The sequence below is a fragment of the Streptomyces sudanensis genome (assembly GCF_023614315.1).
Classification (GTDB): Bacteria; Actinomycetota; Actinomycetes; order Streptomycetales; family Streptomycetaceae; genus Streptomyces; species Streptomyces sudanensis.
The window spans coordinates 2,075,624-2,132,760 of record NZ_CP095474.1 but is presented as its reverse complement, the minus strand read 5'-3'; the positions used below and the strand labels follow the sequence as shown (position 1 = coordinate 2,132,760).

Genomic DNA, 57,137 nt, shown 5'->3' with positions numbered 1-57,137 from the left:
GGGAGCGGGTCGTACAGGCCGACCAGCTCCACCTCCGCGGGGTCGTAGCGCTCCATCAGGAACGCCGGCTCCCCGTCGTGCAGGCCGAGGAAGGCGTCGTGGTGCGGGTGGGCGGCGATGGCCGCGTACTCCCGCTCGACCTCCTCCGGCGTGTGGTCCTGCATCAGCCAGTACGACGCCTTGGGGTGGGTCACCCAGCGGTGCACCAGCGCGGCGTCGGCGGCCGGGTCGAGCGGGCGGAAGGTGAGGGCGCCTATGCCCGAGGAGGCGCGGGTGCCGGCGGTGCTCATACGGCGAACTCCTGGAACGCTATGGACTTCTCGACGGGGTAGTACTCGGTCCCCAGCAGCTCGCGGATGATGCAGGAGTTGCGGTACGGCCCCATGCCCAGGTCCGGCGAGGTGACGGAGTGGGCGTGCACGCCGGCGTTCTGCAGGAAGACCCCCCGGCCGGTGACGTCGATCGCGTAGTTGCGGGCGATGTCGAACCGGCCGCGCCCGTCCCAGGTGAGCCGGTCGCGCACCGGCTCCAGGAAGTCCGGGACGGTGTACTTGTAGCCGGTGGCCAGGACCAGGCCCTCGGTGCGGATCTCGTAGTCCTTGCCCTGCTCCCGCTGGCGCAGGCCCAGGGTGTAGGTGCCGGTCTCCTCGTCGTAGGAGGCGGTCTCCAGCGAGGAGTTGGCGATCAGGCGGGTGGGGACCGGGCCGCCGGTCTCGACGCTCTTCTGGTACAGCAGGTCGAAGATGCCGTCGATGAGGTCGCCGTTGATGCCCTTGAACAGGCCCTTCTGCTCGGCCTCCAGCCGGTAGCGGGTCTCCTCGGGCAGGGCGTGGAAGTAGTCGACGTACTCCGGGGAGGTCATCTCCAGCGTGAGCTTGGTGTACTCCAGCGGGAAGAAGCGCGGGGAGCGGGTCACCCAGTTCAGCCGGTAGCCGTGGACGTCGATCTCGGAGAGCAGGTCGTGGTAGATCTCCGCCGCGCTCTGGCCGCTGCCCACCACGGTGATCGACTTCTTGGCCTTGAGGGCGTCGCGGGACTGCATGTAGCGGGAGTTGTGGATCGCGTCGCCGCCCAGGCCCCGGCACGCCTCGGGGACGTACGGCGGGGTGCCGGTGCCCAGCACCAGGTGGCGGGCGCGGAAGGTGTCGCCGGTGTCCGTGTGGACCGCGTACACCTCGCTCGCCTCGTCGTACTCGACGCGGGTGACGGTCGTGCCGAAGCGGACGCTGCGCAGCTTCCCGGCGGCCCAGCGGCAGTAGTCGTCGTACTCGGCGCGCAGCGGGTAGAAGTTCTCGCGGATGTAGAACGAGTACAGCCGGCCCTTCTCCTTCAGGTAGTTGAGGAAGGAGTACGGCGAGGTGGGGTCGGCGAGCGTCACGAGGTCCGACATGAACGGCGTCTGGAGGTGCGCGCCCTCCAGGAACATCCCCGAGTGCCACTCGAAGTCCGGCTTCGACTCCAGGAACAGGCCGTCGAGCTCCGCGATGGGCTCGGTCAGGCAGGCCAGGCCCAGGTTGAACGGACCCAGTCCGATACCGATCAGGTCAAGAGGCGTGGACAAGGTTCTCTCCCAGGTACTGCTCGGCGTGGCCGGCGATCAGGTCGAGGACGGCGGCGATGTCGTGCGCGGTCGTCTCGGGGTTGAGCAGGGTGAACTTCAGGTACTGGCGGCCGTCGACCTTCGTGCCGGCGACGACGGCCTCGCCGGACGCGAACAGCGCCTTGCGGGCGTGGAGGTTGGCGCGGTCGACGTCCTCGGGGGCGGCGGCCGCGTCGGGGACGTAGCGGAAGACCAGGGTGGACAGCGACGGCCGGACCACCACGTCGTAGCGCGGGTCGGCGGCGAGCAGGTCGAAGCCCGCCGACGCCAGGTCGCACACCTCGTCGAAGAGCCCGCCGATGCCGTCGGCGCCCATGACGCGCAGCGTCAGCCACAGCTTGAGCGCGTCGAAGCGGCGGGTCGTCTGGAGGGACTTGTCGACCTGGTTCGGGATGCGCTCCGCGACCGTGTGGCGGGGGTTGAGGTAGTCCGCGTGGTACGTGGCGTGGCGCAGCGCCGCCCGGTCGCGGACCAGGAGGGCGGAGCAGCTGACGGGCTGGAAGAACGACTTGTGGTAGTCGACGGTGACGGAGTCGGCGCGCTCGATGCCGTCCAGGAGGTGGCGGCGGGTGGGGGAGGCGAGCAGGCCGCAGCCGTAGGCGGCGTCGACGTGCATCCAGGCGCCGTACTCGGCGGCCAGCGCGGCGATCTCGGGCAGCGGGTCGATGGAGCCGAAGTCGGTGGTGCCGGCCGTGGCGACGACCGCCATCGGCACCAGGCCCTCGGCGGCGCAGCGGGCCAGCTCGGCGGCGAGGACGACGCTCTGCATGCGCTTGTCGGCGTCGCAGGGGACGGACACGACGGCGGACCGGTCGAGGCCGAGGAGGCGGGCGGACTTCTGGACGCTGAAGTGGCTGCACTCGGAGGCGAAGACGCGCAGCCGGGACGGGTCGTCCGTCTTGGCCTCCTCGCGGGCCAGGAGCAGCGCCTGGAGGTTGGACTGGGTGCCGCCGCTGGTGAAGACGCCGTCCGCGGACGGGCCGAGGCCGATGCGCCCGGCGGTCCAGTCGACGAGGCGGCGCTCGATGAGGGTGCCGCCGGCGCTCTGGTCCCAGGTGTCCAGGGAGGAGTTGACCGCCGAGAGGACCGCCTCGCCGACCAGGGCCGGGATGACGACGGGGCAGTTGAGGTGGCCCAGGTAGCGGGGGTGGTGGAAGTAGACGGCGTCCCTGAGGTACAGGTCCTCCAGCTCGTCCAGCGCGGCGGCGGTGTCGCCGAGGGGCCGGTCGAGGTCGACGGCGGAGACGGCCGGCGCGAGGTCGTCGGGGGTGACGCCGGTGAACGGGCGCCGGGTGGTGGCGAGCCTGCGCGCCACCCGCTCGACTCCTTCGGTGACGGAACGTCGGTACTGCTCCGCCGTCGCGTCGTTGAGCAGGTGCGAGCGCATGCGACATCCTCCCGGATGCGGGGATTCGGGCGTTCCTCTGGGACCTGGGGACGCGGTGATTGTTAGGTTAGCCTGACCTAAATTGATCTCGCAATGCGCCCCCTGCCCGCGGCACGGACCACAGCGGCGCCCGGCCCTACGCGCCGACGGCGGCCCCGGCCCCGGCCTCCAGGGGCTCGGCCTCCGGGGCTTCCGTCTCCGGGGCGTCGGTCTCCGGGGCCTCGCGCAGGGCGTCCTCGCTCAGCCCCTTGCGCCAGTACCCGACGAACGTGACGCGGCGGCGGTCGATCCCGCGCTCGTTCACGAAGTGCCGCCGCAGCGCCTTCACCGAACCGGACTCGCCCGCGAGCCACACGTACGGCGCCGGACCGGTCGCCCCGGCCGCGCGGACCGCCTCCACGGCCCCCGGGGCGCCCTCCTCCCGCACGAGCCAGGTCACCGAGGCGTCCGCCGCGGTGCGCGGCTCGATCCGGTCGCCGGAGCGCGGGACCTCCAGCCAGACGCGGGCCCTGGTCCCGGCGGGCAGCCACTCCAGGATCGCCGAGGCGGCGGGCAGCGCCGTCTCGTCGGCCCACATCAGCACCTCGTCGGCATCCTCGGGCGGGCGGAAGCGGACACCGGTGTTGTCCCGCGCGGTCGGCCCCAGGACGACCACCCGGTCGCCCTCGGCCGCCCGCAGCGCCCAGCGGCAGGCGGGGCCGCCGTCCTCGTGGACGGCGAAGTCGATGTCGACCTCCGTCGTCCCGTCGGCGGTGCGGCGCTGCTCCCGCACGGTGTACGAGCGCATGACGGCCCGTACGCCGTCCGGCATGGCCCGCCACGCGCCCAGCACCCCGTACAGGTCGCCGTCGGCGACGGGCGGCAGGACCGGCTCCGCCTGGCCGGGGTGGGGGAGGAACAGCGACAGGCTCTGGTCGCGCCCTCCGGAGGCGAAGCCCGACAGGTCCTCCCCGTCCGCGCCGGTGAAGGTCGCGCGGACCAGCGACGGGCCGAGCCGCCGCACCCGTGCGACCCGCAGGGGGAAGAAGCCGAACGGCGGGGCGGCGGTCCGGGAGGTCGTCATGGGGTCAGGCCACCTTCTTCGCGTTCTCGATCGCCTCGGCGAGGTCCTCCAGCAGCGGGGCGCACTTGTCGTAGGAGTAGATCGGCTCCGTGACGCGCGGGACGACCTGGCCGGCCCTGACGGCGGGCAGCCGGGTCCAGGTCGGCTTGGAGGCGAGGTCCTTGGGCTGGACGGCGGAGCTGCGGTTGTCCATCATGATGATGTCGGCCTGGTACTTGTCGACGTTCTCCCAGCTCAGGGGCTCGAACCAGCCGCCCTGGTCGAGCTTGGAGGGCACGACGAGGTTCACGCCGAGCTCCTTGAAGTACAGGGTGTCGGTGGGGCGCACCGGGGTGGAGACGTAGAACAGCTCGGGGCTGGCGGAGCCGATGAGGACCCTGATCTCCGGCTTGGCCTTGGCGGCGGCGCGCAGCCGGGCCGCCGCCTTCTCGAAGCGGGCCTTGCCGTCGGCGACCTTCCGGGACGCCACGTCGGCGCCCAGGCTCCCGGCGAGGTCGACGTGACGCTGGATCACCTTCGGCATGGACTGGCCGGCGGCCCACAGGGCGACGCTCGGGGCCAGCTTGAGGATCTTGTCCTTGGACTCGTCCGGGACGTACCAGAGCGCGTCCTTCTCCCACATGTCCGTGACGAGGAGCTCCGGCTGGAGCTTGACGTACTTCTCGATGTCGAACTCGCCCCAGACGTTGCCGATGATCTCGACCTTGGCGACGTCGAGGTCGCCGGCCTGGACGTCGGGCTTGCCGTCGGCGGTCTTCGTCGGGCCGAAGACGCCCTTCACCTCGACGCCGAAGTCGTGCAGCGCCGCCGCCGTGCCGGTGAAGGCCACGATGTTCTTCGGGGTGGTCTTCGCCTCCGCCGTGACACCGCGGTCGTCGGTGAACTTCCAGGGGCCCGCCTTGGCCGCGGAGTCGCCGCCGGCCTTCCCGCCGGACGTGTCCGTGCCGCACGCGGCGAGCGCGGCGCCCAGCCCCAGGGCACCTCCCATGGCGAGGAGTCCGCGTCGGGTGGGGTGGGAGGGGCGGGCGCTGCTGGGCATGGCGGGGTCGCTTTCGTACGGCCGAGTTCCGGCCACCGGGCACGTTCGAAGGTAGGTTAGCCTAACCTCAGATGATGTCCAGAGGGTGGCCCCGGACTCCCACCGCCGGCCCCGTCGTCGCGCCGTCACGTCCGGCCCCCCGCACGCCGGACCCCCGGTCCGGGAGCGCGACAGGAGCCGCGCCCCGGCCGGGGGTTCGGGCGGACGGACCGGGCGTCAGGCGGAGAAGCCCAGTTCGCGGGCGATGAGCAGGCGCTGCACCTCGCTGGTGCCCTCGCCGATCTCCAGGATCTTGGAGTCGCGCCACATCCGCGCCACCGGGTACTCGTTCATGAAGCCGTACCCGCCGTGGATCTGCGTCGCCTCGCGGGCGTTGTCGACGGCGACGGTCGAGGAGTACAGCTTCGCCACCGCCGCCTCCTTCTTGAACGGCTCGCCCAGCGCCAGCCGGGACGCCGCGTCCCGCCAGCCGATCCGGGCCATGTGCGCCCGCATCTCCATGTCGGCCAGCTTGAACTGGATGGCCTGGTTGTCGCCGATGGGACGGCCGAAGGCGTGGCGCTCCTTCGCGTACTTCACCGACTCGTCGACGCAGCCCTGGGCCAGGCCCGTGGCGAGCGCCGCGATGGCGATGCGGCCCTCGTCGAGGATGCGGAGGAACTGCGCGTACCCGCGGCCCTCCTCGCCCAGCAGGTTCGCCGCCGGCACGCGGACGTCGGAGAACGACAGTTCGCGGGTGTCCGAGGCGTTCCAGCCGACCTTCGAGTACGGCGCGGCGACCGTGAAGCCCGGCGTGCCCGAGGGGACGATGATGGAGGAGATCTCCGGGCGGCCGTCGGGCTTGCGGCCCGTCACGGCGGTCACCGTGACCAGGCCGGTGATGTCGGTGCCGGAGTTGGTGATGAAGCACTTGGTGCCGTTGATCACCCACTCGTCGCCGTCGCGCACGGCCGTGGTGCGCGTGCCGCCGGCGTCCGAGCCGCAGTCCGGCTCGGTCAGGCCGAACGCGCCCAGCATCTCGCCGGAGCACAGCTTCGGCAGCCACTCGCGCTTCTGCTCCTCGGTGCCGAACCGGTAGACCGGCATCGCGCCCAGCGAGACGCCCGCCTCCAGGGTGATGGCCACCGAGGAGTCGACGCGGGCCAGTTCCTCCAGGGCGATGCCCAGCGCCAGGTAGTCGCCGCCCATGCCGCCGTACTCCTCCGGGAAGGGCAGGCCGAACAGGCCCATGCGGCCCATCTCCCGCACGATCTCGTACGGGAACTCGTGGCGCTCGTAGAAGTCGCCGATCTTCGGGGCGACCACGTCGTGGGCGAACTCCTCGACGGTGCGGCGCAGTTCCTCGTGCTCGGCGGAGAGCCGGTGGTCCAGGGACATGGGGGTCACTCCTTGGGGGAGAGGGCGCGGACGGTACGTGACGGGCTCGGGCGGCCCAGCTCCTCGGCCAGCCAGACGCTGGTGGCGGCCAGGCGCTCCAGGTCGACCCCGGTCTCGATGCCGAGGCCGTGGAGCATCCACACGAGGTCCTCGGTGGCGAGGTTCCCGGTGGCGGACTTGGCGTAGGGGCAGCCGCCGAGACCGCCGGCGGAGGCGTCGACGGTGGCCACGCCGTGCTGGAGCGCGGCGAGGGTGTTGGCGAGGGCCTGCCCGTACGTGTCGTGGAAGTGCACGGCGATCCGGGACGCCGGGACGCCGGCCTCGCCGAGCGCGCCCAGCAGGGCCCCCACGTGGCCGGGGGTGGCCACGCCGATGGTGTCGCCGAGGCTCAGCTCGTCGCACCCCAGGTCGGCCAGGGCGCGCGTCACCCGCACGACCTGCTCCACGGGGACGGGCCCCTCCCACGGGTCGCCGAAGCACATCGACAGGTAGCCGCGCACGCCCAGCCCCTCGGCCTTCGCGCGGGCGACGACCGGCTCGAACATGGCGAGCGCCTCGTCCACCGTGCGGTTCAGGTTGGCCTTGGCGAACGACTCGGTCGCGCTGGCGAACACGGCGACCTCGCGGGCGCCGAGCGCCAGCGCCCGGTCCAGCCCGCGCTCGTTCGGCACGAGCACCGGCAGGCGCACGTCCAGGTCGGCGACGAGCGGGAACAGCTTCTCGGCGTCGGCGAGCTGCGGCACCCACTTGGGGTGGACGAAGCTGGTCGCCTCCACCGTGTCCAGGCCCGCCCCGGCGAGGCGGCGGACGAACTCGGCCTTCACCTCGGTCGGTACGACGCCCGGCTCGTTCTGCAGGCCGTCGCGGGGGCCGACCTCGTGGATCCGCACCCGCGCGGGGAGCCCCGGCGCGGGCACGGCCATCGGCAGTCCACCGGTCACTTCGCGTCCTCCTCCGGGGCGTGCGGCTCGACGACGGCGAGCACCTGGTCCATGGCGACCGTCGTGCCGGGCGTGACGTCCAGCTCGACGACCGTGCCGTCGTGCGGCGCGGAGATGACGTGCTCCATCTTCATCGCCTCCACCACCAGCAGGCCCTGCCCGGCGGTGACCTCGTCGCCCACGGCGACCTTCACCACCGTGACCGTGCCGGGCATCGGCGCGGTCAGCGAGTCCGCCCCGGCGTGCGCCGAGCCGGTGAGGGAGGCCGCGACCGGGTCGTGGTCCACGACGTTCCAGGCGTCCCCGTCCCGGCCGAGCCAGGTGCCGGCGCGGTGGAACGTGTGGGTGACGCCGTCCAGCGTGACCGTCACCCGGTCGGCGGTGACGGCGCTGCCCGTCGCCCGCACGCGGTGGGCGACCGGTTCGTGGCCCGCGATCCGCAGGTGGTGGACGACCGGCAGCCGCTCGCCGCCGATCCGCCAGCCGCTCGGCACGGAGAACGGGTCGGTCCAGCCGCGTGCGTCGGGCCGCGCGGCGAGCGCCTCCTCGCGTACGGCGGCGGCCGCCTCGTACACCTCGTCCGGCACCCCGTCGGGGACCAGCGAGTCGGCCTCCCGCTCCACCAGGCCCGTGTCCATGTCGCCCGACACGACCGCCGGGTGGGCCAGGAGGCGGCGCAGGAACCCGGCGTTCGTCGGCACGCCGAGGGTGACCGTGTCGGCGAGGGCGGCGCGCAACTTGCGCAGGGCGGTGGCCCGGTCCGGGCCGTGGACGATGACCTTCGACAGCATCGGGTCGTACAGGCTGGACACCTCGGTGCTCTCGCTGAGCCCCGAGTCCGTGCGGACTCCCTCGCCCTGCGGCTCGCGCAGCGCCAGGACCGTGCCGCCGGAGGGGAGGAAGCCGCGCGCCGGGTCCTCGGCGCACAGGCGGGCCTCCACCGCGTGCCCGGTGAGGGTGACGTCGTCCTGCCGGAACGCCAGCTCCTCGCCGGCCGCGACACGAAGCTGCCACTCCACCAGGTCCAGGCCCGTGACCAGCTCGGTCACCGGGTGCTCCACCTGGAGGCGGGTGTTCATCTCCATGAAGTAGTACTGGGAGGGGTCGCTGCCCGGCACGATGAACTCCACCGTGCCCGCGCCCCGGTAGCCGCAGGAGCGGGCCGCCTGCACGGCCGCCTCGCCCATCGCGGCCCGCGTCGCCTCGTCCAGCAGGACGGACGGCGCCTCCTCGATGATCTTCTGGTGGCGGCGCTGGAGGGAGCACTCGCGCTCCCCGAGGTGCACCACGTTGCCGTGGCCGTCGGCGAGGACCTGGATCTCGATGTGCCGGGGCCGGTCGATCCACCGCTCCACCAGCAGCGTGTCGTCGCCGAACGACGCCCGCGCCTCCCGGCGGGCCGCCGCGATCTCGTCCGCGAGCTTCGTCTCGTCCCGCACCAGGCGCATGCCCTTGCCGCCGCCGCCCGCCGAGGGCTTCAGCAGCACCGGCATGCCGATCTCCCGGGCGGCTTCCGCGAGCTGGGCGTCGGTCAGGCCGCTGCCGGAGGAGCCCGGCACGACGGGCACGCCCGCCGCCCGCACGGTCTCCTTCGCCCGGATCTTGTCACCCATCAGGGCGATCGCGTCGGCGGGCGGCCCGATGAAGACCAGCCCCGCCTCCGCGCAGGCCCGCGCGAACTCGGCGTTCTCCGCGAGGAAGCCGTAGCCCGGGTGGACGGCCTGGGCGCCCGTGCGGGCGGCGGCCTCCAGCAGCCGGTCGACGCGCAGGTAGCTCTCGCCGGCCGGCGGCGGGCCGATCCGCACGGCCGTGTCGGCCTCCCGCACGTGCCGGGCGCCGGCGTCGGCGTCGCTGAACACGGCGACCGAGCGCACCCCGAGGGAGCGGAGCGTCCGGATGACGCGGACGGCGATCTCGCCGCGGTTGGCGACGAGTACGGTGTCGAACATCGTCATGGTCGTCAGGTCCCTCACATCCGGAAGACGCCGAAGCCGGGCGCCCCGGGCTCCCGCTGGGGGAGGGGGGCGTTGGCGCAGGCGGTCAGGGCCAGTCCCACCACCTGGCGGGTGTCGAGCGGGTCGATGACCCCGTCGTCCCACAGCCGGGCCGACGCGTAGTACGCGCTGCCCTGCCGCTCGTACTGGGCGCGGATCGGGGCCTTGAAGTCCTCCTCGGCCTCCGCCGGCCAGTCCTCGCCGCGCGCCTCCATCTGGTCGCGCTTGACGGTGGCCAGGACGGACGCGGCCTGCTCGCCGCCCATGACGGAGATCTTGGCGTTGGGCCACATCCACAGGAAGCGGGGGCTGTAGGCCCGGCCGCACATCGAGTAGTTGCCCGCGCCGTACGAGCCGCCCACGACGACCGTCAGCTTCGGCACCCGCGTGCAGGCCACGGCCGTGACCATCTTCGCGCCGTGCTTGGCGATGCCGCCGGCCTCGTAGTCCCGGCCCACCATGAAGCCCGAGATGTTCTGCAGGAACAGCAGCGGGATGCCGCGCTGGTCGCACAGCTCGATGAAGTGGGCGCCCTTCTGGGCGGACTCGGCGAACAGGATGCCGTTGTTGGCGACGATCCCCACCGGGTGCCCGTGGATCCGGGCGAAGCCCGTCACCAGCGTCTGCCCGTACTCGGACTTGAACTCGGCGAACCGCGAGCCGTCCGTGATCCGCGCGATGACCTCGCGCACGTCGTACGGGGTGCGCGAGTCGACCGGCACCGCCCCGTACAGCCCCGCCGGGTCGACCTTCGGCTCCTCGACCGGCTCGACCGTCCACGGCAGCTCGCGCCGCGCGGGCAGGGTCGCCACGATGTTCCGCACGATCCGCAGGGCGTGCGCGTCGTCCTCCGCCAGGTGGTCGGTCACCCCGGAGGTGCGGGAGTGGACCTCGCCGCCGCCCAGCTCCTCGGCGGTGACGACCTCGCCGGTGGCGGCCTTCACCAGCGGCGGGCCGCCCAGGAAGATGGTGCCCTGGTTCCGGACGATGACGGCCTCGTCGCTCATCGCCGGGACGTACGCGCCGCCGGCCGTGCACGAGCCGAGGACGGCCGCGATCTGCGGGATGCCCGCGCCCGACATGCGGGCCTGGTTGTAGAAGATCCGGCCGAAGTGGTCCCGGTCGGGGAACACCTCGTCCTGCATCGGCAGGAACGCGCCGCCCGAGTCCACCAGGTACACGCAGGGCAGCCGGTTCTCCAGGGCCACCTCCTGCGCGCGCAGGTGCTTCTTGACGGTCATCGGGTAGTAGGTGCCGCCCTTGACCGTGGCGTCGTTGGCGACGACGACCACCTCGCGGCCGCTGACCCGTCCGATGCCGGCGATCACGCCGGCGGCGGGCGCCTGGTCGTCGTACATGCCGTTCGCCGCGAGCGGTGCCAGCTCCAGGAAGGGCGAACCCGGGTCCAGAAGCGTGTCGACGCGGTCGCGCGGCAGCAGCTTGCCGCGCGCGGTGTGCCGGGCGCGCGCCTTCTCGCCGCCGCCGAGCCGGGCGGCGGCCAGCCGCGCCCGGAGGTCGTCGGACAGCTCCCGGTGCGCCGCCTCGTTGGCCTGCCAGGCCGCTGACGCGGGATCTGCCGCGCTCGTCAGCACAGGTGCCTGCTGCATCGTGTCGAGTCCCCTTGCCCGTACGAGAGCGTTAATGAGCGTTAACGTACTCCGCTCAGGTTAACGAGCGCTAACCGCCTTGTCTAGAATCGGCCCATGACGACCAGGACCGACGCCCCGACGCGGCGCGAGCAGATCCTGCGGGAGGCCGCCCGCCTCTTCGCCGAGCGCGGCTTCCACGGCGTGGGCGTCGACGAGATAGGCGCGGCGGTCGGCATCAGCGGTCCGGGCCTCTACCGGCACTTCCCCGGCAAGGACGCCATGCTCGCGGAACTGCTCGTCGGGATCAGCGAGCGCCTCCTGGACGGCGGGCGCCGCCACGTCGCGGAGTGCGACGGCGACCCGGAGGCCCTGCTGGCCGCCCTGATCGACGGCCACATCGACTTCGCGCTCAACGACCGGTCGCTCATCACCCTCCACGACCGCGAACTGGACCGCCTGCGCGACACCGACCGCAAGCGCGTCCGCCAGTTGCAGCGCCAGTACGTCGAGCTGTGGGTCGACGCGGTGCGCGAGGCGTACCCGTCGCTGGACGAGGCCGACGCCCGGGCCGCCGTCCACGCGGTGTTCGGCCTGCTCAACTCCACCCCGCACCTGGCCGCCGCCCTCACCGGCCGCCCCACCACGGGCGCCCTGCTCCACCGCCTCGCCCGCGGCGCCCTCGCGGCGGCGGCCCACGGGGACCGGGCGGGCCACGGGGACCCGGTGGGCCACGGGGACCCGGCGGGCCCGGAGACGCCGGACGTCCCGGCGGACTGAGCCGTACAGGGGTGGCGGGGGCCGGCTGTGGCGCTCACCGCCCCCGGCCCGTGTCACCGGCCAACGCGTCCGGCCGGACCTACCGGCCGCAGGCGCACCGGGTGCGATCCGCCCTGCTCACGAGCCCAGGGCTTCGTCCAGATAGTCCTGCACCGGCTCGAACAACCCGTACGGCACGTACTGCGGGATCTCGCCACGGGCGACCCACGCCAGTTCGGCCAGTTCCTCGGTGTCCGCAACGTGGGCCGTGCCGTCCAGCACCCGGCAGGCGGTGTACGACATCAGCCGGCCCGTCTTCGGGTGGACGCGCTCGCCGAGCGGCTTCACGGCCGCCACGGTCAGCCCGGTCTCCTCCCGGGTCTCCCGTACGGCGGCGTCCTCGCGGGCCTCGCCCGGCTCGACCTCGCCGGCCGGGAACTGCCAGGAGAGCTGTCCCTCGCTGACCCGGCGGCGCACCATCAGCACGCGCCCCTTGTCCACGACGACCGCGGCGGCGATGCCCGGTCGCTCGTCCGTGTTCTGCTGCGTCACGTCTGCTCCTCCAGGGCGGCCAGGATGGGTGGAAAGATCGTATCGACGGGAATGAAGCGGGGCACCGCCTTTCCGGGGACCCACATGACGTCGATGTTCTCGGCCGCGTCGCTGTTGGTGGCCTCGCCCGGTGGCCGGCGCGCGGACGCGTGAGGGGCCGGGTGCGGTGGTCGGTGCCGCCGCACCCGGCCCCCGGTCCGCGTCCGCGTCCGGGTCAGCAGGCGTACGTGGTGCCGTCCGCCGCGAGGTTCCAGTTGCAGGAGCTGATGGAGCCGGTGGACGTGTTGTCGTCCGGGCTCGCCGGCCTCTTCAGCCGCAGGTCGGGGGTGCGGGACCGGGCGTCGTTGGGCAGGACGTGCCGCGCGTAGCCCCGGTAGATGTGGTGCCAGCCGCTGCTGTCCCGGTGGTTGGTGCCGCTGCCGGTGTGCACGTACGCCTTGGCGCCGGCGGGCAGGTTGTACGAGGGCAGCGCGCGGCCGTAGGTGTTGGAGGTGATGTCGGGGACGTAGCCGCCGGTGTTCACCGTCCGCGTGGTCACGTTCCTGATCAGGAAGTACTCGCCGTTCAGGTTGAGCTGGCGGCCGTCCCTGACGTCCGCGCCCGCGGTGTTGGGCCGCACGTGGGTGATCATCAGGGCCCCCGTCGTGGACGCGGCCTGCGCGTTCACGGGCAGCGCGGTGAGGGGCAGGGCGGCCGCCGCCAGGGCGACGGCGCGTATCGCACGCTTCAAGGAGGTGCCTTTCTTCAACGGTGCCGGGCACGGCGGCCCGGCCGTTCGGGGACGTCCGCGTCCCGGGCGGGGTGGGGTGGCGGGCGCCAGTCTGCCCGGCGGCGCGGGGGTTACGGGCGGGTTCACCGAACACGGGGCCGAAGGTCCCGGCCCGCCATGCGGCCGAAGGTCCCGGCCCGCCGCGCGGCCGTACGGTCCGGCCGCCGCCGGGGGCGGGCGGCACAATGGGGGCCATGCCGATACCCAGCCGCGCCGCCCTCGTCGAGCACCTCGTCCGCACGCGCATCGCGGGAGACGTCGCCACCCCGCGCGACAACAACCTCGCCCACTACCGCAAGCTCGCGAACGGCGACCGCCACTACTGGCTGGGCCTGGAGCTGGGCGACCGCTGGGCCGACGAGCAGGACGTGCTCGCGGTGATGGCCGAGCGGTGCGGAGTGAACGACGACCCCGGGCACCGCGCAGGCCAGGACACCATCGACCCCGAGCTCACGGTCGACGCCCTGGACCGGATGGCCGCCCGCCTCCGCAAGGCCGCCGCGGCCCGGCAGCGGGTCCTCTTCGCGACCGGCCACCCCGGCTCGCTCCTCGACGTGCACAGCCGCACCGCCGCCGCGCTGCGCGCCGCCGGCTGCGACGTCGTCCGCATCCCCGGCGGGCTCACCGCCGACGAGGGGTACGTGGTGCAGTTCGCGGACGTGGCGGTGTTCGAACGGGGCGCGACGCTGTGGCACACCCACTCCCCGGAGCCGATGAGCGCGGTCCTCGACGGGCTGCGCGCCCTCGGCCAACCCCTTCCCGACCTGGTCGTCGCCGACCACGGCTGGGCGGGCCGCGCGGGCCGGTGGGGCATCGACACGGTCGGCTACGCGGACTGCAACGACCCGGCCCTCTTCATCGGCGAGGCCGAGGGCGTCCTCCAGGTCGTCGTCCCCCTCGACGACCACGTCGTCGATCCCCGCTTCTACGAGCCCCTCACCGCCTACCTGCTGGACGCGGCCGGACTGCTCTGACCGGCGCCGGACGGCCGGCCCGTGTTTCGGCGGTCCGGCCCGCGTTCCGGCGGTCCGGCCCGTATCCCGGCCCGTGCGGCCCGCCCGGCCCGCACCCCCGGNNAANCGGCAGGGCGCCCCGCGGCCCGCCCGGGAGGGGGCGGACCGGGGAGGGCGCCGTGTGTCCGGCCGGGCCGGTCCTACAGGCCCATCGACTTGGCGATGATCGACTTCATGACCTCGCTGGTGCCGCCGTAGATCCGGTTGACGCGGTTGTCCGCGTACAGGCGGGCGATCGGGTACTCGTTCATGTAGCCGTAGCCGCCGTGGAGCTGGAGGCAGCGGTCGATGACGCGGTGGGCGACCTCGGTGCAGAACAGCTTGGCGGACGCGGCCTCGGCGGGGGTCAGCTCGCCGGCGTCCAGGGCCTCCAGGGCGCGGTCGGCGACGGCCTCGGCGGCGTCCACCTCGGCCTGGCAGGCGGCCAGTTCGAACTTGGTGTTCTGGAAGTGCGCCACCGGCTTGCCGAAGACGGTGCGCTCCCGCACGTAGTCCTTGGCGAACCGGACGGCGGCCTTGGCCTGCGCGTACGCGCCGAAGGCGATGCCCCAGCGCTCGGACGGCAGGTTCCGGCCGAGGTAGTGGAAGCCCTCGTTCTCCTCGCCGAGCAGGTCCTCCGCGGGGACCTTCACGTCGACGAACGCCAGCTCCGCCGTGTCGGAGGTGCGCAGGCCCAGCTTGTCCAGCTTGCGGCCGATGGAGTAGCCCTCGGACCTGGCGTCCACGGCGAACAGCGAGATGCCGAAGCGGCGGTCGTCCTCGCGCGGCGGGGAGGTGCGGGCGCAGACGATGACGCGGTCGGCGTGGACCCCGCCGGTGATGAAGGTCTTGGCGCCGTTGAGGACGTAGTGCGTGCCGTCCTCGGAGAGCCTGGCGGTGGTCTTCATGCCCGCGACGTCGGAGCCGGTGCCCGGCTCGGTCATCGCCAGCGCCCACATCTCCTCGCCGGTGACGAACTTCGGCAGGTAGCGCCGCTTCTGCTCCTCGGTGGCGAGCATCTTGATGTAGGGGAGCGCGAGCAGCACGTGCACCCCGGAGCCGCCGAAGGTGACGCCCGCGCGGGCCGTCTCCTCGTACAGCACGGCCTCGAACTTGTGGGTGTCCAGCCCGGCGCCGCCGAACTCCTCGGGGACGTTGATGCCGAAGATGCCCAGGTCGCCGAGCTTGTAGTAGAAGTCGCGCGGCGCCTGGCCGGCGGCGAACCACTCGTCGTAGACGGGGACGACCTCGGCCTCGATGAAGGCGCGGATCGTGTCCCGGAACGCCTCGTGGTCCTCGGTGAATACGGTACGGCGCACGGTGGGACTCCTCCGGTGTGCGGGGGCCAGGGGCCTCGACTCGTCTAAGCGCTCGCTCAGTAGTACGGGCAGCCAAGTTACCCATCGGTTCACTTCGGTGTCCAGAGTGACATCCCGCACGGCCCGGGGCATCCGCCGAGACCCGGAGGGGCCCTGGAACGGCCCCGGAACGGCCCCGGAGCGGACCCGGAGCGGACCCGGAAGGACCCCGGAACGGCCCGGAAGGACCCCCGGTCGGGCCACCGCGCGCGGGCCGCAAGCGGGCCGGGCACGGGCGGCCCGCACCCCGCGCCGTCGGGTGTGCGACACGACCCCGCCACGGCAGGCCGCCGTCCCGCGCGGCACAGGAGACCGCCGTCCGAAGACCGCCGTCCGAAGACCGCCGTCCGAGGGCGCCGCGCCGAGGTACGACCGCGGGAAAGCCCCGCCACCCCTCACGGTCGCCAGGCGGCCCCCCGCCCGGCGCGGCCCGCATGCGACTCCGGTCGCACGGGCAGGGCGCCCGTGTACGACTCCGGTCGCATGGGGAGGCGCCTCGAACTGCCACTCCGGTCGCACACGGTGGAGACCCGGGACCGATGCGGCACCGCGCACCCCGCCCGGAGGATGACCCGGTGACCGAGATCGTCGCGGGGCTGCACATGTCCCCCCTGGAGTTCCTCGCCCTGCTGGGCGCCGTCGCGCTGGTGACGGCGCGCTGGCTCCCGCCCGCCGCCCGCCCGCGCGCCGTGGTCGCGGCGGGCGCGGTGCTCGTGCCGTCCGTGATCGCGCTGGCCGTGACGGGCGTCCGCTGGCAGATGCTGCCGGTGCTGGCGGGCGCCGCCGTCGCCTCGCCGTTCGCCCTCGCCCCCCTGCTGCGGCGCCGCACCGGCCGGCCGGCACGGCGGGCCCGGTGGTGGGTGGCGCTGCCGGGCACGGCGGTCTGCGCCGGCCTGGTCGCGGCGGGCCCGGCCGCCGCCTGGGCCTTCCCCGTACCCGTGTTCCCCGAGCCGTCGGGCCGCTTCGCGGTCGGCACCCGGGTGGTGCAGTGGACCGACCCGCACCGCCCCGAGGGCTTCACCGCCGACCCGCACGACCGGCGCACGGTCGTCGTCCAGCTCTGGTACCCCGCGAGCGGCGGCCCCGAGGACGTGCGGCGGGCCCGGTACCTGGGGCGCACCGAGCACGAGGCGCGCACCGTCGCCGACGCCCTCGCCCGGCAGGTCGGCATACCCGGCTTCCTGGTCGACGGCGTCCCGCGCGCCCGTACCCGCTCGGTCCCCGACGCCCCGGTGGCCGGCGGGGGCGGACGGTTCCCGGTCGTGCTGTTCTCCCCCGGATCGGGCGGCGTGCGCACCCAGAACACCGCCTGGGCGGAGGAGGTGGCCAGCCACGGCTACGTGGTCGCCGCCCTCGACCACCCGTACGACTCCGCCGCCGTCGTCCTCGCCGACGGCCGGACGATCCGCACCAGGACCGTCTCCACCGGCGACCGCGCCAGGGACGGCGAGCTGTCGGCCCGCTGGACGGCCGTCCGGGCCGCCGACCTCCGCTTCGTCCTCACCCGGCTGGAGAGCCCGGGCCGGGACGGGGCCACCGCCCCGCTCGCCGGACGCCTGGACACCGGCCGGGTCGCGGTCACCGGTCACTCCATGGGCGGTGCCGCCGCCCTGCAGGCGGCCCGGCAGGACCACCGGTTCGACGCCGTCATAGACCTGGACGGCTACCCCCACGGCCCCACCTCCCCCGCCNNNTCCNCNGNCCGNTNNTNGCGCNCACCCAGACCGTCACCCCCGAGACCGACCCGCGCTACCTCCCCCGGCTCGCCGAGGCCCTCGGGAGCAACACCGCGACGAGCTACCGGCTCACCCTCCCCGGCACCACCCACCTCACCTTCATGGACGGCCCCCTGTACCTGCCGCCCGTGCCCTCGGCGGTCGGCTCCCTCGGCCGCGCCGAAAGCCCGCGCGCCGTCGCCGCGCCCACGCTCGCCTTCCTCGACGCCACCCTGCGCAACCGCCCCGGCGACCTGGCCCGCACCCTGTCGGCCCACGGCGACCTCGACGTCCGGTCCCCGGGGAGCCGCCGCTGACTGGCGGTGCCGAGACGGCCGGCGGTGCGGCGGCCGGCCGGCACCGGGAACGGCGGGGACGTTCCCCCGCCGGTCGCGGGGGAGGTCCCCCGGACCGAGACGCCGGGAGACCCCAGCGCGGCCCGCGCCGCGACGCAGGAGGATCGACGCATCGGCTCGGGGAGCCGCCGCACACGAGGAGCGATCACATGCACGGGTACGGGAAGCCGATCGGCCGACGAGGACTGCTCGCGCTCACGGCGGCGTTCGCCGCCACGGCGGCGTTCGCCCCGGCGGCTTCCGCGGCCCCGCGCCCGCCCGCCGTACCCGGCGCGCCTCCCGCGTCCCTCACGCCCCCGGCGTCCCCCGCGGGCGTCGTGCGTTCCCTGGAGCGCGTCGCGCACCCGCTGCGCTCCACGGACCCCGGCGGTCCGACGGCGGACCTGCGGGCGCTGGCCGCCATGGTCGGAGACGCGAAGGTGGTGGGCCTCGGCGAGGCCACGCACGGTTCGCACGAGTTCTTCGCCATGAAGCACCGCGTCTTCCGGCACCTCGTCGAGGAGCGCGGCTTCACCGCCTTCGCCCTGGAGATGAGCTGGTCGGCCGGGCTCAGGATCGACGAGTACCTCCAGGGCGGCCCCGGCGACCCGCGGCGGATCGCACGGGAGACGCTGGCCGGATCCCCCTGGGAACGCGAGGAGTTCGTCCGCCTGATCGGCTGGATGCGCGACCACAACGACCGCCACCCCGACCGCCGGGTCCACTTCGTGGGCGACGACCTCGGGGCGCCGGGACTCGGCGACCACATCTTCGAACGGGTCCTGTCGTCCGTCGCCACGACCAGGCCGGAGGCGCTGCCCCGGCTTGAGGAGCTGTACGCGCAGCTGCGCCCCTTCGACGATGTCTTCGCCCACCTGCGCAAGCCGCTCGCGGAGCGCGAGGAGGACGCCGCGCGGGCCCGGGAGGCCCTCGACCTGGTCGCCGGGTACGGGGAGGCCGGTGACGGGGACTACGCGTGGACCGTGCAGCACGCCCGGAACATCGCGCAGACCTTCGCCTTCGCCACCGTCGACCTCGCCGACCCCGCCTCGGTCACGGCCGCGGAGCGCCTGCGCGACCAGGCCATGGCCGACAACGTGCTGTGGTGGCAGCGCCGGACCGGCCACCGGATGCTGCTGTCCGCCCACAACGGCCACGTCGGCTACCTGTCCACCCACCCCGACCTGTACCCGCGCACCCAGGGCGCCGTGCTGCGCGACCGCCTGGGCCGCGACTACGCGGCGATCGGCTTCACCTTCGCCGGCGGCTCCTTCCTCACCAAGGACGCCTCCCTCGACGGCGACTGGAAGCCGGTCACCGTCCCGGCGGCGCGCCCCGGCATGCACGAGCACACCCTGGACCGGGTCGCGTACCGGGACTTCTACCTGGACCTGCGGACGGCACCCGCCGGGGCCCGGACCTGGCTCGACCGGCCCCGGCAGGTCTACGACGCCGGTTCGACCTTCACCCCCGACCCCCTGCCCACCCTCGCGGTCGGCCGGGCCTACGACGTCCTCGTCCACCTCCACCGGGTCCGGACGGCCGACAGGCTCTGAACCCCCGCCCGGGGCCGTGGGCCCCACCAGGGCCTGGGCCTCCAGGGCCGTGGGCCCCGCCCGGCGGCGACCGCGGTCCGGCCGCGTACGACCGCGCGACCGGCCGGCCGCACGACCGACCGACTGCGCGACTGACCGACCACACGACCGACCGACCGCGCGACCGACCGACCGCGCAACCGACCGACTGCACGACCGACCGCTCACGCGGCTCGCTCACGCGGCTCGTTCAGGCGGGCGGTCCCGGTGCCCGCCCCGGGCGCGGCGTCCGGCATGCCATGCCCGCCGCCAGTACGGCCGAGGCCGCCGCCCACCCGGCGAGGCCGTCCGCCGGATGGAGCGGAACGGCCCACCAGGTGTGCGCCGGCTCGCCGTTCACCCCGATACCCCGCCCGGCCACCCGCACCGCGACCAGGACGACGAGGGCGCTCAGGGTGGCGGCCGCGGCGTTCGCCAGCCGGTGCACGACGAGCGCCACACCGGAAAGGAGCACCGCGTTGCGCGCCTCCTGCCCGCCGGTGACGAGACAGCCCACGGCCAGGGTGGCGAGGACGAGCACGTGGTCGGTGTGGTGCGGGTGCCGGACCGTGGTGGTCTCGGCGGTGTGCAGGCGCCGGTCCCACACGTACACCAGTGCCCCGACGAGCAGGACGGGGCTGAAGTAGCGGGCGGGTGCGCCGCTCATGCCTCCGGTGAGTGTCGGCACCGGGACGAGGAGGCCCTCGGTTCCCGCGGCGACGGCCATGGCCGCCAGGCCGACCGCCGCCACCCACCAGCGGCGCACCGTCAGGAGGTGGAGCCTCACAGCAGCTTCTCGGACCAGCAGTAGCGGTCGCCCCGAACGGCCTGGGTGAACCACGCGACCTGCTGCGCCGCGGGTCTGCGCCGCAGGTCCTCCAGTTCCCGCCGCCGGCCGGGGGCGAGGTCGGCCGGGAGCGGCCGTTCTTCACCGGTCGTGACCAGTGCCGCCCAGTACGCGGGCGTCGTTCCGTCCATGACGCACGCCTTCTTCCCGCCCTGGGCCGCCACGCCCGCGATGAGCGGTCGGACCAGGACGTCCGGCCCCGACCGGGTGGCGCCGCCGGGGTGGCTCCGAGGCGGAGACCAGTGGGTCAGCGGCCACACCCCCGGCGGGACGGGGGCGTCCTCGGAGAGGACGCGCAGCTCGCGGGGAGGGGCCACACCGGCCCGTTCCACACGGGCGAGCGGTTCGAGGGTGTCGCGGCGCAGCGTGTCCGCGTAGGGCCGGTACTCCGGCGGGACGCACACCCGGGGCGCTTCGCCGACGCACACGAGGGCGGTGCCGCGCGCCCGGACGTGCCCCCCGTACCCCCATCCGTCCACCGCCCATCCGCCGCCCGCGAGGGCCCCGGCGACGACGGCCGCACCGGCGGCGACACCCATCCGGCGCCGCCGCCCGGTCATGAGCCACGCCGCCAGGACCAGGGAGGCGGTGACGGCCCACGCCACGAAGTACACCGTGGGAACCTGCGTCACGGTCGGGTCCGAGAGCGTCGCGACGAACCCGTTGACATGCCGCCACCAGGGCGCGGTGAAGGACTGGGGAAAGGCCAGCCACGCCCAGCAGCCGATCCCGAGCAGCGGCGCGGCCACGCTCCTGGGCAGCGCCCTGCCCGCGCACCACCCGATGGCCAGCCACCCGGCCGGCAGCAGCACCAGGTGGGCGACGGCGAGCCACCCGGGCCCGCTCGGCCACACTCCGACCTTCACCCGGGCGATGACGAGCGCGGTGGCGGACAGCACCGCGTGCAGCACCCACAGGGGAGCGGTGGCGCGCGCCAGGCGCCGCCACACCGGACGGGGGCTCGTGGCGTCCATGTGGCCCAGTCGGCGGTGGCGCCCCGCGGCCCAGGCGGCTCCCGCCGCCATCACCGGAGCGGTCACCGCGACCCCGACGGAGGCGAGTTCCCCGGACTGGACCCCGTAGCGGGAGGACCACGCCATGCCGTACGAGTCGAGGTAGAGCCACAGGTAGGAGGCGGCCGGGAGGATCAGCCACAGCACCGCGGAGGCGCGCAGTTCGGCCCACTTCAGCATGCCGCGCCTCCGGTGAGGGAGATGTAGGCGCTGGTCAGGTGGCGGCCGGGGGCGCAGCCCGGTTCGGCGTGCGCGGTGAACTCGTCCATGGTCCCGGAGAACCGGACACGGCCCTCGGAGAGGACCGCGACGTGGTCGAAGGCGGTGTCGAGGTCGGCGACGTCGTGGGTGGACAGGACGACGTGCACCGATCCGCGTAAGTCGTTCAGGACGCTCAGGAAGGTCTCGCGCTGCCGGGGGTCCAGCCCGACCGTGGGTTCGTCCAGCAGGAGCACTTCGGCGCGGTGCACGAGCGCCTGGGCGATGGCGACGCGCTGCTGCTGCCCGCCCGAGAGCCGGTCGATCCGGTGGCGGGCGCGGTCGTCGAGCCCCACGCGCTCCAGGGCCTGCGGGGCGGCGCGCCAGGCGGCCTTCTCGCTCATGCCCTTGAGCCAGCCCGCGTAGGCGACGTGTTCGTGGCAGGTCATGCCCGGCAGGAAGTCCGGTTTCTGCGGCAGCCAGGCCACGGCCCGCCGGTAGGGGCCGCGTTGGCGCCGCACGGCGGGGTCGAGGCCGCGGTAGAGGACACGGCCGCTGCCGGGGCGGGTGGCGGAGGCCCCCAGGGAGAGCAGGGTGCTCTTGCCGGCTCCGTTGGGCCCCAGGAGGACCGTGTGCCCGGGGGGCATGCGCAGGGTGAGACCGTCGAGGACGGGGCGTGAGCGGTACCGGTAGCCGAACGTGCAGGCGTCGTAGTGCAGGGGCATGCGGAGCCTTACGCGAGGAAGGCCCCCGTCCTCCCCGCCGGGAAACGGAGGCGGGGAGGGCGGGGNGGCTTGTGGGTGGGCGGGTGCGAGACACCGTGGTGTTCGTACGGACGGTCTGGGGGGCCGCGGCGGTTTCGTCCACGGCAGAGGGGGAGTCCCCGCTCGTGATGCGGCGGCGAGGCCGTCCGGCGGTCACCGAGGCCGTACGGGCGCCGAGCGGCACGCCGGCGGGAGTTCGGGGCGGGCCCGCACCGGCGCGTGTGGGGGGTGCGGTCGGGCGCGAGGACGCGGAGGGGCCACGCCTTCGTTCGTCCCCCGGCGCCGCCGCGTCCGGCGGGTGCCGTGGCGCCCGCCCGGGAAGTCACCCCCGCGGCCCGGCGGGGTCGTCCCGGAAGATCCGGTCCAGGTGGTGTCCGAGGATCGCGGCGGCCTCCTCCGGGCCGCGCTGCCCGACGAGGACGCCGGTGCCGAGCCCCGCGGACAGGGCGAGCAGGCTGACGGCTTCCAGCCGGGGGTCCACGCCGGGCCGGGTGAGGCCCTCCTCCTCCGCCTGCCGGAGCAGTCCGACCAGGGCGCTCTCGGCGGCGTCGGGGTCCCTGACGAAGGGCTGGGCGGCGAGCGCCCGGTCGGTGACGGACAGCACGGCGTACGAGGTGTAGACGAGGTGGAAGACGCGGCTCTCCTCGTCCGTCGGCAGCGCCGCCGTCAGCATCGCCTCGACCACCGCGCGCGGCCCCGGATCGGCGCCGGCCGCCCGGACGCGGGCGGCGACGCGCTCCCCGAACCTCCCGGTCAGGTGCCGCAAGCCGTGGAGCAGCAGTTTCTCCTTGGTCTCGAAGTAGTACTGCACCAGTCGCAGCGACACGCCCGCCTCCGCCGCCACGTCGCGCATGCCGACGGCGTGCAGCCCGCGCCGTGCCGCCACACGGAGGAGGGCTCCGGCGATCTCGGCGCGCCGCTCCGCGTGGTCCACGCGCTTGGGCATCGGCCGCTCCTTCGTTCCTCGTCGCCGCGGAGGTCCCCGCCCCTTGATGGTACATCCGTACCAAATTGGTGGTACGTTCGTACCACAGAAGATCGCAGCCGGAGGTGACCGTGTACCGGAGTCCCGCCCGAACCCAGACGGACGTCGGCCGATTCGTGGACGACGCCCGGCGCGACCGCTACTTCGCCGCCTGCGACGCGGTGTACGCGCTGGGCGCGCCCGCCTCGGCGGAGACGGACGTGGAGACGTCCTTCGGCACCACCCACGTCTACACGTACGGACCCGCCGACCCGGCCGCCCGCTCGCGCGTCCCCGTCGTCCTGGTCCACGGGGCGGGCTCCTGCTCCGCCATGTGGTACCCGAACACCCCCGCGCTCAGCGCCGCCCGCCCGGTTTATGCCGTCGACACCCCCGGCGACCCGGGACGCAGCGTCCAGCGCGCACCTCTCGACCGACCCGAGGACGCCGCACGGTGGCTGGACGAGACGCTCGCCGGACTCGGACTCGACCGCGTGCACCTGGTCGGCGCCTCCTACGGTGGATGGCTCGCCCTCAACCAGGCGCACCGCAGGCCCGAACGCCTCGCCTCGGTCACCCTGCTCGACCCCGGGGGCCTGGAGAAGGTCGGGCCGCGCTTCTTCGCCTGGATATTCGCCAGCCTCTTCGCGACCTTCGCGCCCGAAGCCCTGCGGCCGCGGCTGGCGGCCTGGCTGGAGCAACCGGTCCTCGTCGTGCCGGAGCTGCGCACCATGATCAGGCAGGGCGTCCGTGCCTACCGGGTACGCCGTCCCGCCCCGCTGCCCCTGTCCGACGACGAACTGTCCACCATCCGCACCCCGCTCTACCTGGTCCTCGGCAAGCGGAGTCTCCTGGTGCACCCGCGCAGGCAGGTCGAGCGCGTCCCGCGCCTGATACCGGGCGCCCGCGCCGAGATCGTCTCCGGCACCGGCCACGGACCCCAGATCGACCAGGCGGACGAAGTCAACCGCAGGATGCTGGACTTCATGGCCTCCGCCGACTGACGGGCCGGTCGCGCCCCCGGTCGGTGGCTCCGGGCGGTACGGGCAGTACGGGCGACCACGGGTCCGGCATCGGAACCGGCACCGGAGCCGGCGCCTCGGGCCCGGGACGGCAGCCCGGCGTCATCACCGATCACCCCGCGCCGAACGGTGGGGGCGGGCGCTCAGGCATCAGGGGCGGCCCGGGCCCCTTCCGGGCTCGTCTCGGCGGTACCCGCCGCCACCCCAGCCACTACGCTGGCGGCGGAGAGGGGCCGGCATGCTGCTGAGATTCCGCACGGCCAACGTGCGGTCACTGCGCGACGAGCAGGAGCTGACGTTCGTCGTGTCCGGGGACGAGCCGAGCGCCGCGGCGCGGCGCGTCGAACTGGCCGGGGGCGCGATCGGGGTGCTCCCCCTGGTGGGCGTCTTCGGCGCCAACGCCTCGGGCAAGTCGAACGTCCTCGCCGCGATGACCGACATGAGCGGCGCGGTGCAGAACTCCTACGCACGCTGGGCCGCCTACGACGGAACGGACCGGACCCCCTTCGCACTGAGCGGCAGGGGCGACGCGGAGCCCAGTTTCTACGAGGTGGACCTCGTCCTCGACGGGGTGCGCTGGACGTACGGCTTCGAACTGGGCCCGGAGCGCGTCGAGGCCGAGTGGCTGCACTGCTACCCGCGCGGCCACCGCCAGGTGTGGCTCGACCGGGACGCCTCGCGCGCCAAGGTCTACGACTGGCCGGGCGCCCGCGTGCGGGACCGGGCGGGCCTGGAGCGCCGCACCCGGCCGAACGCCCTGGTGCTCTCCACCGCCGGCACGGACAACCACCCGCAGCTCACCCCCCTCTTCCACTGGTTCCGCCGCAACCTCTGGCTGGTCAACCCCGAGGTCGAGCGGGTGGAGAGGGAGACGTTCACGACCCGTGAACTGACCGGCGGGCGCGCCCGCCGCATCAACGAGCTGCTGCGGGTCGCGGACCTCGGCATCACCGGAGCGGAAGCCGTCGAAGGCCCCGGAGGCCGACCGGAGGTCCGGCTCACCCACCGGTCCGCCACGGGCGACGTCCCCCTCGACTGGCGGGACGAGTCCTACGGAACCCGCTCCTGGTTCGCCCTCCTCGGCCCGCTGCTGCTGGCCCTGGACGAGGGAGCGGTCCTGCTCGTCGACGAACTCGACGCCAGCCTGCACCCCCGCTTCGCCGCCGAGGTCATCCGGCTGTTCCACGACCCCCGGGCCAACCCCAGGGGGGCGCAGCTCGTCTTCACCTCGCACGACCCCTCCGTGCTCACCACGCCGAGCGGGGGCCGCCTGCTGGAGCCCGCCCAGGTGTGGCTCACCGAGAAGGACGAGGACGGGGCGACCGAGCTGTACCCGCTCACCGCGGCCTCCCCGGGCGAGGACGAGGACCTGATGAAGTCCTACCTGGCAGGCGCCTTCGGGGCGGTCCCCGCACTGCTGGAGGGCCAGATCGCCCGGCGGCTGCTGGCGGCGAACGAGCGGGAACGCGATTCCGGGACGGAGCGGAGCGGCGGCTGATGGCACGCACGAGGGGGAAGGACTCGCTGGGCCCCGCGAAGAAGGGGCAGCGGCGCTACAGGATCGTCCACGTCTTCACCGAGGGCCAGGTGACCGAGCCGCAGTACATCGAGATCGTGCGCGGCAAGCCCGCCGACACGGGTGTCGAGGTCCGGATCGCGAACGCGTCCGCGCCGGGATCGCAGCGCAAGCCGATCGTGCTGGTCGAAGCGGCGGCACGGCTGATGCGCGAGGAGACACGCGCCGCGAGGAAGGCGAAGCTGGACGAGAAGTTGTGGCCGGAGGTCTGGTGCCTCTTCGACCGCGACGAGCACCAGCAGATCCCCGAGGCCCTGAGGCTCGCCGACGAGGCGGGGGTGCAGGTCGCCTTCTCGCACCCGTGCTTCGAGCTGTGGCGGCTGCTCCACCACAAGCCGGTGCACGGCAAGTTCAGCGGTGTGTGCGGGGAGGTCGTGAGGCAGCTCCCCTTCACCGGGACGCCCGAGGCGCTCAAGCACATGCGGCCGGACGAGCTCCCGCGGGGCAGCTTCGCCCAGGCGAAAAGGTGGGCGCAGAGAATCAACGCCCAACACCCCGCCCACGTGCAGATGGACCGGCGCGACCCGTACACGGACGTGTACGTCTTCGTCGAGAAGGGCCTCAGAGTCACCGGGTACTGACGCGAAGCGGCTGGTCGCGCTCACGGTTATGAGCTCCGCTCCGAGTCGCCGTAGGGTTCCCTCGTCGTATCGGGTCGTAGGGAAGACGGTGACGTGGCCAAGCTCACGCTCGCGCAGCTGGAGCGGCATCTGTTCGCCGCCGCGGACATCCTCCGCGGCACGATGGACGCCTCCGAGTACAAGGACTACATCTTCGGCCTGCTGTTCCTGAAGCGGGCCAACGACGAGTTCGAGGCGGCACGCGAGCGGATCAGAGAGCACGCGGAGACCGTGCTGGGCATGACCGGGGAGCGGCTGGAGGGCTACCTGGAGCGCCCGGCGCCGTACAGCGAGGACGGGGCCCTCTTCGTCCCGAAGGAGGCTCGCTGGGCCAGGATCGCGTCCGGCACCCACAACATCAACGAGACGCGGCTGAGGCCCGCCCTCCAAGCCCTCGAAGGGCAGAACGCCAAGCTCAGAGGCCTCTTCGACCAGCTCGACTTCAACCGTATCGGCGGCTCGGGCGCCACGGCCGGCACGGCGAAGCTCGCCGACCAGCGGCTGAGGATGCTGATCGCCCACTTCGGGCGGGTACGGCTGCGGACGGAGGACTTCGAGTTCCCGGACCTGATCGGTGCCGCCTACGAGTACCTGATCAAGGAGTTCGCCGACACGGCCGGCCGAAAGGGCGGAGAGTTCTACACCCCGCGTGCCGTGGTCCGGATGATGGTCGAGCTGCTCGACCCCAAGGACGGCACGCGCATCTACGACCCCTGCGTCGGCTCGGGCGGCATGCTCATCCACGCCAAGGAGTACGTGGAGGAGCACGGCGGGGACACCGAGAACATGTTCTTCGCCGGTCAGGACGCCAACAGCGGCTCCTGGATCATGTCCACGATGAACATGGTGCTCCACGGCGTCAGCACCCGCTTCGACCTGCGCACCGGCGACACCCTGTCGGAGCCGGCGCACGTCCCGAAGTCCGACGACGACCGGTACGACGGCGTGCTCAGCAACCCGCCGTTCTCCATGGACTACTCGTACGAGCACTACCCGCACAAGGCCGAGCGGGCGAAGTACGGCGCGACGAGCGAGCGCGGCAAGGCCGACCTGATGTTCCTCCAGCACATGCTCTGGATGACCAAGCAGGAGGGACGCGGCGGCATGGTCATCACGGTCATGCCGCACGGTGTGCTCTTCCGGGGCGGCGGCGAGCGGGACATCCGCGCCGAGCTGATTGAGAAGGACGCGATCGAGGCGGTCATCGGCCTCGCCCCGAACCTCTTCTACGGCACCGGCATCCCCGCCTGCATCCTGGTCCTCCGCCCGCCCGGCAGGAGGGACGCCAAGAAGAAGGGCCGGATCCTCTTCGTCAACGCCGACCGCGAGTACCACGCGGAGCGGGCGCAGAACGTCCTCCTGCCCGAGCACGCGGAGAAGATCGTCACCACGTTCCGCGCGTACGATGACGTGCCCGGCTTCGCGCGAGTGGTCGCGCGCGAGGAACTGCGGGAGAACGACTACAACCTCAACATCCGCCGCTACGTCGACAACACGCCCCCGCCGGAGCCGCAGGACGTGCGGGCCCACCTGACGGGCGGCATGCCGCGCACGGAGATCGAGGCCAAGCGGGACCTGCTCGACGCCTACGGAATCCGGCTGGAGGACCTGTTCGCCGAACGGGACCCGGTCGACCCGCAGTACGTGGATTTCCTCCCAGAGGGCGAGCGCCCGGACGCCGCCCGGCTGGCGGAGCTGGCGCGGCCCCGCGAGGAGGAGCTGCGGCGGGCCTTCGCCAAGTGGTGGGACGAGGAGGCCCGCCACCTGGAGGCCGTGGCCGCCACCGACGAGCGCCTGGCCGACCTGACGGCCTCGGAGCGCAAGGCGGCGCTGATGGCCGTACGGAGTTCGCTCATCGACTCCTTCGTCGACTGGCTCGGCGGGATCGGCCTGCTCGACCGGTACGCGCTCGCGGGCGCGGTGGCCGGCTGGTGGTACGAGGCCAAGTACGACCTGCTGGCCCTGTCGGAGAACGGCTTCGCCGGGGTCCTCGACGGCTGGGTGGAGAACGTCGAGACAATGCTCGCGCCCGAACAGGACCCCAGGACCCGGAAGCTGCGCAAGCGCACGGCGGCGGAGCGGCGCCAGGCGTACGACCACAAGGTGGTCGCGGCGATCGTCCCGGAGTTCCTCACGGAACTGGCCGAGGCGGACGCCCGCAAGGCGGAGCTGGACGCCCGCTGGAAGGAACTCAACGCCGAGCCGGAGGCTTCGGAGGACGGCGAGACCGAGGGTGACGAGGACGCTGTCACACGGGAACAGGTCGAGCTGAGCGTGGAGCAGCTGGCGGAGCTGGCGCACGTGAAGAGGGAACGCACGAAGGCCGCGGCGCGTATCAAGAAGCTTGAGGCGGAGTTCTGGTTCCCCTGGCCGGACCCGTCCAAGCTGGCCGAGGACCCGCCGAGGCTGATCGCGGCGCGAAAGCGGTACGCGCAGGACCCGGAGGGCGAGCGCCGGGTGGTGCTCGACCTGCTGCGGGACGACCTGGCGGGCAAGCTGGAAGGCCATATGGTCCGGCGCCGGCGGGAGTTGATCGACGCGTACACGGTGTGGACAGACAAGTACGCGGTCTCGCTGCGGGAGATTCAGGCCCTGCGTGAGGAAGCTACTGAGCGGTTCAGTGGATTCCTGAAGGAGCTCGGCTATGAGAGCTAGCGGCTGGGTTACGACACGCCTGTCGAAGGTCCTGGATGAGGTATTTGCAGGCGCTTGGGGGGATAGTCCATCGGACTCTATGAATCCGAACGTGCATGTACTTCGGGCGACAAATATCAATAATGAAGGCCACATTGACTACAGTAAGCCCGCTCCAAGGGTATTTTCTGCACAGGAGGTGACTCGAAAGCGGCTGATCACTGGCGATCTCATCGTTGAGGCATCGGGTGGAGGTCCGGGGACCCCTGTGGGAAGGGTGGCCCTCCACAGGGGGGATGTTGATGGACGCGTGTTTGCTTGCTCAAACTTCTTCCGTGCCATGCGGCCAAACTTGGAAATCGTAGATCCAGATTTTCTGGTGCAGGTTCTCGTCAAGGTTTACCGGTCACCTGAGATCTGGCGTTACCAGCAGCAGACCACAGGTCTAGTAAACCTTAAATTTAGGGACTATCTGGAGCAGCCCGTACTTATTCCGCCGCTTAACGAGCAGCGGCGGATCGTCGAGGTGATCAACGCGATGGCGGCGCAGGAACGTGCCATTATGCGGTCCATCGCCAAGCTGGATCAGGTGCGGGAGGGTGTGACGGCTGCTCAACTCGTTGGTGTTGAGCTTACTCGATTCGAAGATGTCATCGAGTATGGACCGCAGAACGGGATCTATAAACAGGCTTCTTCGTATGGTATCGACGGGACACCTATTGTCCGCATCGACAGCTTCAGGGGAGGTCCGTCGGACTTCACTCGGAACCTGCTGAGAGTCTCGTTGACTGCGCCAGAAATCTCTTCCTATGGCCTTGCTGTCGGTGATATTGTCATTAATCGAGTGAATACGCCGGAACTGGTTGGAAAATCCACGTCGGTTCGCGAGTTGACTGAACCGACAGTCTTTGAGTCGAACATGATGCGGTGTAAGGTTCGAGCTGACCGAGCTGTGCCAGCATTCGTCGAAATGTGGCTGGGTAGTGCACTGCCTAAGAAGCACTTCAGGGTGCGTGCCAAGAGTGCTATTTCTCAAGCCAGTATCAACGGCGACGACGTCCGCGACTGCCCGTTCCCTTGTATCGAGGTACGGGAACAGCGCGCAATCCTTGACCGCTTGGCGGCCGTGACTGTACAGCAGCGCGTGGAAGAGGCTGAACTTGTGAAGCTGAGGAACACGAAGCAAGGGCTCGTGGACGATCTGCTGAGCGGTAGGTCCTGATCAGGCCCAGATGTCTTTGACGGCAGCGACGAAAGACGACCAGCTGGAGTTGCGAAAGACCAAAGCTGGGCCGTCAGGAATCTTCGAGTCGCGGACCGGGACCCCTGAGGGATAGTCGTCCAGCACCTCTACGCAACTGCCGCCGTCCCCGCTGCTGTACGACGACTTGCGCCAGCCGCTCAATATGGCAGCGTTCGGGATGGTGCGCTCAGTCATCGTGCCCGTATTCCTCTGCAGTCGCCCTCAGTAGGGCGAGCGACTCCTTGCGGGGGAGTGCGTCGCCCAAGGCGAGAGTGTAGGTGCGCTGCAACGTCTCGACCAGGGCGGGCGAGTCGTGCATCTTGCCCATGAGCACCCCCTCGCCGTAGGCGACCGGAGGCTGGTCGTCGAACATCATCAGCGACAGCATCCCTTGAAGTAGCGGGTGGTAGCCCGCCCCGAAGGGGAGTACGTGCACGCGGACCCGCTCGCACTCCACCATGCCGATGATGTGAGTCAGTTGCTCCGCCATGATCTCCGGGCTCCCGACGTGGCGGCGCAGTACCGCCTCGTCCAGGAGGGCGCAGAACAGTGGAGTGACCGGGTCGGAAAGGATCATTCCTCGCTTCAGCCGTGTGACGAGGAGCCTGTCACGCTCCTCTTCACTCCGAGGGGTGACGCTCGGCCGTAGAACCGCACGGGCGTACCCCTCAGTCTGGAGAACACCGGGCACAAGGGACAGCGCGAACTCCTGGATCACCGTCGCCTGCCGCTCAAGGGCCAACGCCGCCTCGAAGTAGTCCGCGACCGCCACGTCCTGCTTCGGCAGGAAGCTCTGCAACACGTTCCCCGTGCCCAGCGCCGCGTCCAGCCGCCGTGCGTCCTCCGTCGACGGAATCCTGCGGCCCGCCTCGATGTGGGCGATGTGCGAGCGGGTCATGATCGCGAGATCGGCCAGCTCCTGTTGGGTGAGGCCGGACGCCTCCCGCTGCGCCTTCAGCCACTCCCCGTAGACGTTCGTCATCGTCAACCCCTTTGCGACAAAAGCTCTGTCACCTCGAACCCCCTGGTCAGCGTAGCCCTGTCGGTCCCACGCTGTGAGGGAATCGCTACGGAGTGAAGTTCCGGCGGGCGGACGCGCCCGGCGGAGCGGAGCCGAACGTGCGAGACCCCCGCGACCGACGTGAACGGTCCGGGGGCGTGGCCCTCAACTACACAGGAGTTGACGACGTGTTGCACTGTATCGCCCGGGTGCTCGACCCGCTGCTGCGGCTCTTGTGGCCGCCGCCAGGCCGCCATCGCCAGCCGTGTGCCCACCCCCTCTCCGTACCGCCTTCGCTCGCACCCGATCCCGCACCTGCTCCCGCGCCCGAGCCGCGGTTCCGGGGAGAGGACAGCCCGCTCGTCCGGCCCTACCTCCTGGCGCATGAGCGCCGCCAGGCCGAAGCCCGCCGTCAGCGAGGCCGCCGCCGTGCCCTCTGGCTCGCCGTGCACGGCATCGACATCGGCCCGCGCCTCATCCACGGAAGGGAGGTCACGCCGTGATCCGGTACACCACCGAGGCCGCCCGGCTGCTCCCCTGGACCGGTGCCGAGGGCCAGCCCTGCTACCTCATCGGTGACGGCGAGGGTTACGTGTCCCGCGTCGCCGACAACGTCGAAAGCGTGCAGCTCGACATGGCGGAGGATCTCCTCGGTCACGTCGAGGACCTGCTGGGCGACCGTTCGGCGACCCCCGAGCAGCTCCGCTACGTCGTCGCCCGCCTGTCGGAGTCCCTGCGCGACGTGCACCGCGTCGCGCTGAGCCGGGGCGCACGGCTGGAGGCGGACGCCGCTCGCGCCGATCACCCCGAGTAGTCGCACTCCTCCGGAGGCCCGAACTCCCTTACCAGTCCCTCGCCATGACGCAGAATGGATCACCTGCACGGTGTCGTGAGCGGGCGAGGGGCGTGGGGGAATGGCGGCTTTGCAGGTCGAGCGGGACGAGGTGGAGCGGCCGACCGTCGCGCAGCTTGAGGCGATGGGCTGGAAGCACGTCCCCGGCAAGGACGTCGGCACGCTCGATGCCGGCGTCCCGTTCCTGACCGACCAGCTTTCCAGGGCGCTGCGGCGTATCAACCTCCGCGCCGGCAACGGCCGGCCGTGGATGGACGCGGACGACGTCAAGCGGTCGATCGCCGCCCTGGCGTCCGTCTCCCTCGGTGAGGGCGTCGACCGGGCCAACCTCGCCGCCACCGACCTCCTCCTCAACGGCCACCTGCTGGCCGGGCCGTCCGCCGCGCACGGCGGGTCGTCCGCCGTCGTCCAGTACATCGAGTGGCACGAGGAGCTTGCCGACCGCAACGAGTTCACCGTCGTCGACCAGCTCCGTGTCCGCAGCCGGTCCGGTGAAATATCGGTCCTCGACATCGTCCTGTTCGTGAACGGCATTCCGCTCGTCGCCTTCGAGTGCAAGAGCCCGGACCTCGCCGACCCGATCCGCAGTGCCGTCCTCGATCTGCGGCACTACGCCGGATCCCCCCTGCCCGACGACGAACGGGCCGGCGGCGGCCTGCCGCTGCCCGCCGGGGTCCCTGAGCTCTTCCGCACGGTGCAGCTGCTCGTGGCCGCGACGGCGGAGACCGCCTACCTCGGCACGATCACCTCCACCCCGGAGCACTTCCACCCGTGGCGGAGCGTCGAGCCGGAGAACCCGGCGACGCTCACCGCCGAACTGCCGGGCGGCGCGGGCAAACTCAACGAGCGGCACAAGCTGGTGGGCGTCGTCCTGCGCCCGCAGTCGCTGCTCAGGGTCGTCCGGCACTACGTCATCCCGATGACCGTCCCGACCGAGTCGGGCGGCGCCCGGACCGTCAAGGCCGTCGCGCGGCACCAGCAGTACCGGGCGGCCGAGAAGGCGGTCCGCAAGCTGCTCACCGGCAAGGCGCGCTGCGGCCCGGACACCGAGGACGAGCGAGGGGGTGTCATCTGGCACACCCAGGGCTCCGGCAAGAGCCTCACCATGACGTTCCTCGTCCGCCGGATGCATCTGCACCACCGGCTGAGCGAGTTCATGGTGGTCGTGGTCACCGACCGCACCCAGCTGCAGGAACAGCTCGCCGGCACCCTGCGGCTGAGCGAGTCCGAGGTGGAGACCGCCAAGACCGCGGACCAGATGGCGGGGCTGCTGCGGGACGGCGGTCGGCGGGTCGTCTTCGCGATGATCCAGAAGTACGGGGCCGGCGGGTTCACCTTCGCGGCCGAGGCGGAGGGGGACGGCGACGACCGGGACCTGCCCGCCGAGTACGACGAGGCGGAGAAGGCCCGGCGGGAGCGGCGCGCGGCGAAGCGGCCCAAGGTGCCGAACTTCCCCGAGTGCAACACCTCCCCGAACATCCTCGTCCTCGTCGACGAGGCGCACCGGTCCCACACGAACCTGCTGCACGCCGCCCTGCGCAAGGCGATCCCCAACGCGGCGAAGATCGGCTTCACCGGCACCCCCATCATGACGGGCCAGGCCGAGGACACGCGCCGGATCTTCAGCGGCGGTCCCGGCCGCGGGTTCCTGGACGAGTACCGGATGGCGGACGCCGAGCACGACGGCGTGGTCGTCCGCATCCGCTACGAGGGCCGCACCGGTGAGGGGACGGTTCTCGACCAGCGGGGCCTGGACCGGCGATTCGAGGACCTCGTCCGCGACCGCACCGACGAGGAGCGGCGCCGGCTCCTCGACCGGTGGCCCACGGAGAGGGACGTCGCCGAGTCGACGCCGATGATCCGGGCCAAGGCCGAGGACATGCTGGAGCACTGGGTGACGACGGTGCTGCCGGGCGGCGGGTTCAAGGCGCAGGTCGCGGCGGTCAGCCGGAAGGCGGCCGTCGAGTACCACCACGCGCTGCGGGCGGCGCGGGACGCCCTGCTGGCCGAACTCGTCGCGTTCCGTCCGGAGTCGGTCGGCGGAACGCCGATCGAGGAGATGGACCGGCGGACCCGCTACCTCTTCCAGGCGCACCCGTTCCGGTCGCTGCTGCGCCGGATCGACTTCGTGCCGGTCATCTCGCCCGGCCAGGAACGCAAGCGGCGCGAGTGGCTGCATTGGACGGACCCGGTGCGGCAGGCCGCGTACATCGAGCGGTTCCACCAGGCGTTCCCCGTCCTGCCACCGGAGTCGGAATGGGTCCTCACCACGCCCTTCCGCGCCCCGGTGACCGAGCCCCAGGCCCCGGCCAGGACCGGCGGCAACCCGTGGTCCCAGGGAGCCACGGACCAGCCGGGCAAGCCGGAAGCCGAACCCGACCCCGTGCACCCCGAGAGCCCCATCGCCTTCCTGATCGTCAAGTCCATGCTGCTCACCGGCTTCGACGCCCCGCGCGAGCAGGTGCTCTACCTGGACCGGCCGATCCGGGACGCCGAACTGCTCCAGGCCGTGGCCCGGGTGAACCGGCCCATGCCGGGCAAGGAGATCGGATACGTCGTCGACTACTACGGAGTCTTCGAGCATCTGAGCAGCGCGCTCGCCGACTACGAGAAGGCCGACGTCGACGACACGATGCGCAGCATGTCCGTGGAGGTCGACGCCCTGGAGCCGGCTGCGGAGAAGGTGCGCCGGTACCTGCAGGAGCACGCCGGTGTCATCGACGCCGATCTCGTCGACTTCGCCGCCGTGCGGTCCGCCGCCCTGGCCTTCGAGGACGAGACCGTCCGCATGGGCTTCGACACGGTGCTGCACGAGTTCCTCGCCACGCTGGAGCGGGTGCTGCCGCACGAGCGGGGCCTGGACTACGTAGGCGAGGCCCGCCGGTGGAGCCTGCTGCAGAAGCGCATCCGTACGCTCCACCGCGACGCGCCGGGCGGTGCCTTCACGCTGCGCCTGTACGGGCGCAAGGTGCGCGCGTTGATCGCCGAGCACCTGGAGGGCCCGGAGATCGACCAGGTGATCGCGCCCGTGTCGCTGGTGTCGCCGCTGTTCGACGAGCGGGTCCGGGCCATGCCCGCGCGCGAGGCCGCGGCCGAGATGGGACACGCCCTGCGCTTCCACCTGGAGGAGCGGGTCAAACGGGAGGACCCGGAGAAGTACACCCGGCTCTCGCAGCGGCTGGAGGAGATCCTGAGGGAGATGCCCGGCCGGTTCGACGAGCAGATTCAGGCGTTCGGGCCGCTGTTCGAGCAGGTGCGCCGCCAGACCGAGGAAGATCCGAGGCTGGCGGGGCTCACGCCGTTGGAGCAGGTGGTGTACCGCCTGCTGGACAAGGAAGCGGTGGAGAACCCGGACCTCACCACGAGCGAGGTGAACCTGCGGCAGCTGGCCGAAGCGGTGTGCGAGACGGCGGCCCGCACCATGTCCAAGGCCTCATATCAAGGCCAGGGACAGGACATCGACCTTCTCGCCAACAAGATCGAGAAGGAGCTGGTCGAGGGGAAGGTGCTGCCCGTCGGGACGGACTGGGCACCCCTTCGCGCGCTCGCGGAAAACCTCGCCGCCCACGCCAACCGCAACCGGGGGTCGTTCCTGGCGAAGGGACGGGGAGAATAGGCGGCGTGACCGTCTCGATCCTCGACTCCGCAGCGCCGGTCGCCCTCATCGAGGGCGACCGGCTCGCCGTGGACGGTCTGGCGCTGCAGGTGCGTGTCAGCCCCCGGCGCAAACGGTTCGCGCTCACGGTGGAGCTGGACGCCGAGGTCACCCTGCACGTGCCTCAGGGCCGTTCGGCGACCGACGCTGTGGACTTCGTCCGGGCGCATCGGGCCTGGGTCGCGGACAAGGTGGCTCTCCGGGAGCGGACCCGTCCGCTGACCCCGCCCAAGCGCCTCATGGAGGGCGAGGTCTTCCGGTACCTGGGGCGTACGTACCGGCTCGCCATCGATCATGAACGCGCGGCGCAGGCTCCTGTGCGGCTGGTCGCCGGACGGCTCGTTCTCAACGCGGCGCAGGCCTGCGAGGCCACCCTGGGACGGGCAGCGCTCACCGCCTGGTACTGCCGAGCGGGACGGCGTTGGGCCGTGGGGCGCCTTCAGCCGTGGGCGGCCCGCATGGGGGTGCCCGAGCCTGCCCTGGACGTGTCCTGCCTCGGGGGGCGCTGGGGGAGTTACCGGCCCGGTTCCGACAACCGGGAGAAGGGGCGGATGAGCCTCGGCTGGCCGCTGTTCCAGCTCCCCATGCACCTCGTGGACTATGTCATCGCCCACGAGCTCGCCCATGTGAAGGTCCACGGCCACGGCCCGGACTTCTGGGCGCTGCTCGGCCGGGCCCTCCCCGAGTACGAGGAGCGCAAGACGGAACTCGACGAGCTGGGACGACGCATGTGGATGGGGGACATCGCCTGAGCTCGTCGGTTGACGAGGCGGGAGCCAGGGCCGCCCCTCCGATGGGACGTGAGTGGTGGAAGCGGCGCGAGGCGGGCCCTCTGACCGGCACCGGAGCAGGTCACTGGTCACGTCGTCACCGTTCCGTGCGGACCTCCACGGGTGTCTCACGGGTCGCTCGGGCTCACTGTCCGAGCCGACGGACGGCCTCCTCCGCGGAGGGCCGGAGCGTGGCGGATTAGGCGCTCGCACCAGCGACACCGGCGGGGTCACAGGGTTCTGTACGGCGGACTCAGCCAGGGGCGGATCGGCTTGAACCCGCCCCGTCACCGGCGGGTGTATCCCCCGCCGGGAACGGCCGTGCCGGCCGCGGCCGTCGGTGGACGGCTGCGACCGGCACGGTCGTGGGGACTACTAGCAGCCGTCGCCGCAGCCGCAGCACGACTCGACGCGCACGTCGTCGACGACCGGGCCGTACGCGCCCGTCACGGTGCTGGCGAAGCCGAGCGTCGTGGTCGGGCCGTTGGCGACGAACGTGACCTGGCGGGTGACGTAGCCCATGCTGGCGCGCGTCTTGCCCGTGGAGTCGAAGGAGAAGTCCTGGAAGTTCTGGCCGTCGACCAGGACGCGGCCCGTCTTCACGGCCGGCCCGCCCTCCGGGTTGGCGGCGAGCGAGTAGGTGACGGTGTACCGCTTGCCGGCCGTCGTCGTGAAGGTCTGGGCCACGGCGCCGGCCTGCGTGGCGTTGAGGTCGACGGACTGGCCGCCCTCGGCGGCCTGCCAGAAGCCGGTGCCGATGAGGTCGACCGCCCCGCCGGTGACCTTCCACGGTCCGATGGGCTGGCCGGCCGAGACGGTGGTGAACGCGTTCGCCGGGGCGGTCGGGTACTCGAAGCTGCCGTCGTCGAACCGGCTGGCGGCCGCGGCCGGAGCGGCCAGGGCCATGACCGTCCCGGCCGCGAGCAGTCCGGCCGTGGCGACGGCGGCCAGGGAACGGGAAACCACCATGAGTACCTCCTGGGGAGTGGTGACGAAGTGGTGGAGCACCACGAGGCTTTCGCCTGGGCCGTACGGGGGACAAGGGGTCGCGCCGGGCGTGCGGGGGCGCCCTCCCGGGCCCCGTCGTACGCGAGCGCCGGACCTCTCCGCCACGAGCCCGCGGCCCGGTGCGGGCACCGGCGCGCGACCCGGGAGGGGCACCGGCGCACGGTTCGGGAGGGGCACCGGCGCGCGGCCCGCCGCACACCACCGGCCGGATCGGGACACGGACCGGCGAAGGCAGGCCACCGGGGCCGGAACACGCCCCGGCAGCGGGCGGAACGGCTTCGTGGCCCGGCGGGTCCGGGAGGGTGGCGGCCGGTTCGGTGCTCGTCCGGGCGGGTCGGTCCCTCGTCGGCCGGGAAGCCTCTTCACGCCCGCCGGTCGTCTCGGGTGGGCCCGGGCCGGCCGCCTTCGGTGGGCTCGCGCCGGTCCGCCTCGGGTAGGCCCCATGCCGCCCACCTCGGGTGGCCCACTTCGGCCCGGGTGACGGCACCCGCCGGGAGGAAGGCCCCTGCCGGAAGGACGGCAGCGGTGACGGGCGGTTTCACCGGTGGTGCGGCTGCGGCGGATCAGCCGGGAGGAGCGGACCCGGGGCGCTCCGGAGGGGGTTCGATCAGTGGGCGTGCAGCCAGATCCGCAGCGGGCCGGCCGGTTCGAAGCCGTGGCGGACGGCTGCCGCCAGGGCGTCGCCCTGCTCGTAGCCGACCACCGGGAGGGCGGGGAACAGCCGCCCGACCGCGTCCAGTACGAACGGCCAGGCCGCGTCGGGGCCGCCGTCCAGCGCGAAGACGTTGGAGACGCCGACGACCCGGTCGCTGCGGCTGGCCACCGCCCCGGAGACCACGCGGCCGTCGGGGGACCGTCCGGCGAGCACGGAGGTGGCGGGGTCGTCGAGCAGTTCGGGGCGGAAGAGGTCCGCGTTGCCGTCCCCGTCGTCCCAGGCGAGTGCCCAGGTGCGCAACAGGTCCGGGTCTTCCACCACGTCCCAGGCGAGGTCCGATGCGGGGGCGGGCGCATCCGCCGGGCGGTGGATCCACTGCGCCTCGAACAGCACCCGGAAGCCGGCCCCGGTCAGGTCGAGGTCGGCGAAGCTGTCCTTGACGGAGGCGCCGGGCGCGGTGGTGTCGATCGCGGACACCAGCGCGGCCGGGTCGGCGTCCGGTACCAGCGTCACCGCGTCGGGGTAGTAGAGGGGCGTACGGGAGGGGGCGGTCCACGCCTGAGCCCCGAACTCGCCCGCCAGGCCGTGCGATCGGCTCATCGCCGCGCACCACTCGGCGTTGTTGCGGGCGGCGGCCCGGACCGGGAACTGCTCGGGAGTAGTCACAAGCGTGGATCATGATGCTTCCGGCCCGGTCTGTCGAACGGGTTTCCGCTGATCGCAAGGGGAACGCTCCACGCGGAAGCCAGTCGGCCGGCCCGGGCCCGGGGAGCCACGTGATCGTCGACGGCGGTGGCTGACGGGGGAGTGGCACCGGGGCGCTGTGCCGCTCCGGTCGGCGGCCGGGGGCGTTCCGCCCGCGCCGCGAGGCGGACAGGCGGGCGAGGGCGGCGGCCCCGGGCCGTTTTCGCTCCCGCTCGCGCGGCGCGGGCGGCGCCCTCGGTGCGCGGCCCCTTCTCGGGCGCTCCGCCGGCCGCTTCCCGTACCGGAGCGCCTCGGGCAGGAGCGTTACGGGCCAGAGCGTTTCGGACAGGAGTGGCGGGAATTCTCGTACTCCGGTATTCCCGTACCCGTGCCGCGAGTATTCGATTCTTCCGTGGCCGGCTCGACGGCTTGACCGATATCGGGTTTTCGAATGACCCCATCGGTCAACCGAATGGGTGGGATCTTGTGTGCGGCGTGAATTTCTTTCTAGAATTCCTGTCATCGGAATTCGAGCGCCGTGGCCGAGGTCGCGGACGCATGGGAGGGGAACGGACATGAAGCTCATCAACCTGTCGGGCAAGAGCAAGGTCCTGAGCACCGTGGTCGCGGCCGGCGTGCTCGCTGTCGGCGGTGTCGCCACGGCCAGCCCGGCACACGACCTGACCGCCGTCACCACGGCCGAGGGCAAGTTCGTCAAGCCCCACAACCTGCGCGTCAACAACGTCACCGACGTCGTCGAGCAGACCCTGACCATCCAGCCCGGCGGTGACACCGGCTGGCACGTCCACCCCGGCCTGGTGGTCCTCACGGTGCAGAAGGGCACGATCGTCCGCAAGAGCGCGGACTGCAACGTGGAGGTCTTCCCGGCGGGCACCTCGTTCATCAAGCAGGGGGACCTCCCGCTGAACGGCGTGAACGAGGGCACCGAGCCCGTCGAACTGCACCTGACGTACCTCAAGCCGACCGGCACGCCGCTGCGCTACGAGCGCGAGGCCCCGAAGCACTGCAACTTCGACTGACGCCGCGAAGTCCCGGTTCCGCCCCGTCCCGCCGGACGGGGCGGAACCGTTTTTCGGGCGGGGTTTTCGAGTACGGGAAGCCGGAAGTTCGAAAAGCCGGAAGACCTGAAGCTGGAAGATCGAAAAGTCGGAAGATCGAAAAGCCGGGAAGCCGGGAATTCGGCGGTGAGCGGTGAGCAATAAGCAGTGAGCGGCAGGCGGCAGAGGGCGAACACTGGACGGTGGACGGCGGACGGTGGACGGCGGACGGCAGGCGGCGGGAAATTCTCCGGACGGAAGAGGAAAGGGCCCGTACCCCCCGGGAAAACGGGTACGGGCCCGGATCGGGCGGACTTCCTCAGACGGCGGCCGTCAGGGAGTCCGGAGCCGCCTCCTGGCAGGCCATCCGCTCCTGGAGCTCGGCGCGGTAGGCGGCCAGCCGGCTCGTACGGCCGATGGTCATGGCCCCGACGAGCTGTCCGGCCCGGTGGTAGGCGACCTCCAGGCGGCGCGCCACCGGGTCGTGCTCGACGACGCGGGCCTCGTCCGCGGCGGCGGGCAGGCCCACCGAGCGGATGCGCACGCCGTGCAGGTCCGACCAGAAGGACGGGATGCCGGTGAACGGCTCGGGCGCGTCGGGGGAGAGCAGCGCGTGCGCGGCGGCGGTGCCCTGCTCCACGGCGTTGGTCCAGTGGCCGAGGGCCAGCGGCGCCCCGCCGGCCAGGGGCTGCGGCACCCGGGCGACGTCGCCGGCGGCGAACACGCCGGGTACGACCGAGCCGTCGGGGCGCAGGGCGCGCAGGCGGTCGTCGCAGTGGACGCCGCCCTCCAGGGCCAGGCCGGATCCGGCCAGCCAGCCGGTCGCGGGGACCGCTCCCAGGGCCAGTACCGCCACGTCGGCGGGGAGGAGGGAGCCGTCGGAGAGCCGGACGCCCGTCAGCCGGCCGTCGGCCCCGGCCTGGAAGTCCGTCACCGTGGTGTTCGTCCGCAGGTCGATGCCGGCCTCGCGGTGCAGCGCCGCGATGAACGCGCCCGCCGTGGTGCCGATGGCCCGTTCGAGGGGCTGGGCGGAGACCTCGACCAGGGTCACGTCGAGTCCGCGGGCCCGCGCGGAGTCCGCGATCTCGCCGCCGAGGAAGCCCGCGCCGACGACGACGAGCCGCTGCCCCGGTACGAGCCGGTCCCGCAGGGCCAGGGTGTCGTCCCAGGTCCGGAGGGTGAGCACGCCCGCGGGGGGCGCGGGCCGGTCCGCCGGCCAGGAGCGGGCGGCCGAGCCGGTGGCGACGAGCAGCCCGTCGTAGGGGAGGAGGGTGCCGTCGGCGAGGACGACCGTCCTTCTCTCCGGGTCGAGGCCGGCCGCGGCGCGGCCGAGGTGCCACCGGGCGCCGAGCGCCTTCGGCAGCGGGAGCTCCGGGGCGGCGGGCCGGTCGGCCGAGGCCAGCACCTGCTTGGACAGGGGCGGCCGGTCGTAGGGGAGGTGCGGCTCGTCGCCGACGATGGTCAGGGCGCCGGCGAACCCCTCGGCGCGCAGGACCTCCGCCGCCCGCAGCCCGGCGAGCGAGGCCCCCACGATCACCAGTGCGCGGTCGTCGGCCCTCACGACGCGGCCGGGGAGACGGTGATGGCGCGCACGGGGCAGACGGCCGCGGCCTTCTCGGCCTTGTCGCGCAGGGCGTCGGAGGGCGCGGCCTCGTAGACGAGGTAGTCGTCGTCGTCGAAGGAGAAGATCTCGGGCGCCGCGAAGAGGCACTGCCCGTGGCTCTGGCAGAGGTTCATGTCCACGGTGATCTGCATGGCTGGGGCTCCGTTGCGGTGAGGGTCGTTCCCGGCCGCGTGCCCTCGGGTGCGCGGCGGCCGGATGGGGCTGGGGGCCGGCTGCGCCTGTCAGCCGACCGGAGGGTTGAAGCGCGAGTAGACCGGGTCCGTCCAGCGCAGGGGGGACGCCGCGGAGACCTCGCGCACGGCCTCGACGGAGAATTCGACCAGCCGCTGGGCGCCCGGCACCCGGGCGATCTCGTCCTCGTCCCACACGGTGCGCGCGGTGCCGGACAGGTGCAGGGCGGCGCCCGTCCGCCAGTCCGGGAACAGGATTCCCGCAGCCGGGTTGAGCATCAGGTTGCCGAGGGTCAGGAACATGGCGTTCCCGACGTAGTCGGGCCAGCGCAGCAGGGTGGGGGAGACCACCCGGACGAAGCCCGGGTTGCCGCCCCGGTGCGAGGCGTCCGCGTCGCCGCGGTCGGAGGCCGTGGCGACGAAGAAGGTGTCCGCGGCGCTCACCGTCCGCTGCTGGGCGGGGGTGAGGGCGGTGCCGTCGGCGGCCGTGCGGGCCGAGGCGTCCTCGCCGGCCGCGGCGGTGTGGTGGCTGCGCTTCTGGAGGTACTTGGGGCAGTTGGCGATGACCTGGTCGAGGTCGACGCGCAGCCCTCCGCCGTCCCGGCGGGCGCGGCCGTTGATCCGCATCCGGCGCCGGGTGGCGGGCTCGATGGCGATCATCCCGACGCGGACCGGGTCGCCGGGGCCGCCGCCGGAGGCGGCGCCCAGGGTCCCGGCGAGCGGGTCCTCCGGGGAGGGGAGGGCGTCGATGACGAGCGTGCGGGGGTCGGGCACCCGGAGGAACCCGGGTGCCCCCGTCAGCTGGGTGGCCCAGATCCGGCCCGCCGGGTCGGCGCCGCCCAGCACGATCATCGGCTGTTCGGCAAGGAACTCCACGGCGACGGGGGGGATCGTCTCCCCGATGCCGCCGAGGGAGAAGTCGGCCTGGGTGGCGAGGCCCGCCCGCTGCTGGACCGCGATCTCGCCGCTGTGGTACGTGCCCACGGAGCTTCCTTTCCGAGTTCCTTGCCGAACGCTGCGATGTGGCTGGCGGGGCGCCCGGGCTTCTTAGAAGAAGCCGCAGGTGGGGGCACCGGTGGTGGGCGCGTCGGCCGGGTCGGCGCCGGTGGGCGCGTAGATCTCCAGGCGGGTGCCGTCGGGGTCGGTGAAGAAGATGCCGCCGGAGGTGCCGTTCTCGCCGTGCGGGACGACGCCCTGGTAGTTGAACTCGGCGCCCATCTCGCGCAGCACCGCCTCGACCGCCTTGACCTCCTCGATCGTGTCGACCTGGAAGGACAGGTGGTGCAGGCCCGGGCGGTCGGTGGCGAACGCGCCCTCGCTCTGCTGCCACAGCGTCACGAGCAGGCGGTTGTCGCGGCCCAGGAACGCCCAGCGGCGGCCCTCCTCCTTGCCCTCGGCCATCACGCCGAAGTCGAAGACCTCGCGGTAGAACGCGAGCGAGCGGTCCATGTCGGTGACGTTCAGGCCGACGTGGCCGGTCTGGAGGTTCGTCGTCTTGCTCATGATCGATCACATGCCTTCACCCAGGGTCACGAGCCGTTCCTCGTAACCGTTGAAATGAAATTTAGTGGTTAACCCGACGGTTCGTCAACCGCTGATCAAGGCATGACCGGTTACCGTTGGGGGTGTACGCCAGCCGCATCGAGAGAGGACCCGGACCATGCCGCCGCCCATCGGAACCGACCCCAGGCCACTGACCGGTGAGCCTCTCGCCATCGACCTGCTCAACACCCGCTGGATCGACGGGCAGGGCCGCCACGACCTGCTGGACGGCGTCGACGGCCTGGCCGTCTGGCTCGGCAGCCCGCCGGTCCGCCGGGCCCTGGAGGCCGCCGGCCCCGTGCGCGCCGACCGCGACACGCTGGACCGGCTGCTCCAGGCGCGCTCCGCCCTCGACGAGGTCGTCGCCGACGTGCTGCGCCCGACCCCCGAGGCGGCGGCGTCCCTCAACGCCGTCCTCGCGCACGGCCGGGTCCGCCACCTGCTGCGGCCCGAGGGGCCGGACACCGTTGTCGAGGCGGACGACCCCTCGTGGCTCCCCGCCTGGTCGGCGGCGGCCGACTACCTGCGGCTGCTCACCGACCGGCCCGACCGCATCCGCCACTGCGCGAACGCCCAGTGCGTCCTGCACTTCTACGACGTGTCCAAGAACGGCACCCGGCGCTGGTGCTCGATGGCCGGCTGCGGCAACCGGGCCAAGGCACGGCGCCACCAGGCCCGCCACCAGGGCGGTTGACCCGCGCCGCGCCGCGCCGGCCNCGCGGCCGGCGCGGCGCGGCGAAGGNCCCGGGNCCCCGGTGGAACCGGGACCCGGGCCCTTTCGGCCGCGGGGAGGGCGCGGGTGCGCGTCAGTCCGGCGCCGGAGCGTCGACGCGGTACTCGGGGCCCTGCGGGCCGCGGTCCCTCAGCTCGGCGCGGCGGACCTTGCCGGACGTGGTGCGCGGCAGGGACGGGACGAACTCCAGCACCCTGACCCACTTCTCGGGCGGCAGCTCGGCGCGCACCCGGTCCAGGACCCGCCGCGCCGTTTCCGGCCCCTCCGGGTGGTCCGGCGCGCAGACCACGTACGCCTTGGGCGCCCACAGGCCGACCGGGTCGGGCACCGGGACGACCGCGGCGTCGGACACCGCCGCGTCGCGCAGGAGCACGTCCTCCAGCTCCCGCGGCGAGATGCGGTGGTCGAACGCCTTGAACATGTCGTCGGCGCGGGACAGGTACGCCAGGGAGCCGTCGGGGGAGCGGACCGCCAGGTCACCGGTGTGGTAGTAGCCGCCCGCCAGCGCCTTCGCCGTGCGCGCCTCGTCGCCGACGTAGCCCCGCATCAGGCCGAGCGGCGGGTCGGCCAGGTCCAGGCAGATCTCGCCGGGCTCGCCGTCGGGGACCTCCCGGCCGGTCTCCGTGTCGAGCAGCACCACCCGGTGACCGGGCAGCGGGAAGCCCATGCTGCCGGGGACGGGGGTCCGGCCGGGCGGGTTGCCGATCTGCGCGGTGGTCTCGGTCTGCCCGTACCCGTCGCGCAGGTCGACGCCCCACTCCCGGGCCACCCGCTCGATCAGCGACGGCTCCAGCGGCTCGCCGGCCGCGCCCGCCTCCCTGAGCGCCGGGGGCCGGGGCCCCAGGCCGTGCGCCACCATGCCCCGCCAGATCGTCGGGGGCGCGCAGAACGTCGACACCTCCCGGCTGCGGAGGACCTCCAGGATCTCCGCGGGGGTGCTGCGCGAGGCGTCGAGGGCGACCACCGTCGCCTCCGCGTTCCACGGGACGAAGAACGAGCTCCAGGAGTGCTTCGCCCAGCCGGGGGCCGAGATGTTCAGGTGGACGTCGCCCGGCCGCACGCCGTTCCAGTACATGCCCGACAGGTGGCCCACCGGGTAGCTGACGTGGGTGTGCTCCACCATCTTCGGCTTCGACGTCGTGCCCGACGTGAAGTAGCGGAACAGCGGGTCGTCCGCCCGGGTGGGGCCGTCGGGGACGAAGTCGCCGTCGGCGTCCGCGGCCGGCTCGTACGGCACCCAGCCCTCGGCCGCGCCGCCCACGGCGACGCCCGACCACTTACGGGGCCGCCCGCCCTGCGCCTCGACGAAGCGGCCGGTCAGCTCCGCCTCGGCGACCACGTACCGCACGCCTCCGCGGTGCAGCCGGTCGGCCAGCTCCGCGGGGGTCGCCGTCGTGTAGGTGGGGATCACGATCGCGCCGAGCTTGATGGCGGCGAGCATCGTCTCCCACACCTCCACCCGGTTGCCGAGCATCAGCAGCAGCGGGTCCCCGCGGCGCACGCCCAGGGAGCGCAGCCGGTTGGCGACCTGCGCGGACCTGCGGGACAGCGCGCCGAAGGTCAGCAGCCGGTCGCCCTCCGGGCCCCCGTCGCCGACGACGCGCAGCGCGACGCGGTCGTTCCGCGCGGCCACCGCGTCGAACCAGTCCAGGGCCCAGTTGAACTCCGTGAGGCGCGGCCAGCGGAACTCCTCGACCGCCTTGGCCAGGTCGGTCCGGTGCAGCAGCAGGACGTCCCGGGCCGCCAGGAACTCCTCGGACGCGGACGGCCGGCTCACGCCCCACCCCCGTGACCGGCGGCGACCACGCCGGCACCGGCCTGCTGGGGGATGAGCAGCGGCCCGGCCGCCCCGCCGCCGGCCGCGACGTCGACCGGGCGCAGGGCGTCCCCCGCGATCGCGTCGGCGTCCCGGTAGAAGAGCGTGCCCACCCCCGGGCGGCTGCTGCCGACCTGGGTGAACCAGCGGGTGTGCTCGGTGGGGATGCCCAGGGCGTACAGGTCCGGCTGCGGCACGCCGTCCGCGTCGACGACGTGGAACGGGCTGTCCGTCACCTCCAGGCCGCCGGTGACGTGCGAACCGCCGTCCGGCCCCTCGATGACGTACTCGCGGACCATGCGCTCCTCCAGGAGCTGACGGGTCAGCGGGGAGGTGTCGCGGCGCAGGTCCGGCGTGGGGATGCGGGCGTCGATCAGGGTCTGCACCAGCCACCCGGACCCGGCGACCTGCGGCGAGCCCACCTCGAAGGCGCCCGCCTCCTCGTCGGTGCCGAAGCGGGTCCGCGGGCCCGCCACCTCCACCACGCCCTGCCGGATGAGCGCCCTGAGCTGCTCGACCCGGTACATCGGGGGCCCGGCCGACAGCAGGGCGTTGACCGGCAGGAAGCGGCTCTGGAAGAACCCGGTGTGCGACTCGGGCAGCAGGCCGCCGAAGTCCACCGCCTCGCGGACCATGTTGCGGATGTCCCGCAGCACGTCCAGGGCGGACTTCAGGGGGCCGTCCAGGGTGCCGAGCGCCGCCGCCGCCAGGTCCTCGTCCATCACCTTCAGCAGCCGCTCGCGGAAGTGCTGCGGGGAGTCGAAGCGCTCCTCGCCGAACGGCCGGGCGAGGGCGTCGAGGTCGATGGGCGGCACGGTGTCCAGCCCCGCCTCCGCGAGCAGGTCACCGCGGTCCCGCCCGGCGCGCAGCGCGGCGGCGTGCGCCTCGGCGAAGGCGTCCGCGGCCTCCTGCCCCCGGCCGATCAGGACGTGGGTGCGGTAGTAGACGTGCTCGACCTCCTGGATCAGCAGGGGCAGCACGTCCTCGGCGAAGTCGAGCTGGCCCGTGCCGCCGGCGGCGCGGCGCGCGGCGCGGGCGGCCAGCAGCGCGTCGCGGGTGAGGAACAGGGCCTTGTGGCTGAAGGAGGGCTCCTTCTGGTTGCGGCCCCGGGCCGGGATCGGCAGCCCGCTGCGCGAACCCGCGACGATCCTCGGCTCGCGGCCGCTGGCGCGGTACTCCAGCGAACCGTCCTCGCGGGTGCGGAACTCGCCGCCGCGGCCCACGGTCAGCGAGAGCATCACGTCGTAGAAGGACAGGCCGATGCCGCGGATGCCCACCGCGCTGCCGGCCGGGATCGCGTCCTCGCCCAGCGGCATGTCGGCCGCCGAGTCGCCGCACAGGTAGCGGACGCCCGGCGTGCGGGCCGCGAAGTCGAGCATCTCGCGCTCGAAGTCGTCCGGGGCGTTGAACGGGTGGCCGGTGGCCAGGACGACCCGGTCGGCCTCCAGCAGGTGCGGGGCCGTGTCGAGGCTGAGCACGTAGCCGCTGTCCGCGTTGGTGCGCAGCGCGGTCACGCGCCCGGTGACCGGGACGAGCTCGACGTGGTCCGGCAGGTTGGCGGCGATCGTCCGGTAGACGTCGGCGAGGTAGTGGCCGTACCGGACGCGCGGCGCGTAGTCGTCGGGCCCGAGCAGCTCCTCGCCCAGCAGGGCGCGCTCGGCGATCCACTCGCCCAGCGAGGGGCCGGCGCCGGGCCGGGCGGGGCCGCCGTCCGGGTCGCCGGAGTACATGGTCACCTGGCTGACGACCGTGTTCATGGTGAACCAGTCGTCCTGGTCGGTGCGCCACACCCGGCCCGCGCCGACCTCCGTCGCGTCGATGAGGTGGATCCGCACCGGGCGCGGCGGGGTCCCGCCGGCCGCGCCCTCGGCCTCGGCCGCCGTGCGGACGGCCAGGCGCTCCAGGACGGAGATGCCGCGCGGGCCGCTGCCGACGATGGCGATGACGAGTGGACGCGTATCGGATATGTGTCCGGTCACAGGAGCTTCCTTGAAGTGTGGAGGAACGCCGTGAGAAGGCGTGGGCACGGGGGAGGGGGGGCCGCGGGGAGCGGGCCGGCGGTGTCACACGGGCAGCGCGGCGCCGTCGCGCCCGCCGCTCTCCGCCAGCGCGGCCCGGTCGAACGCCTCCTGGGTGTGCGACAGCATCCCCAGCAGGTCGTCGGCCCTGAGCCGGTCGCGTCCCGGCGCGGGCAGGGCGCGGATCGGCATGGCGCCGGTGGCGTGCCACTGGAGGCTGCCGCGCCCGTCGATGTAGCTGCGCGAGCGCTGGGCGTTGTCGGAGTGCAGGCAGTACGGGACGTCGAGGACACCGCGGCGGAACGCCTCGGTCAGCGCGCGGCCCGTGTCGGGGTGGATCTCCAGGACCGCTTCCACCAGCGCCCGCGCCTCGGCCAGGACGCCGTACTCCTCGCCCGCGACGGCCGTTCGCCCCCGGTGCGCGGCCGCGGCGAGTGCGGCCTCCTCCAGGGCGTGGACGTTGTCCTCGATGGTGGGGATCCGGTGCGCCTCGGCCGGGGTCTTCACGATCATGCGCTCGGTGCCGGTGAGCGCGGCCAGCCGCGCGCTGTCCCGCAGCAGCCCGAGCGCGCCGCCGGTGGTCCGGGGGAAGACGCCCATGTAGGTGTAGAGCACCACGTGCCAGTCCATCCCGGCCAGGTGCTCCCCGGCCAGGGTGCGCAGCGCCAGCAGGGCCTCGACGTCCTGGTCGTGGTGGGTCTGCTGGGCGTAGCTGAGCGAGACGCTGCGCAGGCCGTGCTGCCGGAAGAAGACGCCCTCCAGCACGGAGAGCGCGACGAGCAGGCTCGGCGGGCAGAGCTGGCCGAGCATGCAGCCGCCGAAGCTCTCCAGGTGCGCCCCCGGGTGGGAGGCCAGCAGCTCGCAGCTGCGCGCCCAGGCGTCGACCGACTCCCGCAGGGGGGTCCTGCTGTAGGGGAGGCAGTACGAGACGGGGCCGCCCTCGGTGGCGTCGAGGCCGGCGTCGAGGAGCGCGCGGATGATGCCGAGCGGGTTGGCCGAGCCGTGCCTGACCTGCACCGCGAAGCCGTCGCCCACGAAACCGGAGACCAGGTCGCGGGTGGTGTCGGCGCCGTGCGCGACGATGGGGTAGCCGTTGAGGTCGGTGCCCTCCGCCAGCGCCAGCCGGGCGGACTCGTCGTCGCCGACACGGGTGTAGCTGTCGATGGTGAGGGTGCCGACCGTACGGGCCCGGGCCTGCTTCACGGCGCGGAGCCCGTCACGCATGCGCGGCAGGTCGGCGAACCCCATGCGCGGCTGGACGACCAGCTCGCCGGCCTCGCGCGCCGCGGCCACCGCGGACGCGAACGAGCCGAGGGGGGCCACCGCGCTCACCGGGCACCCGACGCGGCGATGGCGCGCCCGGGGGCCTGCGCGGTGACGGCGTGCTCGGGGGCCTGCGCCAGGTACCGGCGGAACTCCGCGACGCCCGCGGCGTCCTCGAAGACCGCGTCGAACCCGGCGGCCACCAGCTCCGGCCCGTAGGTGCCCGCTTCGGCCCCCCGCACGCCGAGCTTGCCGCCGATGACCACGCGCACGTCGCGCAGGTCCGGCTGGTCGCGGAGGCGGCGGACGGCCCGGGCGCCGTCGAGCGCGCCGTGGCCGTTCACGCTGCTGATGACGACCAGGTCGGGGCGGACCCGCCGGCACTCCTCGATGAGCAGCTCGTCGGGCACGCACGAGCCGATGTTCGTCACCTCGTGCCCCATCTCCTCCAGCAGCAGCTGCAGGAAGACCAGGTTCCAGGTGTGGGAGTCGGAGGAGACGCTCGAGACGAGCACACGGCGGCCGCGGCGCTCCACGGCGTCCTCGGCGGTCCTCTCCGGAGCGTCCTGCCGACTGCTGTGGAGGGTCTGGACTTGGTACGTGGACAAGGCAGAGCTCTTTCGGTCGGCGCGGGGCGCGGAGCGGACATGGCGGAAGGACGGGAGCGCCGGCCGGGGCGCGTCCGCCAGGGGAGGAGATCGGGCCGAGGTGGTCCGTCAGGGCGTGAAGACCACCCCGCCCGACCGGTCAGGGAGCGGCGGTGATGCCGACGGGGCGGATCTGCTTCTGCGGGGTGCGGGCGGAGGCCGGCCGGGTGCGGATGGCGAGGACCGTGCAGCCGGTGCGGCTCGACATCTGGTGCTCGGTGCCCGGGCCCTCGACGACCAGGTCGCCCTTGACGTAGGAGATCCCGTCGCTGTGGTCCAGGACCCCGTCCAGCACCAGCATCAGCTCGTAGCCCAGGTGCTCGTGGAAGTCGCCGTGCGCGCCGGGCGGGAAGCGCAGGAGCAGGCCCACCGAGTCCTCGTCCTTCGACTCGTCCGGCGCCCACAGGACGTGGTGCTCCACGTTCACCCGGCCGGGCTCGGACCACGTCACCCAGTCCAGGTCGTCGAGTTCGAATCCGCTACGGAAAGCGTTGGGGATGTAAGTGATGTCGGACACTGATTTGCCTCTCGTCTGCGGACGTGTCGAGAGCCGACCAACCCGCCGATGAATTCTTGTTTCGACGTGACGAGGGTATGCGGGCCGGAGGGGCGCGGTTGTGCGCATTCGCCGATCGTGGGTATCGGGTTTTCCGATGGGGGGTACGGCGCGTCCGCCACCGAAAAAAGAGAAGGCAGGCGGAGGGAAAGCGGCCGGGCCGCCTCTTGTTCCGCCTGCCTTCTCCGCCGGGTCATCGCCCCGACACGGTCAGACCAATTGGTTCACTTTCTCGCGGCCGATGCGGCTCGCCACGTCGTACACCGCGGAGGCCGCCGACATCGCCAGGTCGCGCCCGGCCCACAGCGCCCGCACGCCGAGCCGCACGCCGGGGAGCCACCGCAGCACCTCCAGACCGCCGTCCCCCTCGGCCGACCCGATCGACTCGGCGGGGAGCATCGCGATGCCGTAGCCCGCGCGGGCCAGTTCCCGGGCGCCCCCCATGGAGCCCGCCTCGATGACCGGCGGGTCGATGCCGTACATCTGACGCAGGGTGGTGACCAGCATCCGGTGCGACGCGCAGTCGGCGTCGACCGCGAGCACCCGGACCTGGGGGAGCTCGGCGGCCAGGTCGCGCGCCTGGGCGAGGGCCGGCGTGCCGACCGGCACCACCTTCAGCGGCGGCAGCTCCTCGACCACGACCCCGGCCGCCGGCGGGCCGCCCCCGGCGAGGTCGCCGTGCACCAGCGCCAGGTCCACCTCGCCCGTGCGCACCGCCTCGTGGGCGCGGCCGATCGCCAGCTGCCGCGGGGACACCTGCACCTTCGGGTACCGGTAGCGGCAGTCCCGGATCAGCGGGCCGATCCGCGTCTCCAGGAGGAGGGCGGACGCCCCGATCGCGACGCGGCCCACCGTCTCACCCGACGGATTGAGGGCGGTGGCCATCTCGTCGACAATGTGGAATATACGCTGCGCGTATTCCTGGAAAATTTCCCCGGAAGGAGTCAGGCGAACTCCGTGCGGCAACCTGTGAACCAGTTGCATACCGACCCGCGACTCCAGGGACCTGATATGCGACGTGACGCTTGATTGCGCGTAGCCAAGGCTCCGGGCGGCCTTCGTGAAGCTTCCCAGACGGGCCACTTCACGGAAGGTTCTGAGCTGATAAAGAGCGATGTCTAACGTCACGTTCTCCCCCAAGAAACACCAGAGCTCTGTGATCCTGGGTACGTTCGGCGCCGGTTCGCTGACCCATGCCGGATGCCCCCTGATCGGTCACTCCCGACATCGGCGGCACCTTCCCCGAGGGCGCCTGTCGGACTGCCGCCGCACTAACGGTGTAGGCGACAGCAATGCGTTAGGTTATAGATCCTGCCACGTGGTCCGCTCCGCGACAAGTCCGGACCTGCTCGCTCCCCGCGCCCCGCTCCCGACCGCTGACCCGCTCTACGGATGAGGACCGACATGTCTCACGATGAACGGACTCCCGCGCCAGTCGATGTCCCCCCGCTCCACGGCGAGCCCCTGCCGCTGGAGTTCGCCAACACGGTCTTCCCCGTGCGCGGTTCGCTCCGGGACGGCCTCGGCACCCCCGAGCAGCTCGCCTGGTGGCTGGGCGCCTGCCGCGACCGGCTGGCCACGCAGGTGCCGGACAGCGCCCTGCGGGCCGTCGGCGCCTCCGACGTGCGGTGCTTCGTGATGCTCCGCGACGCGACCCGCCGCCTGATCGACGCCTACGTCCACCAGCGGGCGCCCGAGGCCTGGGACGTCGCGCAGGTCAACCGGGTGTCGGCGGCGGGAAGCCCCTGGCCCATGCTGCACTGGGAGGAGGGCGGGCGTCCGGTCTCCTCGCAGATCCGCACCGCGCCGCCCGTCGTGGCGGTGCAGGCCGAGATCGCGCACGCCCTCATCGGCATGCTCGCCGGCACCACCGGGACGGAGCCCCGCGCGTGCCGGGCGCCGGGCTGCGTCTTCTTCTTCGACCACGCCCGCTCCCGGCGCGAGTGGTGCTCGACCGGCTGCGGCAACAGGGCCAGGGTCGCCCGCCACTACGCCCGCCGCCACGGCGGGGCGTAGGCGGGCCCCGCCCCGGGGCCCCCACGCCCCGGGGGGCGACGTGCACGGAGCGGCCGCTTCCGGTGCGGCCCGCCGGCCGGGTCGGCGGGCGCCCGGTGTCCGAAAGCGGACGCGGCCACCGCCCCGGAGGGGCGAGTCCGGCATAGAGCTAATGCATCGTCCTTGAATCAGCGTTAGCGGAACATGGCATTCCCGTGAACCCGGCCGGTGCATCGGGCCTCCACCCGTCCCACCCGTCCCACCCGCCTCATCGGACATCCCGATCGCTGGCATCTGCGAACCCATCGATGACGGGCCGCGATGGCGCAATACGTTCCATGGCGTCAACACAGCGCCGTGGCACCACTCCTGTCATCGAGTGACGCCGGGGCTCCCGACAGACAGGGATCACCACATGTTCCGCACAGCACGTCAGGGCAGCGCAGGGCTGAGATACGCCGTGGCCGCCGTGGCCCTGGCCTCCGTCGCCACGCTGGCGCCCGCCCAGTCCGCGGTCGCCGAGGAGGCACCGTCCCCGGACTACATCTCCCTCAACCACGCACGGGGCTCCAACGACCACGTCCTGTACTGGAACACCGCGCTGATGGACCTGTTCCGGCACAGGGGCGGCACCCCGGGCCCGCTCGGCCGCGGCGGGGCGATGATGGACCTGGCCATCTACGACGCCGTCAACTCCATCCGCACCATCGGCAAGCCGTACCTGACCAAGGACGCGACCGCCGCCGGCCGCCACGCCGCGCTCAACACGGCGATCGACTACGCGGCCTACACCGCGCTCCGGGACGCCTTCCCGTCCTACCCGGTCGCCGACCTCGACCTGAAGCTCAAGACGGCGCTGTCCATGCCCAACAGCGCCAGCAGCACGGAGCGCGCCTACGGCCGCGACCTCGGCATCAGGACCGCGCAGGCGATCATCGCCGCCCGCGCCAACGACGGTTCGGCCGACGCCACCCCGTACGTGGCCACCGAGGGCCCCGGCCACTGGCGCCCCGCCGAGGGCAAGCCCGCCGGCGCCCCCAACTGGGGCAAGGTCAAGCCCTTCGCCCTGACCTCCGGCTCGCAGTTCCGGCCCGGTACCATCGGCGGCTTCTCCAGCCCCCAGGCGCTCCTGTCGAGCCCCGAGTACGCGCAGCAGGTCAACGAGATCAAGCGGATCGGCGGCAGGGACTCCACGGAGCGCACCGCCGAGCAGACGCAGATCGCGCACTTCTGGGCCAACGACATCGACGGCACGTACAAGCCGATCGGCCAGCAGTACGCGCACACCGTGGACATCTTCCGCAAGTACCGGCCGAACGGCACCTCCTTCGAGAGCGCCAAGCTCTTCGGCCTGACCTCGGTGGCCCTCGCGGACGCCGCGATCGCCGTGTGGGACTCCAAGTACCTGACGAACTGGGACGTCTGGCGTCCCGCGGACGCCATCACGCGCGCCGGTGAGGTGCCCAACCCGGGCATCGTCGCCGACCCGACCTGGCGCCCGCAGGAGCAGGACCTGGCGGGCAACAGCTTCAGCCCGAACTTCCCGACGTACGTCTCCGGCCACTCCGGCATCGCCGCCGCCTGGGCGGGCATCGTCCGCCACTACTTCGGCACCGACAACCTGTCCTTCACCGGTGGCACCGACGACCCGCTGGCCAAGGGCGTCACGCGCTCCTTCACCAGCCTGAGCGCCGCCGCCAAGGAGAAGGCCGACAGCCGCAAGTACATCGGCGTGCACTTCGAGTGGGACAACCAGGCCGCCCTCACCATGGGCTACCAGGTCTCCGACCACGTCGCCGCCACCATCCTGAACTGACCCACGCCACGGCGGCACCCCCGGCGCGCCGGCCCGCGGACACCGATCCCGCGGGCCGGCGCGCCCGCGCTTTCCCCGGCCCCGGATCCGGCCCGGGTCCCGGCCCCGAGCCCCGGCNGCCCCGAGGCGGGCGCCCCAGGACCGGCGCCCCGGCCCCGGGACCTCCGCCCGGGACCGGCGGACGGGACCCGCGGACCGGAACTGCGGGCGGGACCGGCGGACCGGCGGCGTCACGCCGAGGGCGACTTCCGGCCGCCCTCCTGGGCGCGGCGGCTGTGCCGGGCGACCCGCACCCGGTTCCCGCAGCCGGCCGTGCACCACTCGCGGCGGGTGTGCGTCCGGACGAAGTACAGGATGCAGCCGGGAGCGGCGCAGGCCCGCAGCCGCTCCGCCTGCTCCCCGGAGAACAGCGCCACCGCCGCCGCGCCCACCTCGCCGAGCGCCCCGCGGACGGGATCGCCCTCCGGCGACCGCGCGACGGCCTCGAAGGACGGCCCGAGCTCCCACCACCGGGCGGCCAGCCGGGCCGCCGCGTTCACCGCCGCGATGTGCGCCGGCTCCGGCGCCCGGCCCGAGGTCCGGGCGGCCGCCAGCTCCCGCAGCGCGTGCCGGAGCTCCAGGAACGCCTCCAGGTGGGCCGGGCCGGTCGGCCCCGCGTGCGCCAGGGCCTGCGCCACCGGGGGGCCGAACTGCTGCCGGTGGGCGGCGAGCCACCGGTCGAGGCCGCCGGGCGCGGCGAGCGCGTCCACCACGTGACCGCGCAGCCCGCCCCTGATGTAGGTGGTGTTCACCAGCTCCAGCGGCAGGGGCTCGCCGGTCAGCGGCGGCAGCTCGACGGAAGGCCGGCCCGGCTGCTGGTTCTTCCTGTCGTCCATCGCCCCATCCTGCCCTGCCGTCCCGTGAAACCACAGCGCGCTACTAATGCTTGCTCTATTCTCACATCCATTAGTAACGTCTCAGTGGAAGGAACCCCCGTGTCCGATTCCCAGGTGACCGCGCTCACGCTGCCGCAGCGCTTCGCCGCGGCGCTGGCCGGCAAGGCACCGGCCCGCGCGACACCGGCGGCCATCTCCGTCGCCACCGTCGGCGGCGTGGTGGCGCTGGCCGTCCTGGCCGCCATCGGCGTGCTGATCGACCAGACCGTGCTCATCCCGCCGCTCGCCGCCAGCGCCGCCCTCGTCTTCGCCGCCCCGGCCCTTCCGCTCGCCCAGCCGCGCAGCGTCATCGGCGGCCAGCTCGTCTCCGCCGTCGTCGGCTTCGCCGTCCTGGCCGTGGGCGGCAGCTCGGTGTGGACCGCCGCGATCGCCGGCGGCCTCGCCATCGGCGCGATGGCCCTCGCCCGGGCGCCGCACTCGCCCGCCGCCGCGACCGCGGTGATCGTCGTACTCGGCAAGCCGTCGCCGGTCGGCTTCCTGCTCCTCCTGGCACTGGCCACGCTGGTCCTGGTCGCCACCGGCATCGTCGCCGGCCGCAGCGGCAGGACCGCCCGCTACCCCACCTACTGGTGGTAGGCCGATACCGATGACCAGCCGATACGGCCAACTGCTGTTCACCCCCGCCGTCCGGGAGCACCAGGAGCGGCACGGCAGCCGCCGCAACTACGAGCACATGACCGCGGGACCCGCCCGCGCCGACCGGCTCACCCGGGACGAGGCGGGGTTCGCCGCCACCCGCACCAGCTTCTACCTGGCCAGCACCAGCTCGACCGGCTGGCCCTACGTCCAGCACCGCGGGGGACCGCCCGGCTTCCTGCAGGCCCTCGACGAGAAGACCCTGGCCTTCGCCGACTACCGGGGGAACAAGCAGTACATCACCACGGGGAACCTCGACACCGACGACAGGGTGGCCCTGCTGCTCATGGACTACCCGTCCAGGAGCCGGCTGAAGATCCTGGGCCGGGCCCGCACGGCGGGAGTGGAGGAGTGGCCGGAGGCGGCCGGCGCGCTGCTGCCGGGCGGCTACCGGGCCGCGGTCGAGAGGATCGTCCTCATCGACGTCGAGGCGTACGACTGGAACTGCCCCCAGCACATCGAGCCCCGGTACACCGCGGCCGAACTGGAGGAGGCGCTCGGCCCCATACGCGCCCGCATAGCCGAACTGGAGCGGGAGAACGCACGGCTGAGGGAGGGGAACCGCGAAGAAGACCGGACGGGCGGAGCCTGAGCCCCCACGCCGCGGCCCCCGCCGCGGCGACCCGCACGCCCCTGCCGTCGTCCACCGGACCCGACGGCGGGGGCACACGTCTTCCGCCCGGCCGACGACACCGGAAGCGAGCCGCCCGCGACGTCCGGGCACCTGCCCGGACCGGCCGGGGGAGCGGCCCGCGACGTCCGGGCGCCCGTCCGGACCGGCCGGGGGCCACCGAGGGGCCGGTGCGGAGCCGCCGCGACTCCCGGCGGCCCGGACGGGCCGCCCTGCGGACGGGCCACCGTGGACGGGCCCCGGGGCGGTCCCGCCGTCACAGGCGGCGCAGCGCGAACCACAGCTCCATCCGCGTCCCGGCGTCCTCCAGGTCCGCGTCCAGCAGCGCCGCGCAGCGGGCGATCCGCTGGCGGACCGTGTTGCGGTGCACGCCCAGCGCGGCTGCCGTACGGTCCCAGCCGCCGTGCAGGGACAGCCACATCCGCAGGGTCTCCAGCAGCGCGGGGCTGTCCGACAGCGGGCCCAGCAGGGCGCGGGCGTGCGCGTCCGCCTCCGCCGGGTCCACCAGCGCGTCCAGGCCGCCCGCGCGGTGCCGGACCAGGCCCGCGCCCGCGGCCTCGGCGCGGCGCAGGGCGCGGGCCGCCTGCGCGTCGGCGGCGGCCAGTTCCCCGGGCCCGGCCGGGGCGCTCACCCCGAGCGTCCAGCCCGGCTGCGGCACCACGTCCCGCCCGGCCGGGAGCAGGGCCCGTACGATGCCCTCCCCGGCGTCCACCAGCGGGGTGCCCAGCGCGGGCGGGGCCTGCCCCCCGCCTCCGCGCGCGTGGACCACCGTCCAGGGCGCCCCGCCCAGCAGCGGCGCCACGTCCTCGGGGCGGGCGCCCAGCAGGAGCCGTACCAGCGCGGCGGACCGGGCGGCCTCGTCGGCGCCCTGGTGGGGCGCGGTCAGCAGGGACAGCAGCACCATCGCGGTCTCGGCGATCCGCTGGTCGGCCTCCCCGTACCGGGCCGCGGCCAGGCCCAGCGCCAGGCCCTCCCGCCCGGTGCCCAGGCCGTACGCGACGAGCCGCACGCCGGGGGAGCGGCCGGGGGCACCGGCACCGGCGGGGGCACCGGCACCGGCGGGGNCACCGGCACCGGCGGNGGCACCGGCACCGGTNATATCTAGCAACTTGAAGATTGAGGGAGCGGCGGATGCGTTATATTTGTANTA

At 73.0% G+C, this 57,137-nt stretch carries 48 protein-coding genes and 5 pseudogenes (1 of these 53 cut by a window edge); 19 read left to right on the top strand and 34 right to left on the bottom strand.

What is annotated here, in order from left to right; translation table 11 throughout:
* From MW084_RS09840 to MW084_RS09800, 9 genes are all read right to left on the bottom strand, one after another.
* Positions 1-290, bottom strand: partial view of a GNAT family N-acetyltransferase gene (locus MW084_RS09840; RefSeq protein ID WP_010472108.1) — the 5' portion only. It extends 277 nt beyond the left edge of the window; the window shows 290 of its 567 coding nt (coding positions 1-290); the start codon lies at positions 288-290; the stop codon falls past the left edge of the window.
* On the bottom strand, positions 287-1,561 hold the full coding sequence (locus MW084_RS09835; RefSeq protein WP_010472107.1) for a lysine N(6)-hydroxylase/L-ornithine N(5)-oxygenase family protein: 1,275 nt from the start codon (positions 1,559-1,561) through the stop codon (positions 287-289). The genes MW084_RS09840 and MW084_RS09835 overlap by 4 nt, the downstream gene beginning before the upstream one ends.
* The gene (locus tag MW084_RS09830) at positions 1,545-2,987 is read right to left on the bottom strand and encodes a pyridoxal phosphate-dependent decarboxylase family protein (protein ID WP_010472106.1); all 1,443 of its coding nucleotides are present in this window, start codon (positions 2,985-2,987) and stop codon (positions 1,545-1,547) included. Before MW084_RS09830 ends, MW084_RS09835 begins: the two co-directional genes overlap by 17 nt.
* Positions 2,988-3,123: 136 nt before the next feature.
* Positions 3,124-4,050 carry a siderophore-interacting protein gene (locus tag MW084_RS09825; RefSeq protein ID WP_010472103.1) on the bottom strand — a complete coding sequence of 309 codons (927 nt, stop codon included), beginning with the start codon at positions 4,048-4,050 and terminating at the stop codon, positions 3,124-3,126.
* A gap of 4 nt (positions 4,051-4,054) precedes the next feature.
* Positions 4,055-5,038: an ABC transporter substrate-binding protein gene (locus MW084_RS09820; RefSeq protein ID WP_010472100.1), complete on the bottom strand. Its 984-nt coding sequence runs from the start codon at positions 5,036-5,038 to the stop codon at positions 4,055-4,057.
* Positions 5,039-5,305: 267 nt separating this feature from the next.
* Positions 5,306-6,466, bottom strand: coding sequence for an acyl-CoA dehydrogenase family protein (locus tag MW084_RS09815; RefSeq protein WP_010472098.1), 1,161 nt, complete (start codon positions 6,464-6,466; stop codon positions 5,306-5,308).
* A gap of 5 nt (positions 6,467-6,471) precedes the next feature.
* Entirely contained in the window at positions 6,472-7,389 is a 918-nt protein-coding gene (locus MW084_RS09810) for a hydroxymethylglutaryl-CoA lyase (RefSeq protein WP_039829541.1), read from the bottom strand.
* A 14-nt stretch (positions 7,390-7,403) separates the two neighbouring features.
* A complete protein-coding gene (locus MW084_RS09805; protein WP_039829540.1) occupies positions 7,404-9,356 on the bottom strand; it encodes an acetyl-CoA carboxylase biotin carboxylase subunit in 1,953 nt (650 codons plus the stop codon).
* A gap of 20 nt (positions 9,357-9,376) precedes the next feature.
* Entirely contained in the window at positions 9,377-11,008 is a 1,632-nt protein-coding gene (locus MW084_RS09800) for a carboxyl transferase domain-containing protein (protein WP_029553613.1), read from the bottom strand.
* Between the two features lie 96 nt (positions 11,009-11,104).
* On the opposite strand from MW084_RS09800, the gene MW084_RS09795 reads away from it, so the two are divergent.
* A complete protein-coding gene (locus tag MW084_RS09795) occupies positions 11,105-11,767 on the top strand; it encodes an SACE_7040 family transcriptional regulator (protein ID WP_010472091.1) in 663 nt (220 codons plus the stop codon).
* A gap of 117 nt (positions 11,768-11,884) precedes the next feature.
* On the opposite strand, the gene MW084_RS09790 is transcribed toward MW084_RS09795, so the two are convergent.
* The 3 genes and pseudogenes from MW084_RS09790 to MW084_RS09780 all read right to left on the bottom strand — a co-directional run bounded on the left by MW084_RS09790 (position 11,885) and on the right by MW084_RS09780 (position 13,028).
* The gene (locus MW084_RS09790; protein WP_010472089.1) at positions 11,885-12,298 is read right to left on the bottom strand and encodes an NUDIX hydrolase; all 414 of its coding nucleotides are present in this window, start codon (positions 12,296-12,298) and stop codon (positions 11,885-11,887) included.
* Positions 12,295-12,426 (bottom strand): annotated as a pseudogene (locus MW084_RS09785) (NUDIX hydrolase); the annotation flags it as partial. The gene MW084_RS09790 and the pseudogene MW084_RS09785, both read right to left, overlap by 4 nt.
* A gap of 86 nt (positions 12,427-12,512) precedes the next feature.
* Entirely contained in the window at positions 12,513-13,028 is a 516-nt protein-coding gene (locus tag MW084_RS09780; protein WP_010472087.1) for a hypothetical protein, read from the bottom strand.
* A gap of 233 nt (positions 13,029-13,261) precedes the next feature.
* Between MW084_RS09780 and MW084_RS09775 the strand changes: the two genes are divergently transcribed.
* Positions 13,262-14,041, top strand: a complete 780-nt coding sequence (locus tag MW084_RS09775) for a phosphatase (protein WP_010472085.1) — start codon at positions 13,262-13,264, stop codon at positions 14,039-14,041.
* 179 nt (positions 14,042-14,220) lie between these two features.
* Here MW084_RS09775 and MW084_RS09770 read toward each other — a convergent pair whose 3' ends face one another.
* Complete coding sequence (locus MW084_RS09770; protein ID WP_010472083.1) at positions 14,221-15,378, bottom strand: acyl-CoA dehydrogenase family protein; 1,158 nt, start codon at positions 15,376-15,378, stop codon at positions 14,221-14,223.
* A 473-nt stretch (positions 15,379-15,851) separates the two neighbouring features.
* On the opposite strand from MW084_RS09770, the pseudogene MW084_RS09765 reads away from it, so the two are divergent.
* The 3 genes and pseudogenes from MW084_RS09765 to MW084_RS09755 form a co-directional block, all read left to right on the top strand.
* A pseudogene (locus MW084_RS09765) lies at positions 15,852-17,108 on the top strand (alpha/beta hydrolase family protein); the annotation flags it as partial.
* A 25-nt stretch (positions 17,109-17,133) separates the two neighbouring features.
* Positions 17,134-17,449: pseudogene (locus tag MW084_RS09760) on the top strand (hypothetical protein); the annotation flags it as partial.
* A gap of 188 nt (positions 17,450-17,637) precedes the next feature.
* On the top strand, positions 17,638-19,023 hold the full coding sequence (locus MW084_RS09755; RefSeq protein ID WP_010472079.1) for an erythromycin esterase family protein: 1,386 nt from the start codon (positions 17,638-17,640) through the stop codon (positions 19,021-19,023).
* Between the two features lie 229 nt (positions 19,024-19,252).
* On the opposite strand, the gene MW084_RS09750 is transcribed toward MW084_RS09755, so the two are convergent.
* From MW084_RS09750 to MW084_RS09735, 4 genes are all read right to left on the bottom strand, one after another.
* On the bottom strand, positions 19,253-19,828 hold the full coding sequence (locus MW084_RS09750) for a hypothetical protein (RefSeq protein ID WP_010472078.1): 576 nt from the start codon (positions 19,826-19,828) through the stop codon (positions 19,253-19,255).
* Positions 19,825-21,081, bottom strand: coding sequence for a DUF7224 domain-containing protein (locus MW084_RS09745; RefSeq protein WP_010472076.1), 1,257 nt, complete (start codon positions 21,079-21,081; stop codon positions 19,825-19,827). Before MW084_RS09745 ends, MW084_RS09750 begins: the two co-directional genes overlap by 4 nt.
* Complete coding sequence (locus MW084_RS09740) at positions 21,075-21,824, bottom strand: ABC transporter ATP-binding protein (protein ID WP_010472074.1); 750 nt, start codon at positions 21,822-21,824, stop codon at positions 21,075-21,077. Before MW084_RS09740 ends, MW084_RS09745 begins: the two co-directional genes overlap by 7 nt.
* A 361-nt stretch (positions 21,825-22,185) precedes the next feature.
* Entirely contained in the window at positions 22,186-22,809 is a 624-nt protein-coding gene (locus tag MW084_RS09735) for a TetR/AcrR family transcriptional regulator (RefSeq protein WP_010472071.1), read from the bottom strand.
* A gap of 104 nt (positions 22,810-22,913) precedes the next feature.
* Here MW084_RS09735 and MW084_RS09730 point away from each other — a divergent pair, with 104 nt between their 5' ends.
* From MW084_RS09730 to MW084_RS09710, 5 genes are all read left to right on the top strand, one after another.
* Positions 22,914-23,831, top strand: coding sequence for an alpha/beta fold hydrolase (locus tag MW084_RS09730; protein ID WP_010472070.1), 918 nt, complete (start codon positions 22,914-22,916; stop codon positions 23,829-23,831).
* A 256-nt stretch (positions 23,832-24,087) separates the two neighbouring features.
* Positions 24,088-25,347, top strand: a complete 1,260-nt coding sequence (locus MW084_RS09725; RefSeq protein ID WP_010472068.1) for an AAA family ATPase — start codon at positions 24,088-24,090, stop codon at positions 25,345-25,347.
* A complete protein-coding gene (locus MW084_RS09720) occupies positions 25,347-26,006 on the top strand; it encodes an RloB family protein (protein WP_010472066.1) in 660 nt (219 codons plus the stop codon). Before MW084_RS09725 ends, MW084_RS09720 begins: the two co-directional genes overlap by 1 nt.
* Before the next feature lie 93 nt (positions 26,007-26,099).
* The gene (locus MW084_RS09715; protein WP_275563547.1) at positions 26,100-28,700 is read left to right on the top strand and encodes a type I restriction-modification system subunit M; all 2,601 of its coding nucleotides are present in this window, start codon (positions 26,100-26,102) and stop codon (positions 28,698-28,700) included.
* Entirely contained in the window at positions 28,690-29,901 is a 1,212-nt protein-coding gene (locus MW084_RS09710; protein WP_010476574.1) for a restriction endonuclease subunit S, read from the top strand. Before MW084_RS09715 ends, MW084_RS09710 begins: the two co-directional genes overlap by 11 nt.
* On the opposite strand, the gene MW084_RS09705 is transcribed toward MW084_RS09710, so the two are convergent.
* Positions 29,902-30,117, bottom strand: a complete 216-nt coding sequence (locus MW084_RS09705; protein WP_078572172.1) for a DUF397 domain-containing protein — start codon at positions 30,115-30,117, stop codon at positions 29,902-29,904.
* A complete protein-coding gene (locus tag MW084_RS09700) occupies positions 30,110-30,904 on the bottom strand; it encodes a helix-turn-helix domain-containing protein (protein ID WP_255130013.1) in 795 nt (264 codons plus the stop codon). The genes MW084_RS09705 and MW084_RS09700 overlap by 8 nt, the downstream gene beginning before the upstream one ends.
* 517 nt (positions 30,905-31,421) lie before the next feature.
* Between MW084_RS09700 and MW084_RS09690 the strand changes: the two genes are divergently transcribed.
* The 3 genes from MW084_RS09690 to MW084_RS09680 all read left to right on the top strand — a co-directional run bounded on the left by MW084_RS09690 (position 31,422) and on the right by MW084_RS09680 (position 36,182).
* Complete coding sequence (locus MW084_RS09690) at positions 31,422-31,736, top strand: hypothetical protein (RefSeq protein ID WP_010472429.1); 315 nt, start codon at positions 31,422-31,424, stop codon at positions 31,734-31,736.
* A 100-nt stretch (positions 31,737-31,836) separates the two neighbouring features.
* On the top strand, positions 31,837-35,391 hold the full coding sequence (locus MW084_RS09685) for a type I restriction endonuclease subunit R (RefSeq protein WP_039829559.1): 3,555 nt from the start codon (positions 31,837-31,839) through the stop codon (positions 35,389-35,391).
* Between the two features lie 5 nt (positions 35,392-35,396).
* Positions 35,397-36,182: a M48 family metallopeptidase gene (locus MW084_RS09680; RefSeq protein ID WP_010472425.1), complete on the top strand. Its 786-nt coding sequence runs from the start codon at positions 35,397-35,399 to the stop codon at positions 36,180-36,182.
* 393 nt (positions 36,183-36,575) lie between these two features.
* On the opposite strand, the gene MW084_RS09675 is transcribed toward MW084_RS09680, so the two are convergent.
* On the bottom strand, positions 36,576-37,169 hold the full coding sequence (locus MW084_RS09675) for a choice-of-anchor C family protein (protein ID WP_039829566.1): 594 nt from the start codon (positions 37,167-37,169) through the stop codon (positions 36,576-36,578).
* A 646-nt stretch (positions 37,170-37,815) separates the two neighbouring features.
* Positions 37,816-38,529, bottom strand: a complete 714-nt coding sequence (locus MW084_RS09670) for a hypothetical protein (protein WP_010472421.1) — start codon at positions 38,527-38,529, stop codon at positions 37,816-37,818.
* Between the two features lie 593 nt (positions 38,530-39,122).
* On the opposite strand from MW084_RS09670, the gene MW084_RS09665 reads away from it, so the two are divergent.
* Positions 39,123-39,587, top strand: a complete 465-nt coding sequence (locus MW084_RS09665; RefSeq protein ID WP_010472419.1) for a cupin domain-containing protein — start codon at positions 39,123-39,125, stop codon at positions 39,585-39,587.
* Between the two features lie 337 nt (positions 39,588-39,924).
* Here the strand turns inward: MW084_RS09665 and MW084_RS09660 are convergent, their stop codons facing one another.
* From MW084_RS09660 to MW084_RS09645, 4 genes are all read right to left on the bottom strand, one after another.
* Positions 39,925-41,166, bottom strand: coding sequence for an NAD(P)/FAD-dependent oxidoreductase (locus MW084_RS09660; protein ID WP_010472417.1), 1,242 nt, complete (start codon positions 41,164-41,166; stop codon positions 39,925-39,927).
* Positions 41,163-41,360 (bottom strand): ferredoxin, encoded by a 198-nt coding sequence (locus MW084_RS09655; RefSeq protein ID WP_010472415.1) that lies wholly within the window; start codon positions 41,358-41,360, stop codon positions 41,163-41,165. Before MW084_RS09655 ends, MW084_RS09660 begins: the two co-directional genes overlap by 4 nt.
* Positions 41,361-41,450: 90 nt before the next feature.
* Positions 41,451-42,383, bottom strand: coding sequence for a pyridoxamine 5'-phosphate oxidase family protein (locus MW084_RS09650; RefSeq protein ID WP_010472414.1), 933 nt, complete (start codon positions 42,381-42,383; stop codon positions 41,451-41,453).
* Positions 42,384-42,446: 63 nt separating this feature from the next.
* Positions 42,447-42,902 (bottom strand): VOC family protein, encoded by a 456-nt coding sequence (locus MW084_RS09645; RefSeq protein WP_010472412.1) that lies wholly within the window; start codon positions 42,900-42,902, stop codon positions 42,447-42,449.
* Positions 42,903-43,059: 157 nt separating this feature from the next.
* On the opposite strand from MW084_RS09645, the gene MW084_RS09640 reads away from it, so the two are divergent.
* On the top strand, positions 43,060-43,635 hold the full coding sequence (locus MW084_RS09640) for a CGNR zinc finger domain-containing protein (protein ID WP_010472410.1): 576 nt from the start codon (positions 43,060-43,062) through the stop codon (positions 43,633-43,635).
* 112 nt (positions 43,636-43,747) lie between these two features.
* Here MW084_RS09640 and MW084_RS09635 read toward each other — a convergent pair whose 3' ends face one another.
* From MW084_RS09635 to MW084_RS09605, 7 genes and pseudogenes are all read right to left on the bottom strand, one after another.
* Positions 43,748-45,451 carry an AMP-binding protein gene (locus MW084_RS09635; RefSeq protein WP_010472407.1) on the bottom strand — a complete coding sequence of 568 codons (1,704 nt, stop codon included), beginning with the start codon at positions 45,449-45,451 and terminating at the stop codon, positions 43,748-43,750.
* Positions 45,448-47,469: an FAD/NAD(P)-binding protein gene (locus tag MW084_RS09630; protein WP_010472405.1), complete on the bottom strand. Its 2,022-nt coding sequence runs from the start codon at positions 47,467-47,469 to the stop codon at positions 45,448-45,450. The genes MW084_RS09635 and MW084_RS09630 overlap by 4 nt, the downstream gene beginning before the upstream one ends.
* An 84-nt stretch (positions 47,470-47,553) precedes the next feature.
* Positions 47,554-48,840 carry a methylaspartate mutase gene (locus MW084_RS09625; RefSeq protein ID WP_106428092.1) on the bottom strand — a complete coding sequence of 429 codons (1,287 nt, stop codon included), beginning with the start codon at positions 48,838-48,840 and terminating at the stop codon, positions 47,554-47,556.
* The gene (locus tag MW084_RS09620; protein WP_010472402.1) at positions 48,837-49,379 is read right to left on the bottom strand and encodes a cobalamin B12-binding domain-containing protein; all 543 of its coding nucleotides are present in this window, start codon (positions 49,377-49,379) and stop codon (positions 48,837-48,839) included. Before MW084_RS09620 ends, MW084_RS09625 begins: the two co-directional genes overlap by 4 nt.
* A gap of 139 nt (positions 49,380-49,518) precedes the next feature.
* A complete protein-coding gene (locus MW084_RS09615) occupies positions 49,519-49,935 on the bottom strand; it encodes a cupin domain-containing protein (protein ID WP_010472401.1) in 417 nt (138 codons plus the stop codon).
* Between the two features lie 249 nt (positions 49,936-50,184).
* Positions 50,185-50,859, bottom strand: a complete 675-nt coding sequence (locus tag MW084_RS09610) for a substrate-binding domain-containing protein (RefSeq protein WP_010472400.1) — start codon at positions 50,857-50,859, stop codon at positions 50,185-50,187.
* Positions 50,860-50,916: 57 nt separating this feature from the next.
* Positions 50,917-51,102 (bottom strand): annotated as a pseudogene (locus MW084_RS09605) (helix-turn-helix domain-containing protein); the annotation flags it as partial.
* 276 nt (positions 51,103-51,378) lie between these two features.
* Here MW084_RS09605 and MW084_RS09600 point away from each other — a divergent pair.
* On the top strand, positions 51,379-51,990 hold the full coding sequence (locus MW084_RS09600) for a CGNR zinc finger domain-containing protein (protein ID WP_010472399.1): 612 nt from the start codon (positions 51,379-51,381) through the stop codon (positions 51,988-51,990).
* A gap of 394 nt (positions 51,991-52,384) precedes the next feature.
* A complete protein-coding gene (locus tag MW084_RS09595; protein WP_078571867.1) occupies positions 52,385-53,785 on the top strand; it encodes a vanadium-dependent haloperoxidase in 1,401 nt (466 codons plus the stop codon).
* A 230-nt stretch (positions 53,786-54,015) separates the two neighbouring features.
* Here the strand turns inward: MW084_RS09595 and MW084_RS09590 are convergent, their stop codons facing one another.
* On the bottom strand, positions 54,016-54,660 hold the full coding sequence (locus MW084_RS09590; protein ID WP_010472396.1) for a CGNR zinc finger domain-containing protein: 645 nt from the start codon (positions 54,658-54,660) through the stop codon (positions 54,016-54,018).
* A gap of 99 nt (positions 54,661-54,759) precedes the next feature.
* Between MW084_RS09590 and MW084_RS09585 the strand changes: the two genes are divergently transcribed.
* Both MW084_RS09585 and MW084_RS09580 read left to right on the top strand, forming a co-directional pair.
* Positions 54,760-55,296 carry an HPP family protein gene (locus tag MW084_RS09585; RefSeq protein WP_029553630.1) on the top strand — a complete coding sequence of 179 codons (537 nt, stop codon included), beginning with the start codon at positions 54,760-54,762 and terminating at the stop codon, positions 55,294-55,296.
* A 10-nt stretch (positions 55,297-55,306) separates the two neighbouring features.
* Positions 55,307-55,948, top strand: a complete 642-nt coding sequence (locus tag MW084_RS09580) for a pyridoxamine 5'-phosphate oxidase family protein (RefSeq protein ID WP_010472394.1) — start codon at positions 55,307-55,309, stop codon at positions 55,946-55,948.
* A gap of 295 nt (positions 55,949-56,243) precedes the next feature.
* Here the strand turns inward: MW084_RS09580 and MW084_RS09575 are convergent.
* Positions 56,244-57,051 (bottom strand): annotated as a pseudogene (locus tag MW084_RS09575) (helix-turn-helix domain-containing protein); the annotation flags it as partial.
* Positions 57,052-57,137: the final 86 nt, after the last annotated feature.

Excerpts from the sequence above, each read along its gene's own strand:
- MW084_RS09830 (WP_010472106.1), bottom strand. The coding sequence starts at position 2,987 with ATGCGCTCGCACCTGCTCAACGACGCGACGGCGGAGCAGTACCGACGT.
- MW084_RS09825 (WP_010472103.1), bottom strand. The coding sequence starts at position 4,050 with ATGACGACCTCCCGGACCGCCGCCCCGCCGTTCGGCTTCTTCCCCCTG.
- MW084_RS09820 (WP_010472100.1), bottom strand. The coding sequence starts at position 5,038 with ATGGGAGGTGCCCTGGGGCTGGGCGCCGCGCTCGCCGCGTGCGGCACG.
- MW084_RS09815 (WP_010472098.1), bottom strand. The coding sequence starts at position 6,466 with ATGTCCCTGGACCACCGGCTCTCCGCCGAGCACGAGGAACTGCGCCGC.
- MW084_RS09810 (WP_039829541.1), bottom strand. The coding sequence starts at position 7,389 with ATGGCCGTGCCCGCGCCGGGGCTCCCCGCGCGGGTGCGGATCCACGAG.
- MW084_RS09805 (WP_039829540.1), bottom strand. The coding sequence starts at position 9,356 with ATGTTCGACACCGTACTCGTCGCCAACCGCGGCGAGATCGCCGTCCGC.
- MW084_RS09800 (WP_029553613.1), bottom strand. The coding sequence starts at position 11,008 with ATGCAGCAGGCACCTGTGCTGACGAGCGCGGCAGATCCCGCGTCAGCG.
- MW084_RS09795 (WP_010472091.1), top strand. The coding sequence starts at position 11,105 with ATGACGACCAGGACCGACGCCCCGACGCGGCGCGAGCAGATCCTGCGG.
- MW084_RS09775 (WP_010472085.1), top strand. The coding sequence starts at position 13,262 with ATGCCGATACCCAGCCGCGCCGCCCTCGTCGAGCACCTCGTCCGCACG.
- MW084_RS09755 (WP_010472079.1), top strand. The coding sequence starts at position 17,638 with ATGCACGGGTACGGGAAGCCGATCGGCCGACGAGGACTGCTCGCGCTC.
- MW084_RS09745 (WP_010472076.1), bottom strand. The coding sequence starts at position 21,081 with ATGCTGAAGTGGGCCGAACTGCGCGCCTCCGCGGTGCTGTGGCTGATC.
- MW084_RS09740 (WP_010472074.1), bottom strand. The coding sequence starts at position 21,824 with ATGCCCCTGCACTACGACGCCTGCACGTTCGGCTACCGGTACCGCTCA.
- MW084_RS09735 (WP_010472071.1), bottom strand. The coding sequence starts at position 22,809 with ATGCCCAAGCGCGTGGACCACGCGGAGCGGCGCGCCGAGATCGCCGGA.
- MW084_RS09725 (WP_010472068.1), top strand. The coding sequence starts at position 24,088 with ATGCTGCTGAGATTCCGCACGGCCAACGTGCGGTCACTGCGCGACGAG.
- MW084_RS09720 (WP_010472066.1), top strand. The coding sequence starts at position 25,347 with ATGGCACGCACGAGGGGGAAGGACTCGCTGGGCCCCGCGAAGAAGGGG.
- MW084_RS09710 (WP_010476574.1), top strand. The coding sequence starts at position 28,690 with ATGAGAGCTAGCGGCTGGGTTACGACACGCCTGTCGAAGGTCCTGGAT.
- MW084_RS09705 (WP_078572172.1), bottom strand. The coding sequence starts at position 30,117 with ATGACTGAGCGCACCATCCCGAACGCTGCCATATTGAGCGGCTGGCGC.
- MW084_RS09700 (WP_255130013.1), bottom strand. The coding sequence starts at position 30,904 with ATGACGAACGTCTACGGGGAGTGGCTGAAGGCGCAGCGGGAGGCGTCC.
- MW084_RS09685 (WP_039829559.1), top strand. The coding sequence starts at position 31,837 with ATGGCGGCTTTGCAGGTCGAGCGGGACGAGGTGGAGCGGCCGACCGTC.
- MW084_RS09675 (WP_039829566.1), bottom strand. The coding sequence starts at position 37,169 with ATGGTGGTTTCCCGTTCCCTGGCCGCCGTCGCCACGGCCGGACTGCTC.
- MW084_RS09665 (WP_010472419.1), top strand. The coding sequence starts at position 39,123 with ATGAAGCTCATCAACCTGTCGGGCAAGAGCAAGGTCCTGAGCACCGTG.
- MW084_RS09655 (WP_010472415.1), bottom strand. The coding sequence starts at position 41,360 with ATGCAGATCACCGTGGACATGAACCTCTGCCAGAGCCACGGGCAGTGC.
- MW084_RS09645 (WP_010472412.1), bottom strand. The coding sequence starts at position 42,902 with ATGAGCAAGACGACGAACCTCCAGACCGGCCACGTCGGCCTGAACGTC.
- MW084_RS09640 (WP_010472410.1), top strand. The coding sequence starts at position 43,060 with ATGCCGCCGCCCATCGGAACCGACCCCAGGCCACTGACCGGTGAGCCT.
- MW084_RS09610 (WP_010472400.1), bottom strand. The coding sequence starts at position 50,859 with ATGGCCACCGCCCTCAATCCGTCGGGTGAGACGGTGGGCCGCGTCGCG.
- MW084_RS09600 (WP_010472399.1), top strand. The coding sequence starts at position 51,379 with ATGTCTCACGATGAACGGACTCCCGCGCCAGTCGATGTCCCCCCGCTC.
- MW084_RS09595 (WP_078571867.1), top strand. The coding sequence starts at position 52,385 with ATGTTCCGCACAGCACGTCAGGGCAGCGCAGGGCTGAGATACGCCGTG.
- MW084_RS09590 (WP_010472396.1), bottom strand. The coding sequence starts at position 54,660 with ATGGACGACAGGAAGAACCAGCAGCCGGGCCGGCCTTCCGTCGAGCTG.
- MW084_RS09580 (WP_010472394.1), top strand. The coding sequence starts at position 55,307 with ATGACCAGCCGATACGGCCAACTGCTGTTCACCCCCGCCGTCCGGGAG.